General features: G+C 36.9%; 56 protein-coding genes, 5 tRNA genes and 1 riboswitch (1 of these 62 running past the window's edge). Of the genes, 2 read left to right on the top strand and 59 right to left on the bottom strand.

The genetic code is table 11. The features are described from left to right. From pknB to EO120_RS01205, 15 genes are all read right to left on the bottom strand, one after another. On the bottom strand, positions 1-1,263 hold the 5' portion of the coding sequence (gene pknB / locus EO120_RS01275) for a Stk1 family PASTA domain-containing Ser/Thr kinase (protein ID WP_127133700.1). 660 nt of this gene lie to the left of the window's left edge; the window shows 1,263 of its 1,923 coding nt (coding positions 1-1,263); the start codon lies at positions 1,261-1,263; its stop codon lies beyond the left edge, outside the window. A 26-nt stretch (positions 1,264-1,289) separates the two neighbouring features. Continuing rightward, positions 1,290-1,991: a Stp1/IreP family PP2C-type Ser/Thr phosphatase gene (locus EO120_RS01270; RefSeq protein WP_127133699.1), complete on the bottom strand. Its 702-nt coding sequence runs from the start codon at positions 1,989-1,991 to the stop codon at positions 1,290-1,292. Then, positions 1,984-3,030, bottom strand: coding sequence for a dual-specificity RNA methyltransferase RlmN (gene rlmN / locus EO120_RS01265; RefSeq protein ID WP_127133698.1), 1,047 nt, complete (start codon positions 3,028-3,030; stop codon positions 1,984-1,986). The genes EO120_RS01270 and rlmN overlap by 8 nt, the downstream gene beginning before the upstream one ends. 20 nt (positions 3,031-3,050) lie before the next feature. After that, on the bottom strand, positions 3,051-4,415 hold the full coding sequence (gene rsmB / locus EO120_RS01260) for a 16S rRNA (cytosine(967)-C(5))-methyltransferase RsmB (protein ID WP_127133697.1): 1,365 nt from the start codon (positions 4,413-4,415) through the stop codon (positions 3,051-3,053). Beyond that, entirely contained in the window at positions 4,405-5,193 is a 789-nt protein-coding gene (locus EO120_RS01255) for a DUF116 domain-containing protein (RefSeq protein WP_273419149.1), read from the bottom strand. Before EO120_RS01255 ends, rsmB begins: the two co-directional genes overlap by 11 nt. Next, a complete protein-coding gene (fmt, locus tag EO120_RS01250; protein ID WP_420906946.1) occupies positions 5,183-6,142 on the bottom strand; it encodes a methionyl-tRNA formyltransferase in 960 nt (319 codons plus the stop codon). The genes EO120_RS01255 and fmt overlap by 11 nt, the downstream gene beginning before the upstream one ends. A gap of 25 nt (positions 6,143-6,167) precedes the next feature. Beyond that, the gene (def, locus tag EO120_RS01245; protein ID WP_127133694.1) at positions 6,168-6,656 is read right to left on the bottom strand and encodes a peptide deformylase; all 489 of its coding nucleotides are present in this window, start codon (positions 6,654-6,656) and stop codon (positions 6,168-6,170) included. A 13-nt stretch (positions 6,657-6,669) separates the two neighbouring features. Then, entirely contained in the window at positions 6,670-8,853 is a 2,184-nt protein-coding gene (gene priA, locus EO120_RS01240) for a replication restart helicase PriA (protein ID WP_127133693.1), read from the bottom strand. A 184-nt stretch (positions 8,854-9,037) separates the two neighbouring features. Next, complete coding sequence (gene metK / locus EO120_RS01235) at positions 9,038-10,228, bottom strand: methionine adenosyltransferase (RefSeq protein WP_127133692.1); 1,191 nt, start codon at positions 10,226-10,228, stop codon at positions 9,038-9,040. Positions 10,229-10,275: 47 nt separating this feature from the next. Further along, a riboswitch (SAM riboswitch) is annotated at positions 10,276-10,375 on the bottom strand. A gap of 44 nt (positions 10,376-10,419) precedes the next feature. Beyond that, entirely contained in the window at positions 10,420-12,078 is a 1,659-nt protein-coding gene (locus EO120_RS01230) for a SulP family inorganic anion transporter (protein ID WP_127133691.1), read from the bottom strand. Positions 12,079-12,135: 57 nt separating this feature from the next. Continuing rightward, the gene (gene coaBC / locus EO120_RS01225; protein WP_127133690.1) at positions 12,136-13,341 is read right to left on the bottom strand and encodes a bifunctional phosphopantothenoylcysteine decarboxylase/phosphopantothenate--cysteine ligase CoaBC; all 1,206 of its coding nucleotides are present in this window, start codon (positions 13,339-13,341) and stop codon (positions 12,136-12,138) included. 54 nt (positions 13,342-13,395) lie between these two features. Beyond that, positions 13,396-13,611: a DNA-directed RNA polymerase subunit omega gene (rpoZ, locus tag EO120_RS01220; protein WP_127133689.1), complete on the bottom strand. Its 216-nt coding sequence runs from the start codon at positions 13,609-13,611 to the stop codon at positions 13,396-13,398. 4 nt (positions 13,612-13,615) lie between these two features. Continuing rightward, on the bottom strand, positions 13,616-14,245 hold the full coding sequence (gene gmk, locus EO120_RS01215) for a guanylate kinase (protein WP_127133688.1): 630 nt from the start codon (positions 14,243-14,245) through the stop codon (positions 13,616-13,618). 8 nt (positions 14,246-14,253) lie between these two features. Beyond that, positions 14,254-14,523, bottom strand: coding sequence for an extracellular matrix/biofilm regulator RemA (gene remA / locus EO120_RS01210; RefSeq protein WP_127133687.1), 270 nt, complete (start codon positions 14,521-14,523; stop codon positions 14,254-14,256). 11 nt (positions 14,524-14,534) lie between these two features. After that, positions 14,535-15,416, bottom strand: a complete 882-nt coding sequence (locus EO120_RS01205) for a YicC/YloC family endoribonuclease (protein ID WP_127133686.1) — start codon at positions 15,414-15,416, stop codon at positions 14,535-14,537. 102 nt (positions 15,417-15,518) lie between these two features. Between EO120_RS01205 and EO120_RS01200 the strand changes: the two genes are divergently transcribed. Then, positions 15,519-17,231: an Rqc2 family fibronectin-binding protein gene (locus EO120_RS01200; protein WP_127133685.1), complete on the top strand. Its 1,713-nt coding sequence runs from the start codon at positions 15,519-15,521 to the stop codon at positions 17,229-17,231. Positions 17,232-17,288: 57 nt separating this feature from the next. Here EO120_RS01200 and EO120_RS01195 read toward each other — a convergent pair whose 3' ends face one another. The 13 genes from EO120_RS01195 to EO120_RS01135 all read right to left on the bottom strand — a co-directional run bounded on the left by EO120_RS01195 (position 17,289) and on the right by EO120_RS01135 (position 28,381). Next, positions 17,289-17,747 carry an ATPase gene (locus EO120_RS01195; protein ID WP_127133684.1) on the bottom strand — a complete coding sequence of 153 codons (459 nt, stop codon included), beginning with the start codon at positions 17,745-17,747 and terminating at the stop codon, positions 17,289-17,291. Between the two features lie 14 nt (positions 17,748-17,761). Further along, the gene (coaD, locus tag EO120_RS01190) at positions 17,762-18,253 is read right to left on the bottom strand and encodes a pantetheine-phosphate adenylyltransferase (protein WP_127133683.1); all 492 of its coding nucleotides are present in this window, start codon (positions 18,251-18,253) and stop codon (positions 17,762-17,764) included. 4 nt (positions 18,254-18,257) lie between these two features. After that, the gene (gene rsmD, locus EO120_RS01185) at positions 18,258-18,809 is read right to left on the bottom strand and encodes a 16S rRNA (guanine(966)-N(2))-methyltransferase RsmD (RefSeq protein ID WP_127133682.1); all 552 of its coding nucleotides are present in this window, start codon (positions 18,807-18,809) and stop codon (positions 18,258-18,260) included. Between the two features lie 69 nt (positions 18,810-18,878). Then, positions 18,879-19,877 (bottom strand): NAD(P)H-dependent glycerol-3-phosphate dehydrogenase, encoded by a 999-nt coding sequence (locus EO120_RS01180; RefSeq protein ID WP_127133681.1) that lies wholly within the window; start codon positions 19,875-19,877, stop codon positions 18,879-18,881. Position 19,878: 1 nt separating this feature from the next. Further along, positions 19,879-20,484, bottom strand: a complete 606-nt coding sequence (plsY, locus tag EO120_RS01175) for a glycerol-3-phosphate 1-O-acyltransferase PlsY (protein ID WP_127133775.1) — start codon at positions 20,482-20,484, stop codon at positions 19,879-19,881. Between the two features lie 14 nt (positions 20,485-20,498). Next, positions 20,499-21,833: a ribosome biogenesis GTPase Der gene (gene der / locus EO120_RS01170; RefSeq protein ID WP_127133680.1), complete on the bottom strand. Its 1,335-nt coding sequence runs from the start codon at positions 21,831-21,833 to the stop codon at positions 20,499-20,501. Positions 21,834-21,948: 115 nt separating this feature from the next. Next, the gene (locus tag EO120_RS01165) at positions 21,949-23,847 is read right to left on the bottom strand and encodes a bifunctional 4-hydroxy-3-methylbut-2-enyl diphosphate reductase/30S ribosomal protein S1 (RefSeq protein WP_127133679.1); all 1,899 of its coding nucleotides are present in this window, start codon (positions 23,845-23,847) and stop codon (positions 21,949-21,951) included. After that, positions 23,838-24,458 carry a lysophospholipid acyltransferase family protein gene (locus tag EO120_RS01160; protein ID WP_127133678.1) on the bottom strand — a complete coding sequence of 207 codons (621 nt, stop codon included), beginning with the start codon at positions 24,456-24,458 and terminating at the stop codon, positions 23,838-23,840. The genes EO120_RS01165 and EO120_RS01160 overlap by 10 nt, the downstream gene beginning before the upstream one ends. After that, complete coding sequence (gene cmk / locus EO120_RS01155) at positions 24,451-25,134, bottom strand: (d)CMP kinase (RefSeq protein ID WP_127133677.1); 684 nt, start codon at positions 25,132-25,134, stop codon at positions 24,451-24,453. Before cmk ends, EO120_RS01160 begins: the two co-directional genes overlap by 8 nt. Before the next feature lie 33 nt (positions 25,135-25,167). Beyond that, positions 25,168-26,415, bottom strand: coding sequence for a BaiN/RdsA family NAD(P)/FAD-dependent oxidoreductase (locus tag EO120_RS01150; protein WP_127133676.1), 1,248 nt, complete (start codon positions 26,413-26,415; stop codon positions 25,168-25,170). Next, complete coding sequence (locus EO120_RS01145; RefSeq protein WP_127133675.1) at positions 26,412-27,140, bottom strand: pseudouridine synthase; 729 nt, start codon at positions 27,138-27,140, stop codon at positions 26,412-26,414. The genes EO120_RS01150 and EO120_RS01145 overlap by 4 nt, the downstream gene beginning before the upstream one ends. Before the next feature lies 1 nt (position 27,141). Next, positions 27,142-27,642 (bottom strand): SMC-Scp complex subunit ScpB, encoded by a 501-nt coding sequence (scpB, locus tag EO120_RS01140; RefSeq protein WP_127133674.1) that lies wholly within the window; start codon positions 27,640-27,642, stop codon positions 27,142-27,144. After that, positions 27,632-28,381 (bottom strand): segregation and condensation protein A, encoded by a 750-nt coding sequence (locus EO120_RS01135; protein WP_127133673.1) that lies wholly within the window; start codon positions 28,379-28,381, stop codon positions 27,632-27,634. The genes scpB and EO120_RS01135 overlap by 11 nt, the downstream gene beginning before the upstream one ends. A gap of 167 nt (positions 28,382-28,548) precedes the next feature. Between EO120_RS01135 and EO120_RS01130 the strand changes: the two genes are divergently transcribed. After that, positions 28,549-30,381 (top strand): phosphoethanolamine transferase, encoded by a 1,833-nt coding sequence (locus tag EO120_RS01130; protein ID WP_127133672.1) that lies wholly within the window; start codon positions 28,549-28,551, stop codon positions 30,379-30,381. Positions 30,382-30,477: 96 nt separating this feature from the next. Here EO120_RS01130 and EO120_RS01125 read toward each other — a convergent pair whose 3' ends face one another. The 31 genes from EO120_RS01125 to EO120_RS00975 all read right to left on the bottom strand — a co-directional run bounded on the left by EO120_RS01125 (position 30,478) and on the right by EO120_RS00975 (position 57,564). Next, the gene (locus EO120_RS01125) at positions 30,478-30,921 is read right to left on the bottom strand and encodes a 2-thiouracil desulfurase family protein (RefSeq protein WP_127133671.1); all 444 of its coding nucleotides are present in this window, start codon (positions 30,919-30,921) and stop codon (positions 30,478-30,480) included. Positions 30,922-30,976: 55 nt separating this feature from the next. Beyond that, a tRNA-Leu gene (locus tag EO120_RS01120) sits at positions 30,977-31,065 on the bottom strand. 15 nt (positions 31,066-31,080) lie between these two features. After that, positions 31,081-31,155, bottom strand: a tRNA-Cys gene (locus EO120_RS01115). A 9-nt stretch (positions 31,156-31,164) separates the two neighbouring features. Next, positions 31,165-31,239: transfer RNA gene (locus tag EO120_RS01110), tRNA-Gly, on the bottom strand. Between the two features lie 7 nt (positions 31,240-31,246). Continuing rightward, a tRNA-Phe gene (locus EO120_RS01105) sits at positions 31,247-31,322 on the bottom strand. A 5-nt stretch (positions 31,323-31,327) separates the two neighbouring features. Next, positions 31,328-31,403 (bottom strand) — tRNA-Asp (locus tag EO120_RS01100). Between the two features lie 50 nt (positions 31,404-31,453). Beyond that, positions 31,454-32,050, bottom strand: a complete 597-nt coding sequence (locus EO120_RS01095; RefSeq protein WP_127133670.1) for an MBL fold metallo-hydrolase — start codon at positions 32,048-32,050, stop codon at positions 31,454-31,456. Positions 32,051-32,160: 110 nt separating this feature from the next. After that, on the bottom strand, positions 32,161-33,648 hold the full coding sequence (locus EO120_RS01090) for a TrkH family potassium uptake protein (protein ID WP_127133669.1): 1,488 nt from the start codon (positions 33,646-33,648) through the stop codon (positions 32,161-32,163). A gap of 8 nt (positions 33,649-33,656) precedes the next feature. After that, entirely contained in the window at positions 33,657-34,997 is a 1,341-nt protein-coding gene (gene trkA / locus EO120_RS01085; protein ID WP_127133668.1) for a Trk system potassium transporter TrkA, read from the bottom strand. Between the two features lie 2 nt (positions 34,998-34,999). After that, complete coding sequence (locus EO120_RS01080) at positions 35,000-35,905, bottom strand: CvfB family protein (protein WP_127133667.1); 906 nt, start codon at positions 35,903-35,905, stop codon at positions 35,000-35,002. Between the two features lies 1 nt (position 35,906). Continuing rightward, positions 35,907-36,269, bottom strand: coding sequence for a ribosome silencing factor (gene rsfS / locus EO120_RS01075; RefSeq protein WP_127133666.1), 363 nt, complete (start codon positions 36,267-36,269; stop codon positions 35,907-35,909). Positions 36,270-36,391: 122 nt separating this feature from the next. Then, the gene (locus EO120_RS01070) at positions 36,392-37,507 is read right to left on the bottom strand and encodes an LCP family protein (RefSeq protein WP_127133665.1); all 1,116 of its coding nucleotides are present in this window, start codon (positions 37,505-37,507) and stop codon (positions 36,392-36,394) included. Positions 37,508-37,511: 4 nt separating this feature from the next. Then, positions 37,512-38,078, bottom strand: coding sequence for a bis(5'-nucleosyl)-tetraphosphatase (symmetrical) YqeK (gene yqeK, locus EO120_RS01065; protein WP_127133664.1), 567 nt, complete (start codon positions 38,076-38,078; stop codon positions 37,512-37,514). 4 nt (positions 38,079-38,082) lie between these two features. Next, the gene (gene nadD / locus EO120_RS01060) at positions 38,083-38,697 is read right to left on the bottom strand and encodes a nicotinate-nucleotide adenylyltransferase (RefSeq protein ID WP_127133663.1); all 615 of its coding nucleotides are present in this window, start codon (positions 38,695-38,697) and stop codon (positions 38,083-38,085) included. Positions 38,698-38,836: 139 nt separating this feature from the next. Continuing rightward, on the bottom strand, positions 38,837-40,090 hold the full coding sequence (locus tag EO120_RS01055; RefSeq protein ID WP_127133662.1) for a glutamate-5-semialdehyde dehydrogenase: 1,254 nt from the start codon (positions 40,088-40,090) through the stop codon (positions 38,837-38,839). 126 nt (positions 40,091-40,216) lie between these two features. Next, the gene (proB, locus tag EO120_RS01050) at positions 40,217-41,338 is read right to left on the bottom strand and encodes a glutamate 5-kinase (protein WP_127133661.1); all 1,122 of its coding nucleotides are present in this window, start codon (positions 41,336-41,338) and stop codon (positions 40,217-40,219) included. A 38-nt stretch (positions 41,339-41,376) separates the two neighbouring features. Continuing rightward, positions 41,377-41,661: a ribosome assembly RNA-binding protein YhbY gene (gene yhbY / locus EO120_RS01045; protein WP_127133660.1), complete on the bottom strand. Its 285-nt coding sequence runs from the start codon at positions 41,659-41,661 to the stop codon at positions 41,377-41,379. A gap of 8 nt (positions 41,662-41,669) precedes the next feature. Continuing rightward, positions 41,670-42,941, bottom strand: a complete 1,272-nt coding sequence (gene obgE, locus EO120_RS01040; protein WP_127133659.1) for a GTPase ObgE — start codon at positions 42,939-42,941, stop codon at positions 41,670-41,672. A gap of 42 nt (positions 42,942-42,983) precedes the next feature. Next, positions 42,984-44,123 (bottom strand): S41 family peptidase, encoded by a 1,140-nt coding sequence (locus EO120_RS01035; protein WP_127133658.1) that lies wholly within the window; start codon positions 44,121-44,123, stop codon positions 42,984-42,986. Between the two features lies 1 nt (position 44,124). Beyond that, positions 44,125-45,303 (bottom strand): murein hydrolase activator EnvC family protein, encoded by a 1,179-nt coding sequence (locus EO120_RS01030; RefSeq protein ID WP_127133657.1) that lies wholly within the window; start codon positions 45,301-45,303, stop codon positions 44,125-44,127. 10 nt (positions 45,304-45,313) lie between these two features. Beyond that, the gene (gene ftsX / locus EO120_RS01025; protein WP_127133656.1) at positions 45,314-46,201 is read right to left on the bottom strand and encodes a permease-like cell division protein FtsX; all 888 of its coding nucleotides are present in this window, start codon (positions 46,199-46,201) and stop codon (positions 45,314-45,316) included. Beyond that, a complete protein-coding gene (gene ftsE / locus EO120_RS01020; protein WP_127133655.1) occupies positions 46,191-46,877 on the bottom strand; it encodes a cell division ATP-binding protein FtsE in 687 nt (228 codons plus the stop codon). Before ftsE ends, ftsX begins: the two co-directional genes overlap by 11 nt. A gap of 124 nt (positions 46,878-47,001) precedes the next feature. After that, a complete protein-coding gene (locus tag EO120_RS01015; RefSeq protein WP_127133654.1) occupies positions 47,002-47,934 on the bottom strand; it encodes a transketolase family protein in 933 nt (310 codons plus the stop codon). A 2-nt stretch (positions 47,935-47,936) separates the two neighbouring features. Next, positions 47,937-48,770: a transketolase gene (locus EO120_RS01010; RefSeq protein ID WP_127133653.1), complete on the bottom strand. Its 834-nt coding sequence runs from the start codon at positions 48,768-48,770 to the stop codon at positions 47,937-47,939. Positions 48,771-48,805: 35 nt separating this feature from the next. After that, entirely contained in the window at positions 48,806-49,900 is a 1,095-nt protein-coding gene (csaB, locus tag EO120_RS01005; protein WP_127133652.1) for a polysaccharide pyruvyl transferase CsaB, read from the bottom strand. Beyond that, positions 49,893-51,929 (bottom strand): DUF5693 family protein, encoded by a 2,037-nt coding sequence (locus EO120_RS01000; RefSeq protein WP_127133651.1) that lies wholly within the window; start codon positions 51,927-51,929, stop codon positions 49,893-49,895. Before EO120_RS01000 ends, csaB begins: the two co-directional genes overlap by 8 nt. A 12-nt stretch (positions 51,930-51,941) precedes the next feature. Further along, complete coding sequence (locus tag EO120_RS00995; RefSeq protein ID WP_127133650.1) at positions 51,942-52,634, bottom strand: LmeA family phospholipid-binding protein; 693 nt, start codon at positions 52,632-52,634, stop codon at positions 51,942-51,944. Positions 52,635-52,643: 9 nt separating this feature from the next. After that, positions 52,644-53,751 (bottom strand): peptide chain release factor 2 gene (gene prfB, locus EO120_RS00990; protein WP_241234844.1). Its coding sequence is split into 2 segments (ribosomal slippage): positions 52,644-53,693 and positions 53,695-53,751, totalling 1,107 coding nucleotides; the frame shifts between segments, so codons are not numbered across the junction. 240 nt (positions 53,752-53,991) lie between these two features. Beyond that, positions 53,992-56,427: a preprotein translocase subunit SecA gene (gene secA / locus EO120_RS00985; protein ID WP_127133648.1), complete on the bottom strand. Its 2,436-nt coding sequence runs from the start codon at positions 56,425-56,427 to the stop codon at positions 53,992-53,994. A 190-nt stretch (positions 56,428-56,617) separates the two neighbouring features. Beyond that, positions 56,618-57,151, bottom strand: a complete 534-nt coding sequence (gene hpf / locus EO120_RS00980; RefSeq protein ID WP_127133647.1) for a ribosome hibernation-promoting factor, HPF/YfiA family — start codon at positions 57,149-57,151, stop codon at positions 56,618-56,620. Positions 57,152-57,366: 215 nt separating this feature from the next. Continuing rightward, positions 57,367-57,564 carry a cold shock domain-containing protein gene (locus EO120_RS00975; protein ID WP_127133646.1) on the bottom strand — a complete coding sequence of 66 codons (198 nt, stop codon included), beginning with the start codon at positions 57,562-57,564 and terminating at the stop codon, positions 57,367-57,369. Positions 57,565-57,671 lie beyond the last annotated feature (107 nt).

Raw genomic sequence — 57,671 nt, 5'->3', positions numbered from 1 at the left:
AGATACTACAAGGTGAATAGTACGCTGTTCTTTTACTTTTTCACCAGCCCCTGGTGTTTGAGAAATAACTTGCCCTGCTGGTATATCTGTATTTGTAACTTCACTAGTAGACACACGTAAGTGTTTGTCTTCTAACATATTTTTAGCTACCGAGACTTGTTTTCCTACCACATTAGGTACATCTACAGTAGTATTACTCCAAAAATTGCCATAACTTAGGAAAGCACCTAAGAAGGCAATTAAAAAGATAACAGCCGCACTAAGCACAATATATTTTTGTGGAATAGATGCAATCTTGCTTAACATAGTTTTCTTTTTAACCTCTTTCGATGTTGTATCATCATCTGTACTAAATTCATCCATCGCATCTGGATCGACAGCAGGAATCATTTGCGTAGCAAAATCATAAGGTTCATGACGTTGTGTTTTACTCATAGTAAAACCTTGAGACAGTCTGAGATCACTCATCATATCAGAAATAGATTCAAATCTATCTTTTGGATCCTTTGATAATGCTTTTAAAACAACTGATTCGAGCAAAGGTGGTATAGATGGATTATATCGAGTCGGTGGAATGATCTTTTCCCGTACATGTTTCAAGGCAACCGCAATAGGTGTTTCTCCCTCAAATGGAACCTTTCCTGACAGCATTTCATATAATACAACCCCAAGAGAATATATATCTGTACTACCATCAATAGTTTTACCGCTAGCTTGTTCGGGTGATAAGTAATGGGCTGACCCCATAATAGAATTTGTATACATAACAGTGTTAGTAGAGTTCATAGCTCGAGCGATGCCAAAATCTGTTACTTTCACACGGCCAGTACGCGTAATGATTACATTATGAGGTTTTATATCGCAGTGGACAATGCCCATCGCATGAGCATGCTCTAAACCTTCACCAATAGCGATAGTAAATTTAACCGCTTCATCTATAGATAATCGTCCTTTTTCTGTAATATATTCTTTTAGTGTTTTACCATCTACATATTCCATAATTATATAATGTAAATCTTGATCAAAACCTACATCATACATATTTACAATATTAGGGTGATTTAATTTACCTGCTGCTTGTGCTTCTCGTTTAAAGCGAGATACAAATTCATCATCATTAGCAAAATTAGCATGTAATATTTTAATGGCCACTGGACGACCTAATAGTGTATCTTCACCACGATACACATCCGCCATACCGCCTACACCAATTTTATCGATGATGCGATAGCGATTATCCAGCACTATATTTTTAATGTTCATAGTAGTCTTTAATCTCCATCTCCAGATTACAGTGTACCGATAATAATAGTTACATTATCACCAGCACCAGCCTCATAAACCGCATCCATTAAGAGCTGTAAAGCTTCTTCATTATCCTCTGTAGATTCCAATATAGATTTAATAACATCATCGCTTACATAACCACTCAATCCATCTGTACAGAGCAAAATGCGTTCTCCAGAAGCAATAGGCAATCGACCACTATCAACCTGTAATGTTTCATCAACACCTACTGCACGGGTCAACAAATTACGTTGAGGATGCACTTTCATTTCATCCTTTGTAATCTCACCTGCTTCTACTAGTTCTTGTACCATGGAATGATCCGTAGTAATTTGTTCTAATATATCTTTATGATATACATACAAACGGCTATCGCCAACGCTAGACCACAAGAGAATATCATCTTGAACCGCTACTACTACAGCAGTAGTTCCCATACCGGCTAAACGCTCTTCATGAGCTACGCGGTTCACAATGCGTGTATTAGCATGTAGTACAGCATTCACCAACTCAGACTCTGTAATTGTAGATATAGAACTTAAATAGTCTTGTATTTCATCGACCGCATAGGTAGAGGCAATCTCACCGCCTCTATAACCACCCATGCCATCTGTAACAGCACAAATATTCCCTTTAATAAAAAAACGATCTTCATTTTGCTGTCTTACTAAGCCAATTTTACTTAATCCAATAATATTATTCATGAATCTCCTCTTTGCGCCCATGAGCCGCTTTTAATTGACCACATGCAGCTTGGATAGCATCGCCCATTTCTTTGCGTATCGTTACCGAAACACCATAAGAAGAAACGATATCCTTAAATGTATTCATATCCTTATTAGATGGTTTATACAATTGTATATGCTCATTGCCATTTACAGGAATTAGATTAATATGACAATTAGGAAATTGTTTTCCAATACGCCCTAATTGATGTGCTTCATCTTGCGACACGTTTACATCATTAATTAAAATATATTCAAATGTAATACGACGCTGTGTCGTATTGTAATAATATGTAACAGCCTCTAAGACTTCATCTAATGCATAACGAGCCCCTACAGGCATAATCTGACGACGTACAGTATCATTTGTAGCATGTAATGACAGAGCCAATGTAATTGGTAATCCTTCATCTGCTAATTTATAGATATTGGGAACCCAACCACAAGTAGAAATCGTCATCTTGCGATAGCTAATATTGAAAGCATAGGGCTCGTGAATGAGTTGCAGTGCCTGTACTGTATTGTTGTAATTTTGTAATGGTTCACCAGCGCCCATAATAACAAGAGAATGAATAGCTTCATCGGCTAACGTCCTAAACAATACTACTTGTCCTACAATTTCTGCCACTGTTAAATCTCTAAATAAACCACCTTGCGTAGATGCACAAAATACGCATCCCATAGCACAGCCTACTTGCGAAGATACACATATGGAATTGCCATAATGTTGTGCCATCAATACTGTTTCAATGCGACTGCCATCGCTCAATTCCAACAGAAGCTTTCTTGTATTTCCCTCTGGCGATATAGACTCAGCAATAATAGTAGGCAATGTTATTGTACAATGCTTTTCTAACCAATCTCGCAATGATTTTGGAAATTGTGTCATATCTTGAAAATCAAATATAAAGCGACTATATATATAGTCGATTAATTGTTTGCCTCGAAATTTAGGAATCTTATGAGATACCATAATCTCTTGCAATTCTGATAAGGACTTGCCTAATAATTCAATCATAATGCTCCATAATTAGATTATTAATGATACTTACGTTTCATAACAACCATAAAAAATCCATCCATCCTATCTTCGGGAGGATTTGTTGTAATCATACCATTAGATGAAGATAAAGGGAAATCTTGCGGAATCATTCCTATCTCAAATTCTTTGTGGGCCTCTAAAAATTGAGCTACTACTTCATCATTTTCTTTTACATTAAGAGTACAAGTAGAGTAAATTAATTCTCCCCCTACTTTCACCATCTTGGAGGCCCTTTCCAGTATAGCTAATTGTAATCGTGGTAGTTCTGAAAGTATGCTAATATCCTTGCGCCAACGCATGTCTAGTTTCTTTTGCAATATACCTAAACCAGAACAAGGGGCATCAACCAAAACCTTATCAAACTGCTCATTCCAATTTTCTGGAAGTGTAGTCGCATCTTGTAATTTCGTAGTAATAATATCAACACCTAAACGGTTAGCATTTTGCTCCATTAAATCGATTTTATGTTCATGAATATCACAACTCATAATAGCCCCCTCATTATTCATGAGAGTTGCCATATACATAGACTTTCCACCTGGTGCAGCACAACAATCCAATACTTTATCTCCAGGTCTTGGATTCACCAATCTAGCAACCAACATAGACGCTTTATCCATGAAAGTTATATGCCCCTCTATAACAGATACTGATTTCTCTAAACTTCCCGAATGTGAGTCAATATAAATAATATCTTTATAATCCTCATCTTGCGATACAACCCAATTATTATTTCTTAATTCTGCTACACATGTATCAATATCTATCTTTAGCGTATTAATGCGAGCTGTCAACCTCGGTTGTTCGTTAAACCAAGCACATAATTCTTCTGTATACTCTTGGCCATACTCACCAATCCATAATTCCACCAGCCAAAGAGGCATATTATAGATAAAACTAATTCGCTCTTGTTCTGAGTTAGCCAAATCATCAATACCTATTGTTTCCTGTTCCCTAACAACCGAACGAAGAATGGCATTGACAAATCCAGATAAGCCACGGGTTAGCTTTTTAGATAATTTCACAGACTCATTAACTGCTGCACTTTCAGGAACTTTATCCATATAAAGCAGTTGATAAATGCCTAGTCGTAAAATCTCAACCACCATAGAGGAGAGCTTTTTAATCGGCCGTTTTGCTAAATGAACAATAATCGCATCTAAATAGTTTCTTCGGCGCACAACACCATATACAAGTTCTGTGAAAAATCGTCTATCTAAATCGACTAAATGATAAGTGTTTATATATTCTTGTAAAGTAATATTAGCATAAGCACCTTTACGATTAATATTACTTAAAGCTTTTACGGCTAATAAACGAATATTATGTTTTTGTGCTCCTTGTTGAATTTTATCTGACATAGGACTCCTTATCAATCACTTGCTCTATCGCATCTCGCACCTTATTAAGGTCTACTGTAGTATTACAACATGGCCCATGAGGGCGTTCATTGAGTACACCAATAACAGGAATAGGAAAAACATCAGCCATTCCACTAGCTAAATCTCGTTCACAGGCAATAGCAATAACAGCCTTAGGTCGTGCTTCCTTCACTTTCATACGCGCCAATGTACCACCAGTAACTACAATAAATTGGCAACCATATTCCTTAGCCAAGCTTAATAAGCCCCCAACCTTACAACCGCCACATTGTTTACAATTATATACGTTATGAGTGACCTTGTGAACACATGTATTTTTTTGTAAACAATGCGGTGTTAAGAGTAAAATACGACTTGGCTCTACACGATACATTTCAATGGCTACAAGATGATTGATTAAATCAATCATAGACTGCCGCAATTGATCCTTAGATATACCTAAAAATACTTTGCCAATACTCAATGTTAAAGGAAATAAAGTATAAATAAAGCGATTTGCCATTCTAAGCGCTATAGGATGAATTTTTATAATACCTAATGTAGCACTGCCTAATACAAGCCACAAAAAAGCTATCATGATAATTGCAAAAAAACCAATAATTTCACTACCTACAGCACATACATAAGATATACGTTCTAACCCCGGCCATACTACATACATTGTAAATCCTATGACAATAATAAGAAAAATACATGTAGCAGCAGATAACTTTAGATATACATCATACCCTTTATATCGCTTTTTACTATTTGTCAAAGCACATACCACCTTTAATTTGGTGACCATTAATAAAATCAGTAGCGCTCATGTGCTTTTTATTCTCCGGTTGTACTTCTGTTATCAATACATATGTACCGTTACCTGCTAACACAGCAAGTCCGTCCATAGTAGATACGATAGTTCCAACCACATTAGATGAATCAACTGCTACTAATTTTCCATTAATAGAAATAGAATTAGAATTGCCATCTAACACTTGAGCAGTCCAAATTTTCAACCGCTTACCATTAAAATAGGAGTAGCATCCTGGTGCGGGATTCAATGCTCTTATAAGATTTACGATTGCATGAGCAGGTTGTGTCCAATCGATAAGCCCCATTTCTTTTGTGATTTTAGACGTATATGAAGCTTTTAAATTATCCTGTGGCAGAGATTGAATGTCGCCATTTACCCATTTATCAAGAACAGGTGAAATAGTATTAGCCCCCAATTGTGCTAATCTTTCAAATAGTTGCCCTGTTGTTTCATTTAATTCAATATCTGTTTCTACAATATCGATAATATCTCCAGTATCAAGCCCATCGTCCATATGCATAATAGTAATACCAGTCTTAGTATCACCGTTTAAGATAGCATAATGAATAGGAGCTGCCCCACGATAGTTAGGCAATATAGACGCATGGAGGTTAATACATCCATATTTAGGTAAGCGAATTAACCAAGGTGGTAATATTTTGCCATATGCAATAACAACGATTACATCAGGCTGTAGTGCTACTAATTCTTGTTGAACTATTTCATCTTTTAATGTATTAGGTTGGTATACCGGCAAACCGAGATCAATAGCAGTCTCTTTTACAGGTGGCATTTGAATCTGTTTACCACGACCTTTTTGTTTATCTGGTTGACAATACACCCCGACCACATCATGGCCAGCATCTACTAAGGCGCGTAATGTAGGTACTGAAAAATCTGGAGTCCCCATAAATAGGACGCGTAATTTTGTATAACTAGACAATTTCTTTCTCCTCTGGGTGATCAGAAATTAAACGTAAATTAGTAGCTTTCTCTATAAATAAATGACCTTCTAAATGATCAATTTCATGTTGAAAAATACGAGCTAAAAATCCCTCTGCTTTAATAATTACCTTTTTATTATGCGGTGTAATGCCTTTGACTGTAACTTTTTCAAATCTTTCTACATCGCCAAAATAACCAGGCACACTTAAACACCCTTCAGGTCCAATCTGAGAACCTTCAGCATGGGTAATTTCAGGATTAATCAATGCAATCAATCCACTGCCGACCTGATCATCTACAACAATAATACGAAGAGATTCTCCTATTTGTGGTGCTGCTAACCCTACACCTTGCGTTTCGTACATGGTATCCGACATATTATCAATTAACGCTCGTAATTTTTTATTTACATGTTCTACAGGCTCTGCAATCTGTTTTAATACTGGGTGACCTGCTTTTACAATATCTAATACTGCCATTATTATCCTCTTACTAAATAGGGTCTACATCGATAAGAAGCCCCTCTTGCGTAAAAATCCACGAATTATATATATACTTTTTAATAGTTGTTACATTAGAGCCACGAATCATAATAGATAAACGATACATATCACGAATCTTTTTTATACCATTTTCGTAAGGCCCTAGAATTTCTATGTCCTCACCTTGAAAATGTATCTTTAAATCATCGACAATGTGATTTGCCGTCGTTTCTAATATATCTAGCTTTGGATGACGCACTACCATATAAATCATATCTTTAAATGGTGGATAACCTAAAGCTTCCCGATTACCAATTTCTTCTGTATAAAAGCCTAGATAATCATGAGTCTTACTTCTTATTATAGCATAATTTAAAGGATTATAGGTCTGAATCACTACACGCCCTTCTTTATCACCGCGCCCAGCTCTTCCAGATGTTTGTGTTAACAAATTGAAAGCTCTTTCAGAGGCAGAATAAAGGGGAATATTTAATACCGAATCAGCTGTTAAAATTCCTACAGCTGTTACATCTTTAAAATCATGCCCCTTCGATACCATTTGAGTACCAAGAAGAATATCGTATTTATGATCCCCAAAATCACGTAAAATGGCTTCTGCTGCATCTTTATATCTCGTCACATCTTGATCAAGCCTTGCAATACGAGCATCTTTGAAATAGCGATGCAATTCCTCTTCTACCTTCTGTGTACCAGAACCAAAAAATCTAATTCGTTTACTATGACAAGTAGGACATACAGTCGGAATAGGCTCATGATGTTCGCAATAATGACATCGCAATTCCTCTCCTGCTTGATGGTATACCATAGCCACTGCACAATGAGGGCACATAATAGTTTCCCCACAATCACGACACAAAACAAACGTACTGTAACCACGACGATTCAAAAGCATAATCATTTGATTTCCTGAAGATAATGTCGATGAAATTAAATCCATCATGGCATCAGAAAATACAGAGTAATTACCACGCAACATTTCTTCCTTCATATCCACAATCTGCACCTGAGGAAGAGGTTGCTCATGTATGCGGTGTGGCAACTCCAATAATTTATACTCCCCACATTGAGCTTTATAATAAGACACAATAGCTGGTGTGGCAGAACCTAAAATAACAGCGCATCGATGTGCTTCCCCTCGCCATAACGCAACATTTCGGGCATGATATCGAATCATATCCTCTTGTTTGTACGACGTATCGTGCTCTTCATCAACTACAATAAGTCCAATATCTTCAGCTGGTCCAAAGACAGCTGATCTAGCACCAATAATAATATGACTGTCTTTACGCCGTATACGCTCCCAATTATTATTGCGCTGCCCTACGGTCAATTTACTATGGAATACAACAACTTCATCTCCAAAGGTATCCACAAATCTTCGTACAATTTGATCAGTCAAAACAATTTCTGGCACTAGAATAATTGCTGTTTTCCCTTTTCCAATACACCGAGCTGCAGCCTTAATATAGATTTGTGTTTTACCACTACCGGTGACCCCATGTAATAAAAAGGGCTGAAATATCTCGTCATCCATCGCATTTTTAATAGGTTCATAAACAGCACTTTGTGCATCTGTTAATGGAATATTTTCTTCACCACTTAATAGTTCTATGAAGGTTGTTGTAGTATCTTTAAAACGTTTTTCTATTTGTATACCTGGTTCATCAGAAACTTGTTTAATCACCATGTAAGAGTATCCCTTAGCTCTTAATAGAGATTTAGGCGCACCTCCAACTTGTAATAAGTAAGCACACAATTCGCGCTGTTTTTTTCTTTTTAGTGGAACTTGTTCTAAATTAAATTCAGGTTTAACTACTAACCATTCTTCTCTTGGTGCATCATAGGACTTTAATGTTTTATGCACAGTAAACAATCTTAATGCGTCGCCATAAGAACAAAGATAATACTGACTAATCCGTCGTGCAGTATCCATCATTTCTGTAGTGAACCATGGTTCACTATCCAATACCTGGATAATTGAGCGCAATGTAAAGTCAGGTTTCTCTGACAGCTCCTCATAGCCAACAAGAATGCCCTCTTCTCGGCTGCCTCCTAAGGGAACTAATACGCGAGTGCCAGGCATAATATTCCCAAATCTGTCTGGCAATACATAGGATAAAGGTTTATGTAATTGTTTAGTTGGGCGATTAATAATAATACTTGCCACACGCATTAGCTCACCTCCTCTAATCTTTATATTATATCACGTTATAATACTACATATAAATCAGCATACTACATGTAAATATAGGATGTAAAAAATTTAAAATCCTTTTCACATAAAACAGTCCATTAATAGTATCCACCTTTAATAGTGTAATAGAAAAGACCTCAGCCCAATGGCCAAGGTCTTAATCTTATAAACCGGCTTCGTGACGAAGTATATCAGCTTTATCTGTACGTTCCCATGGAAGATCTACATCAGTTCTACCAAAATGCCCATAAGCAGCTGTTTTACGATAATGCGGTTTTAATAAATCAAGCATTTCGATAATACCCGCAGGGCGCAAATCAAAATGTTTTTTAACTAATTCTTGAATTTTTTCTTCTTCAATTTTTGCAGTGCCAAATGTATCTACCAATACAGATACTGGTTTTGCTACGCCAATAGCATAAGCCACTTGTACTTCGCATTTATCAGCAAGACCTGCAGCTACAACGTTTTTAGCAACATAACGAGCTGCATATGCAGCAGAACGGTCTACTTTTGAAGGATCTTTACCAGAAAAAGCACCACCACCATGACGAGCCATGCCACCATATGTATCTACAATGATTTTACGACCTGTTAAGCCTGCATCGCCATGAGGACCACCAATCACAAAACGACCTGTAGGATTGATAAAGTATTTTGTATTGTCATCAACAAATTCAGCCGGAAGAGCTGCATCGATAACATAACGTTTCAAATCAGATTTGATTTGTTCTTGAGTTACTTCTGGACTATGCTGTGTAGAAATAACGATAGTATCAATACGTTTAGGTACGCCATCAACGTACTCAACAGTAACTTGTGTTTTACCATCTGGACGCAAATATGTCAATGTACCATTTTTACGAACCTCTGCCAAGCGACGCGATAAGCGATGAGCCAAAGAAATTGGTAATGGCATTAATTCTGGTGTTTCATTAGAAGCATAGCCGAACATCATGCCTTGGTCACCAGCACCGATTTTATCAAGTACTTCACCATGACCTTCTTTAGATTCAAGGGCTTCATCTACCCCCATAGCAATATCTGCAGATTGTTCATCAATAGATACTAATACACCACAAGTATCACAGTCAAAGCCATATTTAGCTCGAGTATAACCGATCTCACGAATTGTATCGCGAACGATGCGAGGAATATCTACATACGTATTAGTAGAAATTTCTCCCACAACATGAACTAAACCAGTTGTTACCAATGTTTCACAAGCTACACGAGCTTTCGGATCTTTCTCAATAATTGCGTCCAAAACTGCATCAGAAATTTGATCAGCGATCTTATCTGGATGGCCTTCAGTTACAGATTCAGAAGTAAAAAACATATGTTTTTCTGCCATTTGTTCCTCCTATAATAAAAAAATCCCTCATGGTCTCACATGAGGGAGACCCATCTACCAGTCACAGGACCGTTGGATTTAGCACCTTCTTTTATAAGGGTTGCTGTAGCTTCACAGGGCCTATCCCTCCACTACTCTTGATGAGTTAAATCTTGACATTAATTGTAACTGATTTACATATAAATTGCAAGCTAGTTGCCATTAGTTTTTCTTAAATCTCGTTCGGCCTTATGCAAAGCACTTTCAAATTTACGCCACATATGATGATGACCTAACACATCTAAGAAATCGGTTTTATACATTTCTACCCGTATATCATATTTCACTTCACTAAGTAATACCACGATGCCACGTCTTTGCAACTCTCCAATAATACTACTTAAAATACGTATACCCGTTAAATCTACAAAAGGTACTTGATTAAACCGAATAATCAAAAACTTAGGGTCTTTATGAATACAATTAAGTACCCTTTCAAATGAAGATATAGCACCAAAGAATAATGGTCCTTCTACAGAATAGACCATAATATCTGGATGAATAGTGATTTCGTGTTTAATCTCTTCAGATAATTCAGCACAACTCACTTCATGAACATCTATAGTTCCAACCATACGGCGCATAAAAAATAGAATAGCCAGCATAACGCCGACATTTACGGCAACCACCAGATCAGTAAAAATAGTAAGAAAAAAAGTTAGAACTAAAATACCTGCATCAGCACGAGGAGCTAAACGAATCATTTTGACAAATCGTGCTACATCACTCATGTTATAGGCTACTAAAAAAAGAATAGCCGCCATAGAGGCTAGAGGAATATATACAGCATAAGGCGCCAAAAAAAGCAAGATAAGAATTAAAATTATAGCATGAATGATACCTGCTATCGGTGAATTTCCACCTTGACGAATATTCGTTGCAGTTCTTGCAATAGCACCAGTAGAAGCAATACCACCAAATAATGGAGCCACTATATTAGCCAAACCTTGTCCAAATAGCTCTGTGTTGGAATCATGCTTATCACCACTCATCCCGTCTGCAACAACAGCTGATAATAGCGATTCTATAGCACCTAACATAGCAATAGTAAACGCAGGACCAATCAAAGAAAAAATCTTATCTAGTGACAACGCAGGAATGGAAAATTCGGGTAATCCTTGCGGTATACCTCCAAATGCACTGCCTATAGTTTGTACGGTTGGAAATTGATAATACCACTGAATAATGGTAGCAACTACCATGGCTATTATAGGAGATGGCATCTTATTAATATAAGGAATTCTAGGTAATATTAATAGTAATATTAAACTCAATAGTGCAATGACTAATGTAGGTATATCTGAATACGGCAAAGCCTGTATCATAGCCCATATTTTTTCATGAAAATGAGGCATATACGGTAGATTTGGAAAGCCAAAGAAATATGGCCACTGTCCTATCCAAATAGTCACCCCGATACCAGCGGTGAACCCCATAATAACAGGTGTAGGAATATATCTAATAACAGTACCTAATTTAGCTACACTAATTAAGATAAGAATAATACCTGCCATCATAGTGGCAATTTGAAGTCCTTCAAATCCATAGTTAACTACGATACTGCTTAATAAAACGATAAAAGCTCCTGTAGGACCTGCAATTTGAACTTGAGAACCACCAAACAGAGATACACATATCCCTGCTATAATAGCCGTATAAATACCAGCCTGTGGCGTCACACCACTAGCAATAGCAAAAGCCATAGCCAAAGGCAATGCCACTACACCAACGACTAAACCAGCAATCAGATTCTGCGCCCATTGTGATTTGCTAAGGCCACCTTGTAAGTAGGCCTTTTGAATAGCAAACATATTTATAACACTTCTTTCTAATAACGAGCAATAATTAAGTAACAATCATACAATACACTATGACTTAAAAGATAACAAATCAGAAATTTCCCTTATAATATGACGAGCTAATTCAGATTTTTTCATATTTTGCATTACTTTTGGCTCACGATTTGGATATAAAAAATAGCCTTCATTTGTATCAACATTAAATCCCGCATTTGCTTTACTTACATCATTAGCAACTAGCATATCAAGATGTTTACGTTTTACCTTATCTTGACCATATTCAACTACATGCTCTGTTTCTGCCGCAAATCCCACCAATAATTGATGTGTCTTACGTTCTCCTAAGCTTTGTAAAATATCAGGATTCTTAACAAGTTCTAAAGTCATAGATTCCATTTTCTTAATTTTTTGTTCTGCTTTATTAGCCACTCTAAAATCAGATACAGCAGCAGCCATAATAACTATATCAACAGAATCATATAAACGATCCACGGCTTCTTTCATAGACCGAGCAGAATCAACGGCTACTAATTCAACATTAGCTGGTACTGACAAAGATGTGGGAGCACTCACTAAAATAACACGAGCCCCTTGACGAGCTGCTTCTGCTGCAATGGCATACCCCATTTTCCCGCTCGAACGATTTCCAATATAACGCACAGGATCAATATATTCCTGTGTTCCACCAGCAGTGACAACTACAGTTTTTCCATCTAATAAATGCTTATTCTCAAGAGAAGATAATTGTTCTGTAAGCCATTGTACAATAAATTCAGGCGATGGCAATCTACCAGGACCAGTAACACCACAAGCTAGCCAACCTACTTCAGGCTCCATAATATGGTATCCTAAGGATCGCAAATCGGCTAAATTTCGTTGCACAATAGGATTGTTATACATTTCCGTATTCATCGCAGGACAGAGGAATTTAGGTGCTGGTGTAGCCATAATGGTGGTCGTTAACATATCATCAGCAATACCAGCATTGATTTTTCCAATTACATTGGCTGTAGCGGGTACAACGATATACGCATCTGCCCAAGTCGCTAAGGCAATATGCTCTACATTCCAGTCATGTATTTCTTCCCACATATCAATCGCCACAGGATGATTACTAATTTCTCCAAAAGTTAAAGGCGTAGCAATATGAGTGGCATTCTTCGTCATCACCACCTTAACTTCAGCACCAGCTTTACGCAGACGACTCACTACTTCAATAGCTTTATATGCTGCAATACCTGCAGATACACCTACAATAATATGTTTTCCTCGCATAGTTTTCCTTTCTAAAAATTCCTTGCACTCTCAGAGTACAAGGAATTTAATTAATTATTTAATACCTTCTTTTGTGCGTTTATATGTAACTTCACCTTCGGCGATTTCATAAAATGCTAAAGAAACGGGTTTATCTGTGTTATGAATATCAACAGCTAAGCAAGGCTCGCCATCAGTTAATTCACGAGCGCGTTTCGCTGCTAATGTAACCAATGTGTATTTACTGTCTACACGATTTTCTAATGTTTTCAATGGAGGTTTTACCATCATACTATCACTTCTCCTTAGACTCTTGATATTGTTTATATATATATTGGATTTGTTCTTTATTTCGACTAATTTTACAAGACTCAGCTCGTAAAATAGATGCCACCTTTTCTGATGCATCTCTTAAATCATCATTGACCACTATATAGTCATAACGATGAGCTAATGCCAACTCAGAACAAGCTAAAGACAATCGCTTATCGATAACTTCTTTCGCATCGGTACCACGATTATGCAATCGCTCTGATAATTCTGTCAAAGATGGCGGCACAATATAAATAAATACAGCATCACTAAAGCGCTCTTTTACCTGCATAGCCCCTTGTATATCGATTTCTAGGAGCACGCTTTTACCGTCATCTAATAAATCCATCACATGCTGTTTAGGCGTACCATAGTAATTATCATATACCTTAGCATACTCTAAAAAAGCATCTTCTGACAATAAAGTTTCAAACTCTTCCTTTGAGCGGAAAAAATAATTGACGCCCTCAACTTCGCCCACCCGTGGTTCACGTGTAGTCATGGATACAGAATATACTAAATTAGGCATTTCGCCACGTATATTAGAACATATTGTTCCTTTCCCTGCACCAGATGGACCGGATATGACGATTAATAATCCTCTATCTGACATATGAACTCCTAAGCTTCCACAGACTCTTCATCTACTTCATGTTGTACTATACGATGTGCCACCGTTTCAGGCTGTATAGCAGATAAAACAATTTGACCACTATCCATAACTAGTACAGCTCTTGTTTTACGACCATATGTAGCATCAACTAGGAGACTCTTATCTCTTGCATCTTGAACCATCCGTTTAATCGGTGCCGATTCAGGACTAATAATGGCGATAACGCGATTAGCTGACACCATATTACCAAAACCAATGTTTAGTAACTGGATACTCATAATATGCCTCCTTACTCTATATTTTGTACTTGCTCTCTAATTTTCTCTAACTCACATTTCAATTGTACCACACGGTCTGTTAATGCAATATCCATAGCTTTTGATCCCATAGTATTAACTTCTCGATTCATTTCTTGAATGATAAAATCAAGCTTCCGACCAATTGGACCTTCTTTCATAAGTGTGTTTTTTAATTGTACCACATGTGACCTAAATCGGACAATCTCTTCTGTTATATCTGTTTTATCAGCTAATAATGCCACCTCTTGTAGCACTCTATCTTCATTAATAGATACAGTATGAGCCGCTAGTATATCTACTAACTTATTTTCAATATATAGTTTATAATTTTCAACAGCTACCAATTTATGTTCATCTATATATTGTACAATGTCTTCCATTTGTGAAAGCCTGTTCAATAAATCACCTTGTAGATGCAATCCTTCATGAGTACGCATAGACACGAGAGACTCTAAAGCCTCATCAATAGTTGTTACCACTAACGAGGTCAAAACAGCCTCATCTACATCGGCTTCTTTTCCTTGAATCCAATCACTAGATATAGCCATTATTGATTCTAGCGGTACTTGTGATTCTGTATGGTAAAAACCTTCATGTACCAAAATATGTTGAATTTGTTCTTTTAAAACACGGTTAATAGTAAATTCTTTTTCTCGCTCACTATAATCATCTAAAGTGACAAAAACATCTACTTTTCCTCTCTGTAAATACTGTTGAATACGACTTCTCATAATATGCTCAACACAATTTAGCTGTTTAGGATTCCGTATAGTAATATCTAAAAATCGGGCGTTTACCGATTTGATTTCAATTGTACATTGTAACCCATCTACGAGCTGGGTACTCCTTCCAAATCCAGTCATGCTCTTCATAGGATGCCTCCTTTTCATTTATTGTAACATGATACTTCCACTAAGTTAATACTTGGATTTCTATGGTATACTAGATACATTAAATATTAAAAAAGGAGCATTATGAACTTAGATGGTTTAACACTGTCTGTACTTTGCAAAGAATTAAATACGCAACTACAGTCAGGACAAATACAAAAATTATATCAAATCGATAAACATACCTTATTATTCAAGGTGAGAGCCAATAATAATGATGTGAATTTCATCATTACAGTAGGTTCTAATCCAGCTTTATATGTAAGCAAACCCATACAGGACTTGCCAAAAGAACCAAGTTCCTTATGTATGTTTTTACGAAAGCATATCGAAAATAGCCGTATCACAAAGGTAGAGCAAATTAATGGAGACCGTATTATTTGTATCCATATTGATAACTTGGAATTAGATGGATCCATTACGACTACATACATGTATGTAGAATTAATGGGAAAATATTCTAATTGTATCTTTGTACAACAAGATATCATTTTAGAAGCCCTTATTCACGTGTCCCCCCTCATGAATCGAGAGCGTTCTATTAGCCCTAAATTAATTTACGAGCTACCACCTAATTCTAGCCGTGTAGCTCTATTAGACTTTAATAATACAGAAATATTAAACCTGTTACAGTCATTTGGGGAAGGTAGTGTATCGCAAACAATTCGTAAAATTTTTAATGGTTTTGGTAAATCTCTAATAGACTATGTATTACAGCTTTCAAAATTAACTGGTCAAGAAGATTTTGATACATTAACGATTGGAGAATTACAAGGATTGGCCAATGCACTCCATATATTGCGGACCCAATTAGAAGTAGCCCATCAATTATACATATATGATGTTAATGGAAAAAAGCAACAAACCCCTATACCATTACTTACCGGAACGCTTGTAAAAACCTATGAAACAATATCTGAAGCCATAGATGAATCCATACAAACTCAGGGCTCTATACATACAGCGGATAGAGAGTTAAAAAAAGTTATAACACAAGCTATCAAAAAAGAAGAAATCCGTCACGAAAAAATCAAAAAAGAATTAGACGATGCGGATAAAATGGATACCTATAAATTGTATGGTGATTTATTAATGATTAATGGCCATTTACAAGTACAATATCAAACGAGCTTAAATGTACCAAATCTGCTATCTGAATCACAAGAAATGATAACAATTCCACTAAAACCGCAATTTACTATTATAGAAAATGGACAAACCTATTACAAATTATATACAAAATTAAAAAATCGCATGATTAGCGGTCGTTACCAATTAGATCAAAGTACTATAAAACTAGAGTATTTAAACTCTATTTTATATAGCCTCTCCTTAGCCACAACTCGAGAATCATTAGAGGAAATTCGTCACGAATGTATGGAGGCAGGAATTATCAAAAAATCTAAAAAGCCTTTATCCTATAAATTAGGGAAATCTAATTATATTCACCTTACCATACCAGAAGGTGAGCTTTATATTGGCCGTAACAATCAACAAAATGAATATTTAACACATCGCTTTGCTAAACCAAATGATATGTGGTTCCATACACAAAATATCCAAGGTTCTCATCTTATATTACGGACTGATCATGAGTTAGACGATATGATTATTTCCCAAGTAGCCAAATATGCTGCCTATTTCAGCAAAGCGCGAAACACATCAAAAGTTCCTGTAGATTATACTTATATAAAAAATATTAAGAAACCACCAAAATCACCGCTTGGCTTTGTCATCTTTAGTACACATCAAACTATGACTGTCGAACCAGAAAAGCCGCCTACTTATGAGGAATAATATAAACATAAGACCTCTCTCGCTATATATATTGGCAAGAGAGGTCTTATGTTTATATTACTCAGCTTTTTGTTCGTTTTGTTTTAAACTTTCCCGATTTTGGCGAAGGCTTTCTAATGTTTTTTCCAAGTTGTTTTCTACATATTTCAATACATCACCAGCATATTGAATCGAACTAGATTTTAATTCTTCAGAAGATTGATTTGCTGCATTGATAATTTGGTTTGCTTGTTCTTGTGCTTGTTTAACAAGTTCGCTTTCCGCAGTCAACTGAGCAATGTAATCTTTTGCTTGATCGATTAATGTTTCCGCTTGGCGTTGTGCATCGGCTAGTACTTTGTCCTTTTCAGCAACAATACGGCGAGATTCATCTAGTTCAAGAGGTAAAGATTCTTGAATAGCATCAATAATACGCATAATTTCATCTTCTTCTACCATGCGTTTTGTAGTCATCGGAATACGGCTACTAGATTCGATAAGCACTTCCAAATCTTCAAGTAATTTTTCTGTTTTCATTCGGTTCACTCCTATTATTTATTATCAATGTTACAAAAGCGTTCTTCTAATCTTGCTTTGACTTCTTCAGGAACAAGCCCATCTAGTTTCCCACCAAACTTGGCTAATTCCCTAATTCCTGTAGAGCTAACAAAGGAATATTTGTTATTTGTCATAATAAAAACAGTCTCAATATCATCATCTAAAAATTTTGCAAACAAAGCTCGCTGGAACTCGTATTCAAAATCACTGAGCGCTCTAAGACCACGGATGATAATGGTAGCGTCTTTAGACTTAACATATTCATTCAATAAACCACCAGTGCAGTCAATTTCCACATTAGGAATATGTTTTACAGAATTGCGGATCATTTCAACACGCTCTTCCATAGAAAATAAGGAATTCTTGTTTGGATTTGTACTTACTGCAATAATTAACTTGTCTACTAAACGACTTCCTCGTTCAAAAATGTCAATATGACCATTTGTTACTGGATCAAAACTCCCTGGACAAACTCCGATTCGCAAAGGTCTAGCTCCTTTCACTAGGTTTCACAAAATAGGAAACCATGGTGTACCCAAATTTCTGTTCTTTTATACATTCCCATGTATTTGGCGTAGTAAACACTTCATCTTTATGATGTTCTAATATAACAATCCCTCCTTGGGATAGTAAATTATGATTTTCTACTAAATTTATGGTGTCTTGTATAAAACCTTTCTGATATGGTGGATCAGAAAAAATATAGTCGAACTGCTGGTTTTCTATAAAATATTGCACTTGTGAAAGTTTCTTGGAAAGAATGGTTAATTTAGATTCCACGCGACAGTGCATGGCATTTTCTAAAATTAATTTTCCTGTTCTAAAATCTACTGCAGTAGCGCTAGCTGCTCCACGACTCAAAGCTTCAATAGCAATGGCACCAGTACCAGAAAACAAATCTAATACAGACGATCCACCAAGCCCTCTATGAGCAAGTACATTAAAGATACTTTCACGCACACGATCCAACGTAGGTCTCGTATCAATCCCTTTAGGTGATTTTATAGCGTGTCCCTTTGCAGTGCCTCCAATAATTCGCATACAATCCTCACATGATTATACTCATTAATTATAGTATATAAATAATCAAAATAAAAGTGTCTTTTATAATTAAGAGACTTCTATTTTACTGTTTCGACTCATCAACTCTTGTAGTGCCAATTTAGGAGACTTATTTTCATACAGTACCTCATATAAAGCCTGTGTTATAGGCATATCGACGCCATGTTCTATCGCCATATTTCGGACAATGGCAGTTGCAAAAAAACCTTCTACCACCATATTAGTATGATTCATAATATAATCCATACTTTTCCCATCAGCTAATGCTTGACCAGCTGCCCGATTGCGGCTATGTTGACTCATACATGTAGCAATTAAATCTCCCATTCCAGCTAAACCAGCATAAGTTTCTTTTTGTGCACCTAAGGCAACGCCAAAACGGGTCATTTCGTGTAGACCTCTAGTTAATAATAGAGCTTTACAATTATCGCCTAATGATAAACCATCTACTATGCCTGCTGCTAAAGCAATAATATTTTTCGTCGCTCCTGCTAATTCTACTCCGATAAAATCGTAACTAGTATAAATACGAAATTCTTTACTATGTAAAGCTTTTTGCACTTTCTGTGCTACACTATCAGACTTTGTTCCCACTACTGCGGCTGCTGGCAAATTACGACCTACTTCTTCAGCATGATTTGGCCCTGTTAGGACTGCAATGTGACAACCTGTATCGGCTAATTCTTCAGTCATTACTGTAGTGAGTAATTTCCCCGTTTCTCTTTCCACACCTTTTGAACAAAGCACAAAAATCTGCTCTTTGTGCACACAAGGTCGTATACTTTTTAACACATTCCTAACATGCACAGATGGTGTCACAATAAGAACTATTTGTGCACGTTGAATGGTAGATACTAAATCAGAAGTAAAATGTAATGCTTCCGGTAAATCTACACCCGGCAAATACTCTGTGTTCTCTCGACAATTAGATAGTAAATCAGCCAATTCTGATCGTCGACAATATAATGTTGTATCATTGCCAGCAACCACTGATTTAATAGCTAAAGCTGTGCCCCAACTACCTGAGCCAATAATAGCAACATTCATATTAGTCACCTTTTTTGACCCTTTCTACCTTCAACTCTTTACCAGCTAATAAACGAGAAATATTATCTTTATGTCTAATGATTACAAACAACGCTGCCACACCACCAAAACCAATGAACCATAGAGACTCATTAGTAAAGTACATCATAAATGGTACTAATGCTGCAGCTACGATAGAACCTAAAGACACAATTTTTGTAAAGTATACTATAATCCCCCATACAGTAAAACAAATGAGTGCCACTAATGGAGATAGGGCAATGAGAACACCTAATCCGGTAGCTACACCTCGCCCCCCTTTAAACTCAAGAAAAATAGACCAGTTGTGACCTATCATAGCCAATATGCCACCAAGAATCATGTACATAGGACCAACGCTAGAGAACAATAAAACGCCAATTGCACCTTTGGCTGTATCACATAGAAATACTGGTAATGCAGCTTTTATCCCAATAACTCGATAGGTATTAGTAGCTCCAATATTCTTAGACCCATACAGACGTACATCGGTATTAAAAAATGTTTTACCTATTATGAGACCGCTTGGGATTGATCCAATAATGTAGGCTAAGATGCCATATAGAAGTAACATAACTGTATCATTCATCATTTCTACCTCTATCAATCTTCATCTTCTCGTTTTTTCCCACGTAAGACTAATCGAATCGGTGTGCCTTCAAAACCAAAAGATTCACGCAAACGGTTTTCTAAGAAGCGCATATAAGAGAAATGAATCAATTCCGGTTCATTTACAAAAAGTATAAATGTTGGTGGTTTAACACTGGCTTGTGTCATATAGTAAATTTTAGGAATACGACCATTGCGAGATGGTACTGGATTAACAGTTTGAGCATCTTGCAGTAATTGATTTAAGGTACCTGTAGATACACGACGATACTGTTGCTCCGATACGAATTTGAGCATATCCGCCAATCTATGAATACGCTGCTTAGTCAATGCAGAAGCAAATAGGATAGGTGCAAATTGTAAAAAACCTAATTCATCGTAAATATCTTCGGTATACCGTAATGTAGTTTTATCGTCTTTTTCTACAAGATCCCATTTATTTACTACAATGACTACACCCTTACCAGCCTCATAAGCATAGCCAGCAATTTTCTTATCTTGTTCTGTTACGCCATCCACACCATCTAAAACAAGCACAACGATATCAGAGCGATCAACTGAACGCAATGAACGAACAATACTATATCTTTCTACAGCTTCATCGATTTTTGCTTTTCGACGCATACCTGCCGTATCAATAAGGACAAATTTTTGATTTTCGTGAGTCCAATACGTATCAATGGAATCACGTGTAGTTCCTGCTACATCGGAAACAATAACGCGCTCTTGGCCAAGTAATGCATTAGTAAGAGAAGATTTGCCTACATTTGGACGTCCAATAATAGCAACGTGAATTGTATCTTCTTCATCCACATTAGTTCCTACAGGTGGAAAATGTTTTACTGTATCATCTAGCAAATCACCTAAATTCATTAAATTTTTTGCAGATATACCGATTGGATCACCTAAACCTAAGTTGTAAAATTCATAAATATTAGGTTCTTGACTAACACTATCAATTTTATTAACTACTAATACTACAGGTTTACCACTAGTACGTAAAATATTAGCTACTTCTTCGTCAGCTGCTACAATACCTTGTTTCCCATCTACCACAAATAGAATTACATCTGCTTCCTCGATGGCTAACTCCGCTTGTAAACGCATCATTTTAGGAATAACATGACTGTTTTCCGTAACGAATTCAATACCTCCAGTATCAATCATTGTAAATTCACGATTTAACCATTCTGCATCAAAGTAGATTCTATCCCTCGTTACCCCTGGAATATCTTCTACGATGGATATTCGTTTATTAACAATGGCATTAAAAAGTGTAGATTTGCCTACATTCGGACGACCTACTACGGCCACTAATGGTTTTGCCATGTTGTTCACCTCATTTAAAAATCTAATACATCAATCTATTTTATCATATTCAAGGTATAGTACGCAAAAAGGCTAATCAAGGATTCCCTTGATTAGCCTTTACAAAGACTAGAAATTATTCTGCGTCTTCTTCAGTTTCTTTTGCTTCCATCAATTCAGTTAAAGCCAAACCCAATTTCTTTTCATCTTTATTAAGAGAAATGATTTTAACTTCTACTTCTTGTCCACGGTTTAAATAGTCTTCCACTTTCGCATTACGTTGTTTTGTAATTTGAGAAATATGTAACAAACCTTGAATATCGTCGTTAACAGCTACGAATGCACCATAAGCAACTAAACGAACTACTTTACCAGTAATAACATCACCAACATGCAATGTTTCTTCTGCTACATCCCATGGGCTTTTGGATAAAGCTTTTAAGGACAAGGATAGTTTATTGCTTTCTTCATCGAAAGATTGCAATTTAACTTCAATTTCTTGACCTACGGAAAGAACATCTTCCACTTTTTTAATTTTTTGCCAAGAAATGTCGGAAATGTGAAGTAAACCCTCAATACCACCGATATCTACGAATGCGCCATAAGGCATAATTTTACGAACGATACCTTTGTAGTTGTCACCAACGTTAATATTTTTCAATGCTTCAGCTAATTTAGCTTGGCGTTCCACTTCAAGTACTGCACGACGGGAAAGAACCAAACGGTTTTTCTTTTCATCGATTTCAAGAACTTTAGCTTCAAATTCAGTTCCAACCAAGTTGTCCAAAGATTTTACGAAGTGCACATCACCTTGGGACAACGGAATGAAACCACGAAGGGATTTAACTGTTACTACCAAGCCTGCTGGGATAGCATCGATACCTTTACATACGATAGCTTCGTCTTTTTCTTGGGCTTCGATAACATATTGCCAATCTTCATCTTTAGCCAAACGAGTCATGGAAAGATAAATAGGATTATCTTCTTTGATGTGATTCATGATAACTGCTTTAATTTCATCACCATATTTCAACACATCTTTAGCAGAGTCTGGTGCTGGATAAGAAATTTCAGTTTTATTCAAAATGGCTTCAGTTTTATAGCCAAAAGATACGTATGCACGTTCATCTTCAACTTGAACTACTGTACCTTCTACAACGTTTCCTTTCTTAAATTCTTCTTGACCTTCTGCTGCTAATAATTCTGCAAAATCTTTCATTGTCTCAATGACCTCCTTAATAATCCAGTCGGGAGTCGATGCTCCTGCTGTTACTCCTACCGTCTGTACTCGGTTAAACCATTCCAGTTGTAATTCAGTAGAAGTTTCAATGTGATATGTTGTACATCCAACGTCACGACAAACCTCTGCCAATCGGTTCGTATTGCCGCTATTCTTACCGCCTATCACAATCATAAGATCAACATTACGGGCTAATTCAACCGCAGAGTTTTGACGTTCCTGCGTTGCATTGCAAATCGTTTTGAAAATCTTAAGATTCTTAGATTTTTTCTCTAATATCTCTATTATACTGTTAAATTTAAATTGTGAAAAGGTAGTTTGTACAACTACACCCATTTTTTCTACGATTTGTAGATTTTTAGCAGTTTCTTCATTTTCAATGATTATACCTTTGTTATCTGCCCATAAATTAATGCTTTTGACTTCTGGATGGTTTTTTTCGCCCAAAATCACAAGTATCATTCCATCTTCTATAACTGACTTCGCATCTTGTTGGGCTTTTTTTACATGAGGGCATGTAGCATCTACTACAGTTAATCCTTTTTGTTCTGCTTCTTTATAAATATCAGGTCCTACACCATGAGATCTGATAATCATTGTTCCATCACTAATATCAGCTACTTCATTGATGGGGCTAACCCCCTTTGATTCCAAATGCTCCACCACTTGAGGATTGTGAATAATAGGTCCTAATGTATAGCTTTTACCAGGTTTATCAGCCGCTTCATTAGCCAGTTCAACAGCCCGTTTCACCCCATAACAAAAGCCATGATTATCGGCTAATATTATTTCCATAATGTCTCCTTAATATCATTAGCATGATAAGAATCTATCATACGTTGAATCTCTGCTTTTACAGTATCATTAACAGCTTGAATCGCTTCCGGTGTAGGCTTCGCTTTTTCTACAGGAATCATCTTGCCAATAATACAGGCGCTTTCATTCTTCCTCATTTCATAAGATCCGATAATAGCTACCGGCACAATACCTATACCTGTACGTAATGCAATAGAAGCAGCACCATCATGAAATCGTCCCAATTTTCCACTGCGTTGACGATTACCTTCTGCAAAAATACCAAGAACTTTATTATCTTTTAATAAACCTAACGCATGACGAATAGCCACCTTATCAATAGCGCCGCGATTTAGTGGAAATGCACCAAGCCAAGTACAGAAAAATCGCGAAATAGGGTTTACGAATAATTCTTGTTTCGCCATAAAATGAACGTGTCGTGGCAATGCATAGCCACAAATAGGCGGATCATTATTACTCAAATGATTAGGCACTACAATAACAGGGCCTTCCATCGGAAAACTATCACGTCCATATACTTTTAAACCATAGCCAACTTTATAACGCAACCAAAAAGCAGTGCGCCATAACCAAGTAGAAAATTTATTCATAATTAGTTCTCGCCTCCACTAAGGATAAAATATGGGCTACAGTTTCATCGAAAGTCATGTCGCTGGAATCGACGAGCACTGCATCAGGTACTTGTACTAAAGGTGATTCTTTACGATTTTTATCCATTTCATCTCTTTCGGTAACACTAGCGATAATATCCTCTAAAGGCAATTCATTTGGTGTCCCTTGCACCTCTAACCATCGACGTTTAGCTCGTGTCTCTACAGAAGCGGTTAAATAAATTTTTAACTCTGCCTTTGGTAATACGACGGAACCAATATCACGACCATCGAGAATAACACCGCCTACAGCAGCCATAGCTCGTTGACGTTCTACTAAATATTGCCGAACCGCTTTGTAAGACGCAATTATGGATACATTATCATTAATTTTAGGTTGACGTATAAAATCTGTAATGTTTTCACCACCGATGAACACCTTGCAGGCCGTCTCTGTAGGTTCCATGGATAAATTTAAAGATGGCAATAATTGTTCTACTGCTTGTTGATTATGCACATCGATGTGTTCATGTAATACAGCCCATGTAACAGCACGATACATAGCACCTGTATCGATATATAAATAGTCCAACTGATTAGCTACTACCTTTGAAATGCTACTTTTACCAGCGCCAGCAGGGCCATCAATGGCAACAGCAATTTTTTTCAAACTCATATACTCCTCCAAATTACACCTTTCACCAAGCCTCTAATCATCTCCATGAACAATGTGCATAGCAGCCACATATCCTGTAGAAAAGGCAGCTTGTAAATTATAACCACCAGTAAAAGCATCGATATCCAATACTTCACCTGCACCATACAACCCTTGAACCAATTTAGATTCCATAGTCTTAGGATTAAATTCTTTTAAAGAAATCCCACCAGATGTAACGATAGCCTCTTCTACAGGACGCAACCCTTCAACAGTGAGCGTCATATGTTGTAATACATGACACAAACGAAGTCGCTCCTCCTTTGTAATCTGATTGATTGGCTTGTGACTATCTAATTCCGCCAAACCAATAACAATAGGAATCAAGTTTTGTGGTAATAAATCCTTCATACCATTAATAAGTTGTTTTTTTGAATATAACTCAAAATCCTTTTGCAGTCGTTTATCCAAAACCTCAGCAGTTAGCGCTGGTTTTAAATTGATAGATATCGTAATAGGATTTGTATTTTTTTTACGCAATAATTTTCCTACTGTATGACTAAGCGACAATATAGTTGGACCAGTCACACCAAAATGAGTAAACATCATTTCCCCAAACATAGAGGCTTGTGTTTTTCCCTTACTAATAATAGATACCTCTACATTACGCAAACTTAGTCCCATAATATTTTTTACCCACTGTTCCTTTATAACAATAGGGACCAATGATGGACGTATATCTGTAATAGTATGCCCCAAAAGAGAGGCTAACTTATATCCATCACCAGTAGATCCTGTTAGTGGATAAGATTTACCACCAGTAGCAATAATAACTGCATCACAAGCATAAGATTCTTTGTCTGTCACTACACCAGTAACTTTATCATTTTGCACTACTATTTTCTGTACAGATTCATTAGTATGAACCTGAACGCCGTATTTTTTTAATACCTTGATAAATGTATTACGCACTTCTAAAGCTGAGTCAGATTCAGGAAATACACGTCCACCGCGTTCAACCTTAGTCTTAAGTCCCCAACTATGTAAAAGATTAAGCAAATCAGTATTGCTAAATCGTTCATACACACCATAGAGAAATTTACCATTCCCCGGGGTATTATGGATAAACTCAGACATGTCCGCACTATTAGTAATGTTGCAGCGACCTTTACCAGTGATTCCCATTTTTTTGCCAACCATGTTCATTTTTTCAATTAAAATAACACGGGCTCCTTCGCGACCGGCAATAGCAGCAGCCATCAGACCTGCAGCACCACCGCCTACAATGACAATTTGTTTCATTTCTTATTTGCTCCTAACGCCTTCAAAGCATTTACTTCTCGTTGCGTTAATTGACGAGCACCGCCGCGTTTAACACCGCCTAATGTAAGACCGCCATATGCAATACGTTTCAAATTATGAATGCGATACCCAAAATGCTCAAACATGCGACGTACTTGTCGATTCCTACCTTCATGAATAGTAATTTCCACTTCGTGAACACCATTATGATCATCAAAACCTAAATCTACAATCGTCGCTGGCGCCGTCATACCATCATCTAAATTGACACCATTGGCGATAATTTGTAAATCTTCTTCTTTAACACGTCCTTTAATGCGAACTTCATAAGTTTTTTCCACCCCTTTAGAAGGATGTGTCAAATTTTGAGCTAATTCCCCATCATTGGTTAGCAACAATAAGCCTTCTGTATATAAATCGAGACGACCTACTGGAAAAATTCGTTTCTTTTCATTCTTAATGTAATCTAATACTGTTTCACGCCCTTGTGGATCAACCACAGAAGTAATAACACCTTTAGGCTTATTCAACAAATAATACACAGGTTTTTCCATAGCCAATAATTGACCATTCACCTTAACTTTGTCTTTCATAGGGTTTACTTTTACACCTAATTCGGTAACCTTGCGGCCATTCACTTGTACTTTACCTGCTGTAATAAGATCTTCCGCTTTACGACGAGATGCTACACCACAACTTGCAATATATTTTTGTAATCGCTCCATATTATCCTTCTTTATTTAATTCTTCATGTAAAGCATTAATTGATGTCATACCAGTACTACGTAAAAATTCATCGGTAGTACCATACAATATAGGTCGTCCAACTGTATCCTTATGACCTAATTCTGTCACCAAAGACCTGGACAATAATTGTTTTAATACCTTATCGCTATTCACACCACGCACCTCTTCAATTTCAGCCTTTGTAATAGGCTGTTTGTAGGCTATGACTGCCAGTGTTTCCATTGCTGCATTAGATAATGTATCTTCTTTTTTACGGATTTTACTAATAAATTCCGCACATGACGAATCTGATACTAATTCAACACCTGCTACAGATTGTCGTACACGAACACCTCTGTCATGAGTATCTAACTCTTTCTGTAATGCTTCTATATAGATTTCTACATCCTTTTTTGAAAGTTGAAATAGCTCTCTCAACATATCTATCGTAAGAGGTTTTGCAGCAGAAAACAAAACAGCTTCTAAATATTTAGTTTCCATCTAGTGCCTCTTCTTCATCAATACCGACTACAGGAGCAGTAAAAATAATATCATCACCTTCATAAGCCATACGAATATCTTGCTGTTTTAACAACTCTAATATAGCCATAAAAATTGTAACCATGCCACTCTTATTGCCTATAGCAATTAAAAGTCGCCTAAACTGTAACGCTTCGCCTCGCCTAACACGGCTCCCTAAAGAGATAATCATATCTTCCAAACTATATAAATCCTTCTCAACCTTAACTTCACGAACTCGTTCCTCTTCTGGCACCTCAGTAGTCCGTTTCATAACAGCAAGAAATATATCATATAATTTAGAAAGTTCAAAATTATAATAACTATCTAACCCTAATAAGCTCGCCTCTTCTGGTCTACTAAAAACAGTAGCTTCTATAGATGTTTTCTCCAGTAATAAGTCTGTAAACTCTTTGATTTTTTTAAATTCCACTAATTTAGCTACTAATTCATCTCGCGGATCGTCTCCCTCTTCTGGTTCCGGTTCTACTTTTGGTAATAACATACGAGATTTAATCTGTAATAACGTAGATGCCATTAATAGGAATTCACTGCTATAATGAATATCAAAATGATTCCAATTCTCTAAATATGCTAAGTATTGTGATGTTATTTTTACAATTGGAATATCTGTGATTTCTATTTTATGTTTTTCTATTAAATGTAATAGTAAATCGAGAGGTCCTTCAAAGACATCGAGTTTATAATTGTAGTCCCCCATGAATCCCCATTCCTTAGCAACAGATATCTAACTATATAATTATATCGTAATTCAAAAAATTCTTCTACGTTCGTTATATATAATTGTATTTTTTATATTTCTTTGCTATCTTTATAATTGTAACTTATATTATATAGTTTTTATATTTCCTTAAGAAAGGATTGGCTATGTCATCACCTATGAGAGAGCTGGGCCGAAATCCTATATTGCGGTTTGGCATTATCGGTATTGTTCTTTATATTGTACTATATCTAATTTATGAACCTATCACATTAGGCCTTGATGTTGAGGATATAACAATACTCACAGTTCCTACTATTGTAGGCACATTTCTTTTTCAATACTATATGGGATGCACCGTATTTCACAGACCATTTCTTGGCTATGGTTTAGTAGGCATACTTTGGACTCTTACATTCCCATTATTATTTCACTTATCCTATGTAAAACCACTATATTTCTATGAATTTGCTAATGATTTTTTATTTGGATTACTAATCTTCATGGGGCTCTCAGGCTTTCAATTTTTATTGGGTCAAACCCAACGCTGGCATAAAACAACATCAGCATTACTAGCCCTCATATCATCTGCACTGAGTTTAATCCCCTTTATGCAAATTGGCTATTATATAAGTACTTGGCACTGTTTAACACCAGCTAGCCTTTTAGCTCTATATATGACCAATCCAGAAGAGGCCTTTGGATTTCTAAAAAATACGGCTGGCATTCCAGGACTTATTGCCATCACGATTAGTTTACTAGTGTGGACGTGGTTTCTCTATTGGTGCAATCTAGGCATGAAACGCATAGTAGAATTAAATTCGACACGACCATTGCGACTCGGTATATTAGTCGCTTCCTTAATAGCTTTCATCATTTACGTACCATTTTATCTATTTCCCCAAACATGTATTGTAGCAAACTGGATTGCCGCTGGTGATTATGTTAAACAGATGCAACAATATAATGATAATCATCACCTCGTATTTGATTCATTCCATTTAGATACACAAGAAACTGCATCACAAAAAACACCAGGTACAATTATTCTTATCATTGGTGAATCTAGTTCTCGTGACTATATGAAGGTATACAATCCTGATTTTCCCTACGACGATACACCATGGCAAGGAGATATGAATGCCAATAATAAAGACTTTATTTTCTTTGACCATGCTTATTCTTCTTATGTACAAACCGTTCCTACATTAGAAAGAGCCTTATCAGAACGCAACCAATATGACGATCGTCCATTCTTAGACTCCGCCAATATACTTGATATAGCAAAAAAAGCTGGCTACACAACATCTTGGTTTAGTAACCAAGGCGTATTCGGTGAATATGATACAGCTATTTCTTTAATGGCAAAAACCGCAGATATAACCAAATGGTCTCACGAGTCCTACGCATTCTCTGATCGATACGATGAATCTCTATTGCCTTTATTGGAAACAGTTGACCCTAGTAAAAATAATTTTATCGTTATCCATATTATGGGTAGTCATATTTATTATAATGACCGTTATCCGCACGAATTTAGCAAATGGAAAAAAGGTCCCTATCCTGATGGCATAGAAGCCTATGCAAACAGCCAATTATATACGGACTGGCTCTTGAAACAAATTTACACCTATGGCAAAGATAAGTTAAATCTTCAAGCTATGGTATATTTCTCCGACCATGGTGAAAGCCTCGATAAATCTCATAATCCAGATACTTTTGATTTTATTATGACCCATATTCCATTCTGGGTATATTTATCACCAACATACAGAGTAGCATATCCACAAACAGCCAACACATTGACCCATCATGAACATCAATATTTTACGAATGATTTATTATATGACACATTGGTGGGCATTATGCATGCGCCTAATCCTCGTTATGATGCATCGAGAGACTTTAGTAATCCTAGCTATCGCTTCAATTTGCACAATTTAACAACTCTATTAGGAGAACAACCCTTAACAAATGATTTAGGTAACGCTGGAAAGTAATCAAACCTATATACAATAATTAATAAAAAACGACGACATCCACTGGATTCGTCGTTTTTTATTATATGCTAGTTCATCATAGTAACACTTAGATTTTCACACTAATAAATCTTCAATGTCTTCTTCGGTGTATACCTCTATTTGATGTTCCCTCAACAATTCTGTAGCCATACCATCACCATTAATAAGCCGTCTACTAAACGAACCATCATAAATCTGCCCCTTACCACAACTAGGACTTTTTGCTTTCAATAATGCCATTTTACAACGATGCGCTAACGCTATATCTAATGTTTGCTGTGCACCATATCGAAATGCATCTGTTACATCCTCCCCTGTACAAGTGACTACAGTATTGCCTTTGCGCTCTGCCGGTTGTCTAGGTGTAGATAAACCACCTAGTTCTTCAGGACATACTAAAATGAGTTTATATCTGCATTCTAAAGCTTGTAAATTATTTATGAGATTATGATTACCATCGTAGCGGCAAAACACCCCACAGAGACAGCTACTAATCAATAATAAGGGCTTATCCAAAATATATCTCCTTGTTATTTTGCATATGAAAAAAAGACTAACCGAAGTTAGTCTTAATTGGTGCCGAGGACCGGAATCGAACCGGTACGGTTATTTCTAACCGACGGATTTTAAGTCCGTTGCGTCTGCCTGTTCCGCCACCCCGGCATGGGTAACGTTTAGTGGAGGCGGCACCCAGAATCGAACTGGGGAATAAAGGTTTTGCAGACCTCTGCCTTACCGCTTGGCTATGCCGCCATATAAAACTGGAGCGGGAAACGAGATTCGAACTCGCGACCCCCGCCTTGGCAAGGCGGTGCTCTACCGCTGAGCTATTCCCGCATGTACATGGTGCCTCAGGACAGAATCGAACTGTCGACACACGGATTTTCAGTCCGTTGCTCTACCGACTGAGCTACCGAGGCATAAATGGCGACCCCGATCAGATTTGAACTGACGATCTTCGCCGTGACAGGGCGACATGTTAACCGCTACACCACGGGGCCGTATCCAAAGTACTTGCTTAGTATATCTGTTATTAGAGTTTTTGTCAACACTATATTATAAATTTCATTAAAAATTCAATTTCATTTTTTAAAACAGTACTTTCTTTATGCCCTGGTTCAATGATTAAATCATGATTCATACTTACTATACGACGTATACTGCTTACTAAATCCTTTGCATTACCGTTATAATTATCACTATTTCCTACATTTTGTTTAAATACAGTATCTCCAGTAAATAAATGCCCTTCAATTTCAATACATACGGAGCCAGCACTATGTCCAGGAGTATGATGAATTGTAAAGAAAAATGGGGGTATTTTTAGAGTCCCCACTCGTAAATCTTTACAAGGAGTAAACATTTTTTTCTTATATACACTAGGTCTCCGTCTAATGAGCTGTAATAGTTCATGATCATATTTATGTAAATAAGCAGGAATATTGTAATACTGACAAATTTCATCTAACGCTGACACATGGTCACAATGACCATGTGTTAATAATACCGCTAAGGGCTGTGTATCGCCTACCATATTTATAATGTGTTGGCTATGAAATCCAGGGTCTATAATAATAGATTTCCCCTCTTTTTTTAATACATAACAATTAGCCTTATAAAGTCCTAAAGGTCGTTTTATAATTTCCATAATTATAGCCCCGCCCCCTTTCTTTTCATATACACAAAATCTAATCCAAATACTACGTTCTAAGATATAAATTATCTTCCCTATAAATAAATGACTATTAAATAACCACATTAAATAATACGATATCGCTTATTAGCATCTTTCTTGATAAAATACCCTTCCCAAAATTGTGGATGTAACATAACAAGAATGGTAAATAATTCCAAACGACCTAATAACATATCTATAATAGCAACAAGCTTTCCAGCATAAGGCAAAGCACTAAATGAGTCTGTCGGACCATATCCACCAAAACCTAAACCTACATTACTAAGAAAAGCCGTTACGATTTGTAACGCATCTCCTGTAGACACCCCAGAGCAGGCCATCAGAAACACCGATACTACATAAATCAGTAAATATAAAAATATAAATTGCTGCGTCATTTGTATCCATTTATCGGGCATTGGTTTTCCATTGATACGGACCACTTGAACCATGTCGGGATGAATAGATTTGCGTAAATACATAATACTACTTTTTAGAAGTATAATAAGGCGAATAATCTTGATACCCCCTGTAGTAGAGCCACTACAGCCACCAAAGAAAGACGCAATAAACAATGTCATTTGCGCCGCACCAGGCCACAAATCATAATCTGAAATAGCAAATCCACTACCAGTTTGCAACGATACTAACATAAATGCTGCACTGCAAAAGGCATCTCCTAAAGGGGACGTATTAGTTTGTAACGATAAAAATATAAAAGTTATAAGAATGCCTACAGCGAGCATAAGCCAATACATACGCGTTTCAAAATCCGATATTAAGGAACGCCACCCTTTTTGCAATGCTGTATAGTAAACGGAAAAATTACCACCTGCTAATATCATAAACACAATAAAAACAGCTGATATATACGTATCGTGAGCATATAAAAAGGTACCTGCCGTAGTGGGAGTAAAACCACCAGTAGATATAATAGAAAAAGCATAATTCAATGCATCAAAAACTTCGATGCCCCCCATTAAAAGCATGAGAAAGCAAAGAACTGTAAAAGCTACGTACACTTTCCACAATTTTGATGCCATCGATTGAATACGTGGCATCACTACACCAGGCCTAGGTACAGATGCTTCAGCATTGAAAAAATGGGCCGCATCAGCCCCTAAATTTCGTAGAAATGACAGAATTAATACGATAATTCCCATTCCCCCAATCCAATGCATAAGGCCACGCCATAAGACGAAACTTTTAGGAATCTCATCTACATTATAGATAATGGTAGCACCAGTAGCCGTAATCCCTGATGTAGACTCAAACAAAGCATCTAATGGATGAATAACAATGCCGCTCATCATAAATGGGATGGCCCCAAGCGTTACCGTAAATAACCAAGTAGACCCAACTACGAGAAAACCGTCACGCAAACTAAAGCTGTCGCTTTTAAATCCCCATTTAGACAAACCATAACCGATTACCATCGATAAGATCGATGTTATTGCAAATGACCAATATGCAGTTTCAAAAATCAAACTATATATAAATGGAATAGCTACAAAACCGCCAAATATATATAATAATCTGCCCACTAAGGACATGACAATTTGTATACGCATAAATCCTCTTATGTTAAATAGTTGAGCAATTTAGTAACTGATTCAGGGAGAGTAAATAATACAATATGATCACCAACGAGGATTTCTGTGTTACCACGTGGTACAATAGCCTCATTACCACGCAAAATAACGCCTACCAAAGCTTTTCCTGGCAATCGAATATCCTTTAATTGCTTGCCCGCCACAGGCGACTGTTCTGTAATCGCAATCTCAATCGACTCTGCTTTGCCACCTTCAAAAGTAGAAATAGATACAACACCCTCACCACTGCGAACAAAACGCAAAATTTGTCCTGCAGTCAATAGACGCGGAGAAAATACTATATCGATGCCCACTTGCTCCATAAGCATAATATATTCAGGTCTACCTACACGTACAACGGTTTTAGGAATCCCCATATGCTTACCTACAAGAGCCACCAATAGGTTGAGCTTATCATCATCTGTTAGAGCAATAATAACATCATTATCAGATACTTCTTCCGCTTCTAATAGATCAAAATCTGTACCATCCCCATTGATAATAATGGCTTTATCCACCTTAGCAGCCAATTGCTCACAACGTTCAATATCTTTTTCAATAACCTTAACAGTAAATCCAGCTCGCTCTAATAATACGGCTAAATTTTGTCCTAATAGGCCAGCGCCTATAATAACAACCCTTTTATGAAAGGTATCATAATTTGAAAACCACTGCCGCTCTAAGGTATCAATAGCATTCTTTAGGCCTAAGAAAAAAACACTGTCGTGAGGCTGTACGAAGCTTTCACCATGAGGAATAATCATTTCACCATGACGAAGAATACCTACAAGAAGAGCCCCCTCAGGAAAGCAAACATCTTTTAATGGTGTACGCAATAGAGGGAAATCATCTTTAATTTTAAACTCCATAAGACGTACAGAGCCTTGTCCAAATTCTTCTACATCGATGGCGGAAGGAGTTTCCAAGATTTGTAATAACTCTTGAGCCGTTACCATTTCAGGATTGATAAATAAATCGACTCCTAAACGCTCTTTCATGGTGTCATCCATATGTTCTGCTATATTAGTATCCCGTACGCGAGCCACAGTTGTTGGTACACCAGCAATTTTGGCTACTGCACAGGACAGCATATTCACTTCATCTGAGTCAGTCACGGCAATAAACATGCCCACATCATCCATGCCAATTTCGTTTAACAATTGAATGTCACTACCATTCCCTTGTACGAGACTCACATCAAGAACATGTTCCAAATTATGAATACGCTCTTGCGAGCGATCAATCATATATACATCGTGATTATCTTGTACTAAACGCTGTGATAATGAATAACCAACCTTGCCAGCACCAACAACAATAATTTTCATGCTTATTCCCCTTGCTTCTCATCTTTTGCAGGCGGTGCCCATGATTTACCAATATCTGTTAATAAGGTCCAACCATCTTCTTGAATGATTTTTCTCTCTTTCATTAAATGTCCTAAAGCGCGTTTAAAAGCAGCCTTGCTAATATTAAATTTATCCTTAATTAACATAGCTGATGATTCATCACTATATGGCATTTTGCCACCTCGATTGAAAAGATATTCCATGATAATATCACCATCGGATACTAAAGCCTTTTCTTTAGTGGGACGCATAGAAATATTTACACGACCATCATCGCGTTTAAAGGTAACACGAGCTTCAATCATTTCCCCTACCTTTAATTTACGCGTCATTTCAGAATGATGCAAAAATGCAATCCATCGTTCTGGTGTAATAATAAAAGCCCCCTCAGAGGTTAAATTATAAATAGCGCCTTTGACCTGTTGTCCTACTTCAGCATCATTAGCGGATTTAGAGGCGCGACGCATTTCATCATCTACATCCATGGATACAGCCATACGGCCTGATTTATCTGTGTATAGACGGACCCATACTTTTTCACCGACTTGTGGCCGACCACGCATTTCAGCATGAGGCATGAAGATACCACGTTCGGTACCAACTTCTACAAAGCAACCAAAATTCGTCGTATTAATCACTTCTACATAACCGATTTGACCAACTTTCATAGCCGGCAATCTCATAGAGGCAGTGAGACGTCCTTTCGGATCACGATATAAAAATACCTCTACCATATCACCAATAGCAACAAGTGATGTTTGTTGATCTTTGTGCAGTAAAATATCATCATTAGTATTACCAGTTTGACCATCTAAAAAGGCACCATGGTCACTTACTCGCAATACCTTTAGCGTAGCTATTGTATTTTCTAATAATTCAGTAGCCATATTATTCACCTTCAAATGGAACCCGCGAAGCATCGCTCCATAATGCTTCTAAACCGTAGAATTCACGCGTATCATCACCGCCGAAAATATGGCAAATAATATCGCCGAAATCGAGGAGAATCCAATCCCCTTCACGATAGCCTTCACGGTGAAGAACGGTCATACCTTGTTCAGCAGCCACATCTTCGATTTCATCAGCAATACTTTGAGATTGTTTAATATTATTAGCACTCACAATCATAAAATAATCGCCTAACATAGAAATACCTTCTAAATCTAAAATTTCAATATCTTTACCTTTTTTATCAAATGCTCCTTGTGCCAAGGCTAATACACTTTGTTTAATATCTTCTTTTTGTTTCATTATATCTCCTATACTTCAAATAGTATGTATACTTTTCTTTATATATAGATTAAGCCTCAGTGAATGCCATAAGCTATTCACCTCTATGCATCCTTATAATGCGTATACAATCTCCATGCTATCTAATTTGATTTCTCTGGTTCCGAACCTGGTTCTGATGGCTGTACCTTCCTATTTTGTTCTGATTCAGCAGGTACATCTTTTTGAATAGAACTTGTGGATGTAGAAAATTGGCTCATATCTTGAGGTAACACATCGCCCATCATAATCCCAACTAATCGTTGCGCTTCTGTAGGATTAATTTGCCAATACACGATATTATCAATTTCCTCTTTTTCACCTGGTAGAATATAGAAATGTATTTGACTCTTATCCATATCACCGATAGATCGCATCAATTGAATCGCATCCCATGTAGAAATATTGCTTTCATAATGGCTCCATACACGCCAAACATGCCAAATTTTTGTAATGATGAAAGCATCTTGTTCCCGTTCCATCCAAGACTTCAAGAATCTCTCTTGCCGTTCCACGCGACTAAAATTATCTTGTTTATCATCAGTATAACGCAAATATCCTAATGCCTTATCACTATCTAAATTTTGATAACCTCTATGTAAATCAATATCTTTGATACCAGTTGTAGCATCTATATGTTCCATATTTTTTTCTACATATAATGCTTGTTCACCGATAACATCATTTGTTTTTTTGAAAGCTGCTTCATCCACAACAACATAGTATGGAATAGAAATATGAAATATATCTTCCACTACAGCCTTCGTTAATTCAATGCCATTTTGCGCATAGATTTGGTTTAACATAGCTACAGATTGTTTATTTCGACTATCAATTTTGCTGTTACTAGGGATACCAATAATATCCATCGTATGTTGCGACATATTAAGAGACATAAGGAATAGAGCATCTGCTTGACTAGGCTGATTACTATCCTTACCAACAATGAGAATATATATAGGCTTATCTAATGCCTTCTGTTCCACTTTAACATTTTCTTGATTCCTTTGTTCACTAGTAGTTGTCACAGCTACAGAAGGTTCCGTTATACGATTATATACATAGGAAACACCACTATATAAGCCCCAAAAAATACCAAATAACACTGCTAGTGCTAATATGCCAACAATAACAAGACGTCCCCATTGTATCGACGTTTTTCGTTTAACTCGACGCCGTCTCTTACGACGACGTTCCCGTGCTTTCACCAACTCATCCATACTACTAACCTCCCTTAATCGATCTTATAATATCGTTACGACCTAAAATAGTAAGAGGATAAATAGAAAGTCCTTGATCTAGCAAATGTCGTATAGTCATATCATATCCTGCTAATACACCTTTATCGAGACTTTCCTTTGCAGCTAATCTAATGATATCTAAACCAGGAAAGTCACGATTAGGTTCAATATAGTCAGCTAAAAAAATAATTTTATCTAAGGTAGACATATTTACTTTTCCAGTAGTATGCACACGAATAGCTTCTAAAATATATGAATTCGTCACACCATATCGCTCTTTAGCTAATTCCATACCTGCTACGCCATGAAGTAGCGCTCCATTACGTAACATATCATCATCAAGATTAAAATTCTTTACTAAATTTTGCATATCCAACAATGGTAATTCCTTAGCTGAATCATGTAATAATGCTGCTAATCGAGCATATTCTAGATTTTCACCATATTTACGAGCTAAATCTACAGATGTTACAACAACTCCTAATGTATGTTCAAATCGCTTTTTACTTAATCTCCTACGGAGGTCAATTTCAATGTCTCTGATGTCCACCTTATTATTCCTTCCGGTAAATATCGTTATTTTCAATATAATCAACTACACATTTAGGTAACATATACCGCACCGTTTGACCATGACGCAAACGTTCTCGTAAATAAGTGGCAGATAATTTCATTTCAGGTACGGGCATTATATGAATCTTATTTTTAGCCACATCACCTAGAATATCTAATGTCATATCTATAACAGCAGAGCCATCAGGTCGGATAGCACCTATAAAATGACAGTGCTTTAAGAGCTCATCAATATATTTCCAATTCGGCAAATCCCGTATAGTATCAGTTCCTGCAATAAAATAAAAGGATGCTGTATCACCATACATTTCTCTAAAGTAATGTATGGTATCCACCGTATAAGACGGACCTTCACGTTTCATTTCCACATCGGATATTTCAAAATACGGATTATCCGCTACCGCTGCTGCTGCCATAGCATAGCGATGTTCTGCTTGGATTACATCATGCTGTTTATGAGGTGGAATGCGAGCAGGTACAAAAATAACTTTTTCTAACTGAAATTCTTCTCGTGCCACTTCAGCAATCATGAGATGTCCTAAATGAATAGGATTAAATGTACCCCCTATAATGCCTATTCGTCTTGTCATTACCATATATGTGTCACACCCTTTATGACAATCCAGCAAATTAAGATAAATAAGAGTAAAGCCTGTATATACGACTTCCATTCATAACGCCCCTTTGGCGTCTGAATATACGCATAATAAGCTTTCACCAAATATAGCAATCGTTTCACGACCGTACCTGACCTGAACCAAAGACAAAATATTTGTACGACATCAAAGCCTGTAATCCCATAGGTCCACGAGCATGTAATTTCTGAGTACTAATACCTATCTCAGCACCAAATCCAAATTCAAATCCATCTGTAAATCGTGTAGATGCATTGTGGTACACAGTTGAACAATCAATGAGATTCATAAATACAGCTGCACGCTCTACATTTTCAGTAATAATACATTCCGAATGATGCGTTGTATATTGATTGATATGTTCAATGGCTTCCTCTAAGGAATCTACAATACACACATTTACATCAAAATCATTGTATTCCGTGGCGAATGATGTATCTGATACTGGTATGCCATTAATGATATCAAGCACATCTGGAGTTCCATGAACAGTTACATCATAGGATTTCATAGCATCTATAGCAAGAGGCAAAAATTCTTTTGCCACAGCTCGATGAACTAACAATGTTTCCATAGAATTGCATACAGATGGTCGTTGAGTTTTAGCATTTAAAACAATTTGAACAGCCATAGACAAATCAGCAAACTCATCCACATAGGTATGACAAACACCACTACCAGTTTCAATAACTGGAATGCGACTATTTTCTACTACACTTTTTATTAAACCAGCACCACCACGAGGAATAATAACATCAATATACTTACGTTGTTGCAATAAAACAGGTACAGCAGCTCTATCTAATATATCTACTAATTGAATAGACTCTTTAGGCAACTCATACTCAGCTAATACATTTTGCATAATAGAAATAATAGCACGATTAGTTTGATATGCTTCTTTGCCGCCGCGCAAAATGGTAGCATTTCCTGTTTTAAAACACAATACACCAGCATCAACGGTTACATTAGGACGCGCTTCAAAAATAATTCCTATAACACCAAAAGGAACAGTTCGTTTTTCAATGCGTAACCCATTAGGCCGTTCTATGGTTTCCAATACAGTTCCTACAGGACTTGTTAATGCAGCAACTTCACGAACGCCTTCTGCTATTTGATGAATTCGTTCATCTGTTAAAACCAAACGATCTAACATCGTCTTAGGAACCATACCTTGAGCATTTTTTAAATCTTGTGCATTAGCTTTTAATATAATTGTGGCGTGTTGTTCCAATGCATCTGCCATACTGTGTAACACATCATTGATGCGGTCTTCGCATAACTGGCTAAGTTTTACAGATGCACGTCGCGCCGCTTGTCCCATAGATGTAAAAATTGTTTCATATTGATTCATACTATACCTCAATAAGGCTCTTGAATACCTCTATGTAAAAGGAGGCTCATCATATAGTCAATTAATAAAATATACGAATTTATATAGTGAAATACAAATACCACGCATGTAAGATTACGTATTAAGTTAATGAATAAGTACTAAATTATTTCGATGTACTACCTCATCATAGGTAGCATTAATGCCAAGTATATCGGCAATATCTGCAGAATTATGTCCTTTAATAAGAAATAAATCTGCCGTACTATAATTTACTAAACCGCGACCAATCTCTTTGCCTTTATATATAATGGAGATTGTATCACCAGGTTCAAATTGACCTTCTACATCTATAATACCAGCTGGTAAAATACTAGCACCTTTATGGATTACCGCAGTAGCACAACCATCATCTACAATAATAGTTCCACTAATACGTTTACCGTAAGCAAGCCAATGTTGTTTTTGATTAACCTTCTGCTCATTAGCTACAAATAAAGTGCCTAGCTCTTCCCCTTTACATACGCGGCGTAAAGAGTTCTCTTCTTCACCACTTGTAATGACCATATGAATACCTGAATTTGTAGCCATTGAAGCAGCTTTAATCTTAGTATACATACCTCCCGTCCCCATAGAGGAACCAGCACCGCCAGCAATTTCATAAGTTTCATCCGTAATAGCATGTACTTCGCTAATTAGTGTAGCATCAGGATTTGTAGCAGGATTATCAGTATACAAACCATCAATATCGGATAAGATAATGAGTACATCGGCTTCTACAATACCTGCAACAGTTGCCGATAACGTATCATTATCTCCAATTTTATATTCTTCAATAGCTACTACATCATTTTCATTAATAATAGGAATAACACCTAATTGCAATAATGCATGTAACGTGTTTCGGAGATTTAAATAACTATGACGAGAAGTACTATCTTCTTTAGTAAGGAGTATTTGACCAACTGTACGTCCGTATTCACGGAATAATCTCTCATACATATGAATTAATACACCTTGTCCCACTGATGCAGCAGCCTGACGTAGTACTAAATCTCGAGGTTTTTCCTTGAATCCCAATGGTGCAAGCCCTGCACCAGTAGCACCAGAAGATACAAGAATAACCTCTTTTCCCTGGTTAGCTAAATCCGACAATTGACGAACTAATGTTTCAATACGCTCTAAATGTAAGTGACCATTGGGGTAACATAGGGTACTACTTCCCACCTTCACTACAATACGTCGAGCTTGTTGTATAGCGTCTCTCATAGATTTACCTCCTGTAAGGAAAAAAGGTTATATATATACTATTTAGGCAATATAATCTTAGGATCTTTTTTAGCTTTATATAATACACCATTAAAACCAATAATTTGTACTAGTTCAGCTCCAAGCATATCTGCTAAATCTTGGAACACAGCTTTATCTTCTGGACTATTGTTGTGCATTTTGACCTTGATTAATTCACGTGCCATTAAGGCTGCACGGGCACTATCAATAACACTATTTTCAAGACCATTTTTACCAATTTGTACTACTGGTTGCATGGTAGCCGCTAAAGAACGCAAGTATCGTTTTTGTTTTCCGTTCATTCTATCTCCTAATCTTGGAATGTAAATCGTTGGTCACCAATCACTACTTCATCGCCTTCTTTACATCCTTTTTCACGCAATTTATCATCTAATTCCATAAAACGCCAAATGCGTTGGAATCGACGAAGTGATTGATCATCATCTAAGTTAGTCATAGCCACTAAACGTTCAATACGTTTGCCAGTTATGTAAAAAGCTGCATCATCACCACGGGTAATAACAAACTCTGTATCAGGTTTTGCTTCATACATAACAATATCATCAGTAGCTTCAATTTCAGGCTCATAATTTTCTACATAATAATAAGCCCGTTCCATTAATTCTGGTAAACCTTCACCACTCAATGCATTGATAAGGTATACCTCATAACCTTTTTCTTCAAAATACTGTTTTGTATTTGGAATAGTCTCTTCATCAAAGACCATATCGATTTTATTAAGTGCTACAATTTGTTTTTTATTGGCTAATTTCTCAGAATATTTACGTAATTCTTCGTTAATAGCATCAAAATCTTCTTTTGGATCACGGCCTTCCATACCTGATACATCTAGGACATGAATAAGAATATTAGTTCTTTCTACATGACGCAGAAAATTATGCCCCAAACCTACTCCTTCACTAGCTCCTTCAATGAGACCAGGAATATCGGCAAGCACAAAGCTGCGATCTCCAGAAATAGTTACAACCCCAAGAACTGGCGTCAATGTAGTAAAGTGATATGCCGCCACCTCTGGTTGCGCCTTAGATACTTTACGTAAAATACTAGACTTGCCTACACTTGGATATCCTAGTAACCCAACATCAGCCAACACTTTTAATTCTAATTGCAACCAACGTTCTTCACCTGGTTCACCTTTTTCAGCAAATGTTGGGGCTCTGTTGGCACTAGTTTGGAAGCGCGCATTACCACGACCACCACGACCACCTTTGGCAATCACAAAGGTATCGCCATCATTAACGAGATCACAGAAAATTTTCCCTGATTCCTCATCTTTAACAACAGTGCCTAATGGTACAGGGATGATTAAATCCTCTGCACCACGACCATGTTTATTAGCACTTTCACCATTGCCACCTTGAGGTGCCTTAAATTGACGTTTATATCGGAAGTCAACTAAGGTATTAATATTTTTATCCGCTTTAAAAATAACGTCTGCTCCTTGGCCACCATCGCCACCGCTAGGACCGCCATTAGGAACATATTTTTCTCGGCGAAAACTGGACATTCCATCGCCGCCATCACCCGCTTTTACAAAAACACGAGCGCGATCTATAAACATAATTTTTTCCTTTTCTGCATTATATCCAATGCGACTAATACATTATTCTTGTAACAATTCTAATGCTTTTTGAATCTGAATATCTGAAATAGTACCTGATGGACTAACACCTTTTGGTAAATCAATTTCCACATCTGGTTTAATACCAATACCATCAATAACACGGTCATTCGGAGTATGGTATTTAGCGATGGTCACCTTAATCCCTTCACCATCTAAATTAGGGTATATAGTTTGTACTGTGCCCTTACCATAACTATTAACACCTACAATAGTCCCTAATTTACGGTCTTGAATAGCACCAGCAATAATTTCTGATGCACTAGCCGAACCTTTATTGATGAGTACCACCATTGGAATCGGTGTATTTTCACCATTTGATGTATATGTTGTAGTTTTGCTACCTCGAGGCGTCATGCTCACCAAAGTGCCTTCTGGCATGATGACATTAGCAACCTCTTCAGCACTATTAAGCAATCCTCCTGGATTATCTCGTAAATCGAGCACAAAGGATGTCATACCTTCTGAACGCAATTGATTATATTGAGTGTTAAAATCCTCAGCAGTATGTTCAGCAAATTGACTAATACGGAGATATCCTACTGTTTTCGTCAACATATGGCTCTTTACAGTTGGTAACGTAATTTCTTCACGAGTAACTGTGAAAGTATGCACTACGCTATCGCGTTGCACTACTATAGTTACAACCGTGCCGGCTTCACCGCGAATATTAGCAGCTGCATCTTCGATTTTCATACCATTTGTATCTTCACCATTGATAGACACAATATAGTCGCCACTTTTTATACCAGCTTTAAAAGCTGGTTGATCCTCGATAACTGATACCGCTTCTAAACCGCGTTCTCCATAACCTAATACCATACCGACACCGGCATAAGTACCAGATGTATGTTCTTTCATTGTATTTAAATCTTTTTGATCTAAATACACACTATGAGGTTCACCTAATGATGCAATCATGCCTTTTAGTATGCCATCAAACAAGACATCTTTGCTAATCGGTGTCATAAATTTTTGGGTAGCAACATAATAGGTCACACCAAATCGTGGAAGCCCCCAAAATGATCCGGATAGATACCAAAATACTAACCACATTATAACTACGGCAGAGCCTATATATTTCAATAAATTCCAGAATAGATTTCGAACATTAATTTTCATATTATAAATAACCCATAGGATCTACTGGATCCCCATTGACACGGACTTCAAAATGAACATGAGGTCCTGTGCTATTGCCTGTGCTACCTGCGTAGGCAATCACTTGCCCTTTCCCCACAGCTTCACCTTCACTAACCACTAATTCAGAATTATGTCCATATAGAGTAGATAATCCATTACCATGATCGATAACAACAGCGTATCCATAGCCGCCCATCCAACCAGACCAAACTACGGTACCACCATCAGCCGCATGAACTGGAACACCTTCATCTACACCGATATCGATACCAGCATGATAAATAGTAGTACCCCAAATTGGATGTGTGCGATACCCAAATGGTGAAGTAATTTCACCGCTCGCAGGCCACCCCAATTGACCACTTCCTTGTACCCAGGTATAGGATTGAGCTTGCTCAGCAGCAGCCGCAGCTGCTGCCGCTGCACGAGCTGCTTGGCGTTCTTTTAATAATGCTGTAACTTGTGCACTAGATGCATTCAATTCTTCTATCGCCTGCATCGCTGTGGCTCTATCATTTTGAGCTCGTTGTAATACTTCATTTCGTTCTGCCTTTTTCTGTTCAATTTCTGATTGTTTAGCGATAACAGCTTTTTCAATTTCCACTAATTTAACACGATTAGCTTCTAACTGCTGTTTGCGAGCTTCAATATCAGCTCGTTCTTTTTTAATTTCATTAATCAAATTGATATCAGAATTAATAATGCGACGTAATACCTCTAAACGATTAGCAAAATCATTAAAATCTTTAGACCCAATAACCACATCTAAATAGCTAAGACGTCCATTGATATAGATATCTCGAACCCTCTTATAAAAAACTGCTTCACGACCTTCTAACCGCTTTTGTGCTTCCTGTAACTGGCGCTCATTAATAGTAATATCATTTTCAACGGCTACCCGTTGCTGTTGAATAACCCCTAATTCAGCACTCGCTTGGCGCAATTGCTCCTCAATTTGACGCAACTGTTCAGATACACTACCAATAACGGTTTCCGCATCAACTTTTTTAGTATTTTGGTCATTAACTTGTTGTTGAATTTGATCTAATTGATTTGTTAAATCTTCATCTTCAGCCCCAATATAGGCTGGTGTCCCGCACAATACCAATCCCGTAAGAAGGGCTGCTACGAGACGAGTTTTCTTCTTATACTGTCTCATAAACCCTCTATTATACCTTCATGTATTGCTTTAAAGAAATAGTGCTTCCAATAGCACCTACAATGATGCCACCACCTAACATATAAGCCACAACATCATAGAAAAATGGAAACATAGGTACCAATGGAAAGAATGCTAAGGATTCAGATACTTCCATAGTAATAAAATGATAGAATTCCCCTACACACAATACGGCAATAACAGCACCAATGAAACCTAATAACATACCTTCAATCAAAAAAGGCCACCGAATGAATCCGTTAGTAGCACCCACATATTTCATAATGGCAATCTCCTTACGTCTCGCAAATACAGTAAGGCGTATAGTATTAGAAATAATGAACAATGTAGCAGCTGCTAAAAAACCGATTAACACAATACCACCAATTCGGATAACTTGAGTAATACGGAATAATTCCTCTACAATATCTTGACCATAATGTGTGCTCTCCACACCTTGGAATGTAGTGACTAATTTGGCTGTAGATTTTACATCTTCTGGATGTTCAAATGTCAATACATAGGAGTTAGGCAATGGATTAACAGTACCTAAGGCATCGACTAATTGTTGTTGATCACCAAGTCGCTCTTTAAAATCCTTCATAGCCTGTTCTTTATTGACAAACTCAAGGTGTTTTAAATTTGGTATTGCTTTGATTTGTTTGCCTACAGCCATAATTTGATCTGTTGTGAGGCCATCCTTTAAATACACGCTTAATTGCACTTGATTTTCAAGACTAGAAGCCATGTTATTTAAATTGATAACACCACAGAGAAACACACCAAGCATAAATAACGACAAAGCCACTGTAGAAATAGATGCCAATGTCATTAAGCCATTGCGCTTCATTGATTTTAAAGCTTCTTTAAAGAAATATGTCATAGTTCTAGGCTTCATTAAATTCTGCACCTCTCATGTTATCACTCTGCACACGACCATCTTTTAATTCGATAACCCGCTTATTCAAATACGTAACAATATCCATATTATGAGTAACCATAATAACAGTGGTGCCAAAATTATTGATATGTTTGAACAATTCCACAATATCCTTACTCGTATTAGGATCTAGATTTCCCGTTGGTTCATCAGCAATGAGCACCGATGGACGATTTACAATAGCTCTCGCTATAGCCACCCGTTGTTGTTCACCACCAGATAAATCCTCTGGTAAATCATTAGCCTTATCTGTGAGACCAACTAAATCCAATACATGAGATACTTTTTCTTTAATAACTTTTGGCTTTTCTTCAATTACCTCTAAAGCGAATGCAATATTTTCAGATACGCTTTTATTAGGCAGTAATCTAAAATCTTGAAATACTACACCTATTTTACGACGCAATTTTGGTATTTTACTACGCTTCATTTTTGTAACATTAAACTCATCAACGATAACGGTACCAGCGTCTGGTTCCACTTCATGAGTCAACAATTTAAATAACGTAGATTTACCAGCCCCACTATGTCCACAAACAAGTACGAATTCACCATCATTTATAGTTAAGCATACATCATCTAAAGCAGTTGAACCATTATCATAGACTTTACTAACATTCTTAAATTCAATCATCAGTTCCCCTTTTAGTTTAGATAAGATGTAGTTAATAGTCTATCGCCTATCATAATCTACATCTTTGAAATCAACTAACACAATCGTAATAAAATTTATATTAACACATTGCCGCTAAATATAATTATTTACGTGCTACAACACGGTTCACTGCATTAACGATATCATCAGTAGTCAAGCCATATTTTGTCATCAATTCTGTTGGTGTACCGCTCTCCCCAAATGTATCCTGAACGCCAACGAATTCTACAGGTACTGGTTTGTGAGCAACTATCACTTCTGCTACAGCAGAACCTAAACCACCTAATATATTATGTTCTTCTGCGGTAACGATAGCACCTGTTTCAGACGCAGCTTTCACAATAGCATCCACATCGATAGGCTTAATAGATGCCATATTGATAACACGAGCAGAAATACCATTATTTTGTAATGCTTTACTAGCCTCCACAGCAGGACCAACTAACGCACCACAAGCAATAATTGTTACATCAGAACCATCGATTAATTGAGTCGATTTACCAGGAGTAAAAGTATATTCTTCAGGGCTCACATCATCTACACCAGCGCGACCTAAACGAACGTATACAGGCCCCTCATATGCAGCAGCCCACTCGATAACAGCATTAGTTTCTTTTTCATCGGCTGGAACCACAACAGTCATATTTGGCAATACGCGCATACATGCAATATCCTCTAAGCTTTGATGAGTAGCACCATCTTCGCCTACTGTAATGCCGGCATGAGTAGCACAAACCTTTACGTTTAATTTCGGATAACACACAGCGTTGCGAATTTGTTCAAATGCACGACCTGTTGCAAACATAGCAAAAGAAGATACGAATGGAATTTTTCCTGCTGCCGCTAAGCCAGCGCCTACAGAAATAAGATTTTGTTCTGCAATACCTACATTAAAGAAACGATCTGGGCACTCCTTTTTAAATGTATCTGTCTTAGTAGATTTAGATAAATCTGCATCGAGAACGATGATATTTGTATTACTTTTACCAATGCGAGCTAATGCATTGCCATATGCTTCACGTGTTGCTTTACCCATTGTTATACCCCCATGATTTCATTTATAAATGCTTCGCCTTGTTCTGCACTTGGCGCTTTACCATGCCAACCAGCCTGGCCTTCCATTTCGTCTACACCTTTACCTTTTATAGTATGCATTACGATACATGTAGGTCCTTCTGTATACGATTTTGCAGATTCAATAGCGTTATGTAATGCATCTATATTGTGTCCATTAACTTCGATAACATTCCATTGGAAAGCTTTGAATTTTTCTGGAATTGGTAATGGAGATAGTACTTTTGTTATATCTCCATCAATTTGAAGGCCGTTAAAATCTACAAAAGCTGTTAAATTATTGAGCTTGTAATGACCCGCAAACATTGCTGCTTCCCAAACTTGACCTTCTTCTAATTCACCATCACCCAATATGGAATATACACGATAATTAGCATTGTCAATTTTTCCTGCCAATGCCATACCACAAGCAGCGGAAATTCCTTGACCTAATGAACCAGTAGACATATCTACACCTGGTGTATGCTTCATATCTGGATGTCCTTGCAAGATGTGATCGATTTTACGTAAATTCAATAATTCATCTTTAAGGAAAAATCCTTTTTCTGCTAATGTAGCGTATAGTGCTGGTGCTGCATGACCTTTAGACAATACAAAACGATCACGATTTTGAGCTTTAGGATTTGTTGGGTCTACATTCATTTCTACGAAATATAACAATGCCATCACATCTGCAATGGATAAGGACCCTCCTGGATGACCAGATTTAGCAGCCGTTACAGATTTAACGATGCTTACGCGAATAGCCTTAGCCTTCTCCTCTACTAATTGTAATTGCTCTTGTGTTAATGTAGCCATAAAGACCTCACTTTCTGGATTCGATCCATTTGTAATTAACGATTTTGTAATAAAGATAACGCAAATTCTGCATTACGCTTGGAGTGAATGCGCAATTTTTCTATATTATCAAATGATTTCTGATAGGAATCAGTAGAATGTAACAGTTCATGGCAACGCTGATACAGTTCATCAGGATGTAATTCTTTCATAGTACCTATAGGTTCTTGCCCAATCATATGGAGAAAACTTGTAATCTTTGGATCATAAGATATACCAATTACAGGTTTCCCCATTAATGAGCTGAACACTAGTGCATGCAAACGAATACCAATCATCACATCTACGTTACCAGATAGGGACAATTGTTCTTCAGTTGTGAAAGAACCTTCTAACACAACTGACTTTGTGCGCATCAACTTAGCAATCGCCTTGGCCTCTATCATATCATCAGGATGCGACATAGGGATGAAAATAATATCCGCATTATCATCTTCGCTCAATTGACTAAGCACATCTGCTAAGCTTTGACGATATGCAGTATCTTCTTTCCAACTACGAACAGCAATACCAATACGTTTTCTATTAGTACAGGCCATATCACATCGATAACCAGCTAAAATCTCAGCGCCTATAGATACATCAGCTTTATGCATGGCTAGTACTGCATCAGCAGTCACTTCTACATTAGTAATGCCTAAAGATAGCAATTCATCTTTAGAAATACTATCTCGTACAGTAATGCCATCTACATATTTCAGCATAAAACTAACAGCTCGACGTGTAGACTTTCGATACAAAGGGCCAATACCTTGAGAGTAAAGCATTACAGGTTTTCCCAACAACTTAGCAAGTCCCATAATACTTAAATAATAATAGGTATTGCGAATACTGGTAGCATCTTGCAATAAACTACCACCACCACTAATAACTAAATCTGAATTAGCTATAGCTTTTAAAATACCAAAGGCACCAAAGGTTCCTACAGCTTTGATATTATGTTTTTTGCTCGTTTCTGCAGGATTGCCTGAGATAACAGTAATATGTGCCGTGCTCTCCACATCGCGAATGGCATCGATGATAGCGCAAAGCATAGCCTCATCTCCAGCATTGCCAAAACCGTAATACCCAGAAATCACGATATTACTCATGGCGTACCTCCCGATTCATAAACCATTGTGAAATATAAATCAACATACGTACACCTATAATAGTTACAATACCTACTGCAGCGCCTAGTAATAATCCATCATAACCACGCATAATAGACATAAACACAGGTGTCCTAATATGACAGAATGTTTCTACCATCGATGCAATACCAATAACACCACCTAATGTCAATACAAAATGGATTACCATTGGCCATTTACGTAAAAAAGCAAAAATCGCCAACATCAATGCAGGGTGACCAATGAGAAATTCCTTTTCTCTAGGTCTTGCATATAATGTATTTTCTAAGAAACGACGCAACATGATTTCAAATGTTGGTACAGGTACACCAGCCGTATGACCACTACGTCCTACAAAAATAAATCCAACTATACCTAGGGCAGCAGCAACAAAAAACACATACATTTTTATATCAGTAGTTAAAAATTCTACAACAAATCTCTTCGCCTCTGCTGGGGAATTTAACATGCGCCCTTTCCACAATGGAAAACGTTGTAAATATGCAATAGCTACTAATATAATTGGCAATACAAATGTCAATTTAACACCTCTAAAAATAGCAAATTCCATAAAGAATTTAGTATTCCCTAAAAGAGCTGCAATATACATGCCACCAATAGCAGCAAACAATGCGCCAAACAACAAATAAAATACTGCTAATGCTGTAGCTTTCCATGCACCTACTGGACGCGCTCCATCATAACGACGCCACTCTTCCATCAAGATTATCATAGCCCCTACTGGCGCCATAACAGCTGCAGAGAGAGCCCACACTTGAGCAATCAAAGTACCGCTAGTGAGAATAAACCCAACAATAGACACTAAACTTAATGTAAAGAATAAAACTAATTGTGTATGCTTGCGCATGCATACGAGCATTTGCCCCACATATACAAATAAAGCAATGCTACCCACCATAGTTAACACAACTAACAATGGATTCGGCGTATACGCTGGATAAATAGAGGCGGATCCAAATTCATACCCTTTAGCTGCTAACTTTGTAGTAGCAGATTTTACATAATTAATGGTAGTTTGCAATACAGTGTCATTATTTTGCCCCACTTCATAAATGGGAAATAAATTATATCGGATATTACGTTCAATATCGCTAATATAAAACCGTTGTGCCGCTTCTTCTGGTGCAATCTTACGTAATTCATCTTTAGCGATGGTATACACGCGACCTACACTATAATCTTTTTTAGTAGCCATTTCAAGGAAACCTAATTGCGGTTCATATTGCAATTGATTAACTGCTTCTATGCCAATTAAAGGAATGTGAAGCTTGTTCATTTCCTCTAAAGTTTCATCAAGATAATTAGGCGCTCCTACAACTTCTTTCCCAGCAAAAATAATTCCTGTTACATGAGGTACACCGTCTAGCCGTTTAAAAAGCAATTTGATATCATCCAATGTAACATTGCGATAATTTGTGGGTCTCACAATCACATTAAATCCGTAATTCGCCACTTCCATAGCTTGAATTTTGGAAATTCCTAAATTCATCGTCGCATAGTTTTCAGCACTAGCACCTTGTAATTCTAGTACTGGACCAATGCTAGTATTTAACTCTTTTACTTTATCCTTACTAATACGATGGTATAAATCTTCACGAATTTCTTTGTAATATCCCTCTTTACCTGGAACAGTGGCTACATAAACGGCACCAGGTTTAATGACACCACTATTAACGTGAACATTCACCATATCCTGAGAATGTAATAGTTTAATTTCACCTGCGTCATTTGCTTTTTCTAAGGTGCGATCATAAATGGCAAATGCTGTAATCCCTGCATCTTTAAGTGCATCAAAAGCCTCTTGTTGGCTTCGTTTTTCAAAAGCGTTGGCTCTTAAAACTGCATCATAATCTATAATATTTTCAATATGGTTCTGTACTTTTTCTACATTATATCGTTCTGCCACTAAATAGAGTGCTGATAGTAGACCTATGATAATACAGACAACAAGAACCAAAGAATGCTTAGTTTTGTTAGCAATATGCACGATAATCCCTTTCTAATTCAGTACCGGCTTAATTTTGATATGAATTTCACCATTTTCTACCACAACAGATTCGACTTTCACAGGTACTGGGAAATTATTAAAATCGTAAATCGTGATAGGTTCTAAAAATTGAGATGTTAATCCGCTAATAGTCGTTCCATTAATAGTAAATCTTGTCGGTGAAAAAACAAGTGCATTATTTTTAAATTCCAATCTACCTTCTAAACTACCGCGACCACGAATCGCACCTAATAAATTGACACCCCCAGAAACAGTAACGCGTTCATTAGTTAGTTGTACATTAGCATCTTGTAAACCACTAACATTTTCAACGAAAAATTGTTTTAAATCATCGGCTACCACAACACCTTCTAAGGACGCAGGACCCATGCTTAATACGTCTACTTCATATGTTGCAAGGAGGGATACTGGATTTATCTTAACATCTTGAGCTTTATAGTGAAAGCTAGCAAAATTTAGTTTACCCAATTTTACATTTTCCAATGTTCCCGACACAGCATCAGCTTGCCCATATAGCAATTTAAAGGCTGGTGTAGAGTCGATAGATACAGTTTGACTAGTAGGCTGTAATGTCTTATTTAATTCTGATTCTAATTGAGATTCTACATAGGTAGGTAGGGCAAATTGTGCACCTACAACTCCTATAATCATAAGGAATAGAATAAATAAGAAAAACTTTTTCATAGGAACTCCTTATATAGTTAAATTAGCTTCCTTCTTAAGGAATCCTTCGATAAATTGGTCTAAATTGCCATCCATAACAGATTGTACATTGCCTGTTTCTACAGATGTACGATGATCTTTGACCATATTGTATGGATGGAATACGTAAGACCGAATTTGACTGCCCCATTCAATTGCTTGGTAGGTACCACCAATTTGTTCCTTTAATTCTGCTTGTTTTTCTAATTCCAACTCAAATAATTTAGCACGCAACAAGCGAAGTGCTTGTTCTCTATTTTGCATTTGTGAGCGCTGAGATTGACATTGTACAACAATACCTGTCGGCTTATGAGTCATACGAACCGCAGAATCTGTTTTATTAATGTGCTGACCACCGGCACCACTTGCGCGATATGTATCCACTTGTACATCTTTCATATCGATATTGATTTCCACCGTATCATCTATTTCAGGCATAACATCGACAGCGGCAAAAGACGTATGACGACGGGCGGCAGCATCAAATGGAGAAATCCGTACAAGACGATGAACACCTTTTTCAGATTTTAAATACCCGAAAGCATGTTCCCCTTTCACGAGGAATGTAGCGCTTTTAATACCAGCTTCGTCACCAGGTTGTTCATCCATCAACTCAATAGAAAATCCAGTCTTTTCTGCCCAGCGTAAATACATGCGAATCAACATAGAACACCAATCTTGTGCTTCTGTGCCGCCTGCACCAGCATGAAACGTAAGGATAGCATTATTAGCATCATATTCACCACCTAATAAGAGCAATACCTCTTGTTTTTCTACGGCTTCTTGAATACCATTAACGAATTGTTTAATTTCGCTTTCCATAGATGTATCCTCTTCTTCGATGGCCATATCCAACATAACAGTAGCATCATCAATATCAGATACTAATTGTTTATATCCATCCACAGAATTTTTTAATTGCGTTGCCTCTTGTGATACTTCACGGGCTTTATCAGGATTATCCCAAAACGTAGGATCGCTCATTTGTACATCAAGAGTGAGTATGCGCTCTTCTTTCTGAGCAATGTTAAAGTGAATCCCTCATTCCATAAATACGTTCTTCAAGATTTGTAATTATCGGTTTTAAATCTTCTAACAATTTATGTTCACCACCTTTATTAATTATAACTTTATGTACATTATATTATTTGACATATTTGCCAGAGCAAAATAATGTCATCAACAATATAGAATAAATTAGATTAAATATTATATTCTAATTAGCATCATCACTATGTGTCATTACTATATTACCGTATGACTCTATTAATAAAATAAAATGTAAAAATGGCCGTTGCTAGAAGGAAAACCCAATCAGCAACGTGCCATTTCACACATGTTAATCTATGTTTTGTGGCTCCAACACATCTTCATGATGGGGTTGTGCACCTTCTAAGTGATCAACTGGTTGTTCAATTTCCTGAATCAATTGTGCACGGATTTTATATAATGCCATGATGGTTTCATCTTGAATGGCATCAATCATGCGTTGGAACATATCATAGGCTTCAAATTTATATTCCACCAATGGATTTTTTTGTCCATATGCACGAAGTCCAATACCTTCACGAAGCATGTCCATATTATCCAAATGTTCCATCCATTTGCTATCTACAACGCGCAACATAATCGCTCTCTCAAGCTCGCTAAACATAGCATCACCAAGCAAATTTACACGGTCTTGATATTCAGAATGAGCAATTTCGTGTAAATGCTCATCTAATTCTTGTCGACTATATTCTTCCATGTCTTGAGCAGACAACACTTCTTCTGTTAAGAAATATTGGTTTAAATGTTTGAATAAACCTTCATAATCCCATTCTTCTGGGTATAATTTTTCATCTGCATAAGCATTAACAGAATCAGTAACAAGACGGTCAATCATTTCATCAATAGTGTCTCGTAAAGATTCATTGCCTAAAATACGACGGCGTTGTTCATAGAGCACTTCACGCTGTTGATTCATAACATCATCGTATTCCAAAATATATTTACGAATATTATAGTTATGATCTTCTACTTTTTTCTGTGCTCTTTCAATAGATTTTGTAATTAGAGAATGTTCAATCGGTTCATCTTCTTCCATCCCCAATTTATCCATAATACCAGAAATATTATCGGCACCAAAGATACGCATTAAATCATCTTCTAAGGATAAGAAAAATTGAGAAGACCCCGGATCACCTTGACGACCTGCACGACCACGCAATTGGTTATCGATACGACGGCTTTCATGGCGTTCCGTACCCAAAATTGCAAGACCACCTAACTCAGGCACACCTTCACCTAAAGTAATATCTGTACCACGACCAGCCATATTAGTTGCAATAGTTACCATGCCCATTTGACCAGCATCAGCAACGATTTCAGCTTCTTGTTCATGATGTTTCGCATTTAATACTTTATGAGGGATACCTGCACGCAACAGCATATCAGACAACTCTTCTGATTGTGTAATAGAAGTAGTACCAATCAAAATAGGTTGACCTAATTTATGACGTTCCACAGCATTACGCACTACAGCACGGTATTTAGCAGCCTTAGTTTTAAAGATTTGGTCTGGTAAATCCTCACGAACTAACGGGCGATTCGGCGGAATAGGAATCACTTCTAAACCGTAAATATCGTTGAACTCTTTTTCTTCTGTTTTAGCCGTACCTGTCATACCAGACAATTTTTCATACATACGGAAATAATTTTGGAATGTAATAGATGCCAAAGTTTGACTTTCACGTTCAACCTTAAGACCTTCCTTGGCTTCAATAGCTTGATGCAAACCATCGGAATAACGACGACCAAACATTAAGCGACCTGTAAATTCATCAACGATAACCACTTCTCCGTCTTTTACTACATAGTCAGTATCGCGATGCATCATAGCATGAGCGCGCAAAGAAGCACCTAGTAAATGGTTAAGTTCAATATTTTCAGCATCGTAAAGATTTTCAACACCTAACATTTTCTCTACCTTTTCAATACCTGAGTCGGTAGGGGCAATAGTCTTTTGTTTTTCATCAATTGTATAATCTTCTTCTTTTTTGAGTTGCGGTACGATTTTAGCCAATTTATAGTAATTGTCTGTAGAACGATTACCAGGGCCAGAAATAATCAATGGCGTACGAGCTTCATCAATCAAAATAGAATCCACTTCATCGACAATGGCATAGTTCAACGGACGTTGTACCATTTGAGAAACATCGGATACCATGTTATCGCGAAGATAATCAAAACCGAATTCATTATTAGTGCCATATGTAACATCAGAAGCATATGCAGCTTTACGCTCATTGTAATCGAGATTTGCAACGATAAGACCTGTAGACAAGCCTAAAAAGTTATACAATCTACCCATTTGTTCACTATCACGAGTAGCTAAATAATCATTAACAGTAACAACGTGAACACCTTTACCAGACAATGCATTGAGATATACAGCTAAAGTAGCCACTAGGGTTTTACCTTCACCAGTACGCATTTCTGCAATAGACCCTTTATGAAGACAAATGCCTCCCATTAATTGTACGTCAAAATGACGCATGCCAAGTACACGTTTAGATGCTTCACGACACACGGCAAACGCTTCTGGTAAGATTTCATCTAATGTTTCGCCTTTAGTTAAACGACGTTTAAATTCATCTGTTTTTGCCACTAGGTTTGTGTCACTTAATTTAACATAATCTGGTTCTAATTCATTAATATGATCTACAATTTTGCGCATTCTTTTAATTTCTTTTGCGCTGCTATTTCCTAAAAGACTTTGTAAAAAGCCGAACAAACAAATCACTCCTCTACGGGAAATCTTATATTATTATCACTTTATTATAGCGAAAAAGCCTAAAATAGTCAAAGAATTACAAGGTTTTTACAATATTTGAACAACAAAAAAGATGCTCCTAGGAGCATCTTTTTTGTTGCATCTAAAAGGAAGTTTTAAGCACATGTAAACTCTTTAAAGGATATATCATCTATTGGAGTTCTGGTTCAATTAAACCATAGAATCCATCGTGTCTGCGATACACAACATTCATTGTTTCTGTTTCTGCATTGAAGAACATAAAGAAATCATGACCAATTAAATTCATTTGTAAAATCGCCTCTTCTACATCCATAGGGCGTACAACAAAATGTTTCCGTTTTACAACTTCTATCTGTTCTTCTTCTACAGGTGTTTCCAAAGTAGCTACATCTGGATGGAATGCATCTTGACGTTTAAATCGTTTAGCTAAACGAGTTTTATGCTTATGAATTTGGCGTACAATTTTATCTACTACCAAATCAATTGCTGCATACATATCATCATTAGTTTCAACACCGCGGAGTACGATTTTATCAACGAAACATGTCAACTCGATAGTAGCTTTATCCTTCGCTACAGATAGTACAGCTTGTGCATTTAATTCATCATCAAAGTAACGAGTCAATTTGCTAAGTCTTTTTTCTACATATTCACGAAGAGCAGCTGTTACTTCAATGTTTTTACCTCTGATTTGTACTTTCATATGTCAACACCCTTTCTAAAAATCAACAACTACTATAGGATATGTATCCTTCCTATTGTGTTGTTATTATAGTATTTCTACATACACCTATAAAACTCCTCTTTTTTATTCAAATTTTTTTGAAAGATTATGTATGATACACCATTAAAATCAGAAAAACCCTGACAAAATCGATGTCAGGGTTTTAGTATTTTTATTATTTTCCCAGTATATGCTTACGCTTTTACAACGTTAGCAGCTTGTGGGCCACGATTGCCATCAACAATGTCAAAAGAAACATGTTGACCTTCAGTTAAGGATTTGAAACCTTCATCTTGAATAGCAGAATAATGTACAAATACATCACTACCATCTTCTCTTTCAATAAATCCATAACCTTTTTCTGCACTAAACCATTTTACTTTGCCTAACATGATAAAATCCTCCTAAAAATATATTTATGATCTACTCTCTTGCACTATATTTGTATCATAACACAGCATGTATAAAATATCAAATAAGAATAAATGTATTTTTAATG

Source organism: Veillonella caviae, assembly GCF_003992125.1.
In the GTDB taxonomy this organism is placed as follows: Bacteria; Bacillota; Negativicutes; order Veillonellales; family Veillonellaceae; genus Veillonella; species Veillonella caviae.
This window is presented reverse-complemented; position numbering and strand designations above follow the sequence as displayed.

Excerpts from the sequence above, each read along its gene's own strand:
- EO120_RS01270 (WP_127133699.1), bottom strand. The coding sequence starts at position 1,991 with ATGAATAATATTATTGGATTAAGTAAAATTGGCTTAGTAAGACAGCAA.
- rlmN (WP_127133698.1), bottom strand. The coding sequence starts at position 3,030 with ATGATTGAATTATTAGGCAAGTCCTTATCAGAATTGCAAGAGATTATG.
- rsmB (WP_127133697.1), bottom strand. The coding sequence starts at position 4,415 with ATGTCAGATAAAATTCAACAAGGAGCACAAAAACATAATATTCGTTTA.
- fmt (WP_420906946.1), bottom strand. The coding sequence starts at position 6,142 with ATGGGGACTCCAGATTTTTCAGTACCTACATTACGCGCCTTAGTAGAT.
- def (WP_127133694.1), bottom strand. The coding sequence starts at position 6,656 with ATGGCAGTATTAGATATTGTAAAAGCAGGTCACCCAGTATTAAAACAG.
- priA (WP_127133693.1), bottom strand. The coding sequence starts at position 8,853 with ATGCGTGTGGCAAGTATTATTATTAATCGCCCAACTAAACAATTACAT.
- metK (WP_127133692.1), bottom strand. The coding sequence starts at position 10,228 with ATGGCAGAAAAACATATGTTTTTTACTTCTGAATCTGTAACTGAAGGC.
- EO120_RS01230 (WP_127133691.1), bottom strand. The coding sequence starts at position 12,078 with ATGTTTGCTATTCAAAAGGCCTACTTACAAGGTGGCCTTAGCAAATCA.
- coaBC (WP_127133690.1), bottom strand. The coding sequence starts at position 13,341 with ATGCGAGGAAAACATATTATTGTAGGTGTATCTGCAGGTATTGCAGCA.
- rpoZ (WP_127133689.1), bottom strand. The coding sequence starts at position 13,611 with ATGATGGTAAAACCTCCATTGAAAACATTAGAAAATCGTGTAGACAGT.
- gmk (WP_127133688.1), bottom strand. The coding sequence starts at position 14,245 with ATGTCAGATAGAGGATTATTAATCGTCATATCCGGTCCATCTGGTGCA.
- remA (WP_127133687.1), bottom strand. The coding sequence starts at position 14,523 with ATGAGTATCCAGTTACTAAACATTGGTTTTGGTAATATGGTGTCAGCT.
- EO120_RS01205 (WP_127133686.1), bottom strand. The coding sequence starts at position 15,416 with ATGAAGAGCATGACTGGATTTGGAAGGAGTACCCAGCTCGTAGATGGG.
- EO120_RS01200 (WP_127133685.1), top strand. The coding sequence starts at position 15,519 with ATGAACTTAGATGGTTTAACACTGTCTGTACTTTGCAAAGAATTAAAT.
- EO120_RS01195 (WP_127133684.1), bottom strand. The coding sequence starts at position 17,747 with ATGAAAACAGAAAAATTACTTGAAGATTTGGAAGTGCTTATCGAATCT.
- rsmD (WP_127133682.1), bottom strand. The coding sequence starts at position 18,809 with ATGCGAATTATTGGAGGCACTGCAAAGGGACACGCTATAAAATCACCT.
- EO120_RS01180 (WP_127133681.1), bottom strand. The coding sequence starts at position 19,877 with ATGAATGTTGCTATTATTGGCTCAGGTAGTTGGGGCACAGCTTTAGCT.
- plsY (WP_127133775.1), bottom strand. The coding sequence starts at position 20,484 with ATGAATGATACAGTTATGTTACTTCTATATGGCATCTTAGCCTACATT.
- der (WP_127133680.1), bottom strand. The coding sequence starts at position 21,833 with ATGGCAAAACCATTAGTGGCCGTAGTAGGTCGTCCGAATGTAGGCAAA.
- EO120_RS01165 (WP_127133679.1), bottom strand. The coding sequence starts at position 23,847 with ATGGAAATAATATTAGCCGATAATCATGGCTTTTGTTATGGGGTGAAA.
- EO120_RS01160 (WP_127133678.1), bottom strand. The coding sequence starts at position 24,458 with ATGAATAAATTTTCTACTTGGTTATGGCGCACTGCTTTTTGGTTGCGT.
- cmk (WP_127133677.1), bottom strand. The coding sequence starts at position 25,134 with ATGAGTTTGAAAAAAATTGCTGTTGCCATTGATGGCCCTGCTGGCGCT.
- EO120_RS01150 (WP_127133676.1), bottom strand. The coding sequence starts at position 26,415 with ATGAAACAAATTGTCATTGTAGGCGGTGGTGCTGCAGGTCTGATGGCT.
- EO120_RS01145 (WP_127133675.1), bottom strand. The coding sequence starts at position 27,140 with ATGGAGCGATTACAAAAATATATTGCAAGTTGTGGTGTAGCATCTCGT.
- scpB (WP_127133674.1), bottom strand. The coding sequence starts at position 27,642 with ATGGAAACTAAATATTTAGAAGCTGTTTTGTTTTCTGCTGCAAAACCT.
- EO120_RS01135 (WP_127133673.1), bottom strand. The coding sequence starts at position 28,381 with ATGGGGGACTACAATTATAAACTCGATGTCTTTGAAGGACCTCTCGAT.
- EO120_RS01130 (WP_127133672.1), top strand. The coding sequence starts at position 28,549 with ATGTCATCACCTATGAGAGAGCTGGGCCGAAATCCTATATTGCGGTTT.
- EO120_RS01095 (WP_127133670.1), bottom strand. The coding sequence starts at position 32,050 with ATGGAAATTATAAAACGACCTTTAGGACTTTATAAGGCTAATTGTTAT.
- EO120_RS01090 (WP_127133669.1), bottom strand. The coding sequence starts at position 33,648 with ATGCGTATACAAATTGTCATGTCCTTAGTGGGCAGATTATTATATATA.
- trkA (WP_127133668.1), bottom strand. The coding sequence starts at position 34,997 with ATGAAAATTATTGTTGTTGGTGCTGGCAAGGTTGGTTATTCATTATCA.
- EO120_RS01080 (WP_127133667.1), bottom strand. The coding sequence starts at position 35,905 with ATGGCTACTGAATTATTAGAAAATACAATAGCTACGCTAAAGGTATTG.
- rsfS (WP_127133666.1), bottom strand. The coding sequence starts at position 36,269 with ATGAAACAAAAAGAAGATATTAAACAAAGTGTATTAGCCTTGGCACAA.
- EO120_RS01070 (WP_127133665.1), bottom strand. The coding sequence starts at position 37,507 with ATGGATGAGTTGGTGAAAGCACGGGAACGTCGTCGTAAGAGACGGCGT.
- nadD (WP_127133663.1), bottom strand. The coding sequence starts at position 38,697 with ATGGTAATGACAAGACGAATAGGCATTATAGGGGGTACATTTAATCCT.
- EO120_RS01055 (WP_127133662.1), bottom strand. The coding sequence starts at position 40,090 with ATGAATCAATATGAAACAATTTTTACATCTATGGGACAAGCGGCGCGA.
- proB (WP_127133661.1), bottom strand. The coding sequence starts at position 41,338 with ATGAGAGACGCTATACAACAAGCTCGACGTATTGTAGTGAAGGTGGGA.
- yhbY (WP_127133660.1), bottom strand. The coding sequence starts at position 41,661 with ATGAACGGAAAACAAAAACGATACTTGCGTTCTTTAGCGGCTACCATG.
- obgE (WP_127133659.1), bottom strand. The coding sequence starts at position 42,941 with ATGTTTATAGATCGCGCTCGTGTTTTTGTAAAAGCGGGTGATGGCGGC.
- EO120_RS01035 (WP_127133658.1), bottom strand. The coding sequence starts at position 44,123 with ATGAAAATTAATGTTCGAAATCTATTCTGGAATTTATTGAAATATATA.
- EO120_RS01030 (WP_127133657.1), bottom strand. The coding sequence starts at position 45,303 with ATGAGACAGTATAAGAAGAAAACTCGTCTCGTAGCAGCCCTTCTTACG.
- ftsX (WP_127133656.1), bottom strand. The coding sequence starts at position 46,201 with ATGAAGCCTAGAACTATGACATATTTCTTTAAAGAAGCTTTAAAATCA.
- ftsE (WP_127133655.1), bottom strand. The coding sequence starts at position 46,877 with ATGATTGAATTTAAGAATGTTAGTAAAGTCTATGATAATGGTTCAACT.
- EO120_RS01015 (WP_127133654.1), bottom strand. The coding sequence starts at position 47,934 with ATGGGTAAAGCAACACGTGAAGCATATGGCAATGCATTAGCTCGCATT.
- EO120_RS01010 (WP_127133653.1), bottom strand. The coding sequence starts at position 48,770 with ATGGCTACATTAACACAAGAGCAATTACAATTAGTAGAGGAGAAGGCT.
- csaB (WP_127133652.1), bottom strand. The coding sequence starts at position 49,900 with ATGAGTAATATCGTGATTTCTGGGTATTACGGTTTTGGCAATGCTGGA.
- EO120_RS00995 (WP_127133650.1), bottom strand. The coding sequence starts at position 52,634 with ATGAAAAAGTTTTTCTTATTTATTCTATTCCTTATGATTATAGGAGTT.
- hpf (WP_127133647.1), bottom strand. The coding sequence starts at position 57,151 with ATGAAAGTACAAATCAGAGGTAAAAACATTGAAGTAACAGCTGCTCTT.
- EO120_RS00975 (WP_127133646.1), bottom strand. The coding sequence starts at position 57,564 with ATGTTAGGCAAAGTAAAATGGTTTAGTGCAGAAAAAGGTTATGGATTT.